General features: G+C 67.8%; 52 protein-coding genes (2 of these 52 only partly in view). 26 read left to right on the plus strand and 26 right to left on the minus strand.

Annotated elements, in window-relative coordinates:
- On the plus strand, positions 1-2,094 hold the 3' portion of the coding sequence (locus BLS74_RS22190; RefSeq protein ID WP_139191726.1) for a chemotaxis protein CheW. Its footprint begins 405 nt before the window's first position; 2,094 of the gene's 2,499 nt are visible here — the last part of the coding sequence; its start codon lies off the left edge, out of view; its stop codon occupies positions 2,092-2,094.
- Positions 2,095-2,179: 85 nt separating this feature from the next.
- The gene (locus tag BLS74_RS22195; RefSeq protein ID WP_093109313.1) at positions 2,180-2,905 is read left to right on the plus strand and encodes a hypothetical protein; all 726 of its coding nucleotides are present in this window, start codon (positions 2,180-2,182) and stop codon (positions 2,903-2,905) included.
- A 3-nt stretch (positions 2,906-2,908) separates the two neighbouring features.
- Here the strand turns inward: BLS74_RS22195 and BLS74_RS22200 are convergent, their stop codons facing one another.
- Positions 2,909-4,633, minus strand: coding sequence for a dipeptidase (locus BLS74_RS22200; protein WP_093109314.1), 1,725 nt, complete (start codon positions 4,631-4,633; stop codon positions 2,909-2,911).
- 245 nt (positions 4,634-4,878) lie between these two features.
- Between BLS74_RS22200 and BLS74_RS22205 the strand changes: the two genes are divergently transcribed.
- Positions 4,879-5,205 (plus strand): GYD domain-containing protein, encoded by a 327-nt coding sequence (locus tag BLS74_RS22205; protein ID WP_093109315.1) that lies wholly within the window; start codon positions 4,879-4,881, stop codon positions 5,203-5,205.
- Between the two features lie 9 nt (positions 5,206-5,214).
- On the opposite strand, the gene BLS74_RS22210 is transcribed toward BLS74_RS22205, so the two are convergent.
- A complete protein-coding gene (locus tag BLS74_RS22210; RefSeq protein ID WP_170855682.1) occupies positions 5,215-6,468 on the minus strand; it encodes a tetratricopeptide repeat protein in 1,254 nt (417 codons plus the stop codon).
- Between the two features lie 55 nt (positions 6,469-6,523).
- Here BLS74_RS22210 and BLS74_RS34510 point away from each other — a divergent pair, with 55 nt between their 5' ends.
- The 3 genes from BLS74_RS34510 to BLS74_RS22225 all read left to right on the plus strand — a co-directional run bounded on the left by BLS74_RS34510 (position 6,524) and on the right by BLS74_RS22225 (position 7,963).
- Positions 6,524-7,141 carry a hypothetical protein gene (locus BLS74_RS34510; RefSeq protein WP_170855683.1) on the plus strand — a complete coding sequence of 206 codons (618 nt, stop codon included), beginning with the start codon at positions 6,524-6,526 and terminating at the stop codon, positions 7,139-7,141.
- A gap of 49 nt (positions 7,142-7,190) precedes the next feature.
- Positions 7,191-7,571, plus strand: a complete 381-nt coding sequence (locus BLS74_RS22220) for a nuclear transport factor 2 family protein (RefSeq protein ID WP_093109318.1) — start codon at positions 7,191-7,193, stop codon at positions 7,569-7,571.
- Positions 7,572-7,669: 98 nt separating this feature from the next.
- Positions 7,670-7,963, plus strand: coding sequence for a hypothetical protein (locus BLS74_RS22225; protein WP_093109319.1), 294 nt, complete (start codon positions 7,670-7,672; stop codon positions 7,961-7,963).
- Here the strand turns inward: BLS74_RS22225 and BLS74_RS22230 are convergent.
- Genes BLS74_RS22230 through BLS74_RS22240 form a run of 3 tightly spaced genes read right to left on the minus strand, consistent with a single transcriptional unit; the run spans position 7,951 to position 10,980 of the window.
- Entirely contained in the window at positions 7,951-9,402 is a 1,452-nt protein-coding gene (locus BLS74_RS22230; RefSeq protein ID WP_093109320.1) for a bifunctional 2-methylcitrate dehydratase/aconitate hydratase, read from the minus strand. The two genes, BLS74_RS22225 and BLS74_RS22230, sit on opposite strands and share 13 nt — an antisense overlap.
- 10 nt (positions 9,403-9,412) lie before the next feature.
- Positions 9,413-10,570, minus strand: a complete 1,158-nt coding sequence (gene prpC / locus BLS74_RS22235) for a bifunctional 2-methylcitrate synthase/citrate synthase (RefSeq protein WP_093109321.1) — start codon at positions 10,568-10,570, stop codon at positions 9,413-9,415.
- Complete coding sequence (locus BLS74_RS22240) at positions 10,567-10,980, minus strand: acyl-CoA thioesterase (protein WP_093109322.1); 414 nt, start codon at positions 10,978-10,980, stop codon at positions 10,567-10,569. Before BLS74_RS22240 ends, prpC begins: the two co-directional genes overlap by 4 nt.
- A 103-nt stretch (positions 10,981-11,083) precedes the next feature.
- Here BLS74_RS22240 and BLS74_RS22245 point away from each other — a divergent pair, with 103 nt between their 5' ends.
- From BLS74_RS22245 to BLS74_RS22255, 3 genes are read left to right on the plus strand one after another with little or no spacing between them, the layout of a single operon-like run.
- Positions 11,084-12,559 (plus strand): short-chain fatty acyl-CoA regulator family protein, encoded by a 1,476-nt coding sequence (locus tag BLS74_RS22245; RefSeq protein ID WP_093109323.1) that lies wholly within the window; start codon positions 11,084-11,086, stop codon positions 12,557-12,559.
- Positions 12,560-12,588: 29 nt separating this feature from the next.
- On the plus strand, positions 12,589-12,846 hold the full coding sequence (locus BLS74_RS22250) for an AbrB/MazE/SpoVT family DNA-binding domain-containing protein (protein WP_093109324.1): 258 nt from the start codon (positions 12,589-12,591) through the stop codon (positions 12,844-12,846).
- Between the two features lie 6 nt (positions 12,847-12,852).
- Positions 12,853-13,260 carry a PIN domain-containing protein gene (locus BLS74_RS22255; protein ID WP_093109325.1) on the plus strand — a complete coding sequence of 136 codons (408 nt, stop codon included), beginning with the start codon at positions 12,853-12,855 and terminating at the stop codon, positions 13,258-13,260.
- A 1-nt stretch (position 13,261) separates the two neighbouring features.
- Here BLS74_RS22255 and metE read toward each other — a convergent pair whose 3' ends face one another.
- On the minus strand, positions 13,262-15,580 hold the full coding sequence (metE, locus tag BLS74_RS22260) for a 5-methyltetrahydropteroyltriglutamate--homocysteine S-methyltransferase (RefSeq protein WP_093109326.1): 2,319 nt from the start codon (positions 15,578-15,580) through the stop codon (positions 13,262-13,264).
- Positions 15,581-15,650: 70 nt separating this feature from the next.
- Here metE and BLS74_RS22265 point away from each other — a divergent pair, with 70 nt between their 5' ends.
- Positions 15,651-16,577, plus strand: coding sequence for a LysR family transcriptional regulator (locus BLS74_RS22265; RefSeq protein WP_093109327.1), 927 nt, complete (start codon positions 15,651-15,653; stop codon positions 16,575-16,577).
- A gap of 6 nt (positions 16,578-16,583) precedes the next feature.
- On the opposite strand, the gene BLS74_RS22270 is transcribed toward BLS74_RS22265, so the two are convergent.
- From BLS74_RS22270 to BLS74_RS22290, 5 genes are all read right to left on the minus strand, one after another.
- The gene (locus BLS74_RS22270) at positions 16,584-18,380 is read right to left on the minus strand and encodes an ATP-dependent metallopeptidase FtsH/Yme1/Tma family protein (protein WP_244503964.1); all 1,797 of its coding nucleotides are present in this window, start codon (positions 18,378-18,380) and stop codon (positions 16,584-16,586) included.
- A 233-nt stretch (positions 18,381-18,613) separates the two neighbouring features.
- On the minus strand, positions 18,614-19,507 hold the full coding sequence (mmsB, locus tag BLS74_RS22275; protein ID WP_093109329.1) for a 3-hydroxyisobutyrate dehydrogenase: 894 nt from the start codon (positions 19,505-19,507) through the stop codon (positions 18,614-18,616).
- Between the two features lie 91 nt (positions 19,508-19,598).
- The gene (locus BLS74_RS22280; RefSeq protein WP_093109330.1) at positions 19,599-20,714 is read right to left on the minus strand and encodes an enoyl-CoA hydratase/isomerase family protein; all 1,116 of its coding nucleotides are present in this window, start codon (positions 20,712-20,714) and stop codon (positions 19,599-19,601) included.
- Positions 20,711-21,865: an acyl-CoA dehydrogenase family protein gene (locus BLS74_RS22285; RefSeq protein ID WP_093109331.1), complete on the minus strand. Its 1,155-nt coding sequence runs from the start codon at positions 21,863-21,865 to the stop codon at positions 20,711-20,713. Before BLS74_RS22285 ends, BLS74_RS22280 begins: the two co-directional genes overlap by 4 nt.
- Before the next feature lie 11 nt (positions 21,866-21,876).
- Complete coding sequence (locus BLS74_RS22290; RefSeq protein ID WP_093109332.1) at positions 21,877-23,397, minus strand: CoA-acylating methylmalonate-semialdehyde dehydrogenase; 1,521 nt, start codon at positions 23,395-23,397, stop codon at positions 21,877-21,879.
- Positions 23,398-23,497: 100 nt separating this feature from the next.
- Here BLS74_RS22290 and BLS74_RS22295 point away from each other — a divergent pair, with 100 nt between their 5' ends.
- Positions 23,498-24,403, plus strand: a complete 906-nt coding sequence (locus BLS74_RS22295; RefSeq protein ID WP_093109333.1) for a LysR family transcriptional regulator — start codon at positions 23,498-23,500, stop codon at positions 24,401-24,403.
- Here the strand turns inward: BLS74_RS22295 and BLS74_RS35550 are convergent.
- The 4 genes from BLS74_RS35550 to BLS74_RS22315 form a co-directional block, all read right to left on the minus strand.
- Positions 24,400-24,525, minus strand: a complete 126-nt coding sequence (locus tag BLS74_RS35550; protein ID WP_280142653.1) for a helix-turn-helix domain-containing protein — start codon at positions 24,523-24,525, stop codon at positions 24,400-24,402. The genes BLS74_RS22295 and BLS74_RS35550 overlap by 4 nt on opposite strands.
- Before the next feature lie 189 nt (positions 24,526-24,714).
- Entirely contained in the window at positions 24,715-26,094 is a 1,380-nt protein-coding gene (locus tag BLS74_RS22305; protein WP_093109335.1) for a CoA transferase, read from the minus strand.
- Between the two features lie 2 nt (positions 26,095-26,096).
- The gene (locus BLS74_RS22310; protein WP_093109336.1) at positions 26,097-26,735 is read right to left on the minus strand and encodes a 3-oxoacid CoA-transferase subunit B; all 639 of its coding nucleotides are present in this window, start codon (positions 26,733-26,735) and stop codon (positions 26,097-26,099) included.
- A gap of 1 nt (position 26,736) precedes the next feature.
- Positions 26,737-27,534: a CoA transferase subunit A gene (locus BLS74_RS22315; RefSeq protein WP_093109337.1), complete on the minus strand. Its 798-nt coding sequence runs from the start codon at positions 27,532-27,534 to the stop codon at positions 26,737-26,739.
- Positions 27,535-27,627: 93 nt separating this feature from the next.
- Here BLS74_RS22315 and BLS74_RS22320 point away from each other — a divergent pair, with 93 nt between their 5' ends.
- From BLS74_RS22320 to BLS74_RS22330, 3 genes are read left to right on the plus strand one after another with little or no spacing between them, the layout of a single operon-like run.
- Positions 27,628-28,194, plus strand: coding sequence for a LuxR C-terminal-related transcriptional regulator (locus BLS74_RS22320; protein WP_093109338.1), 567 nt, complete (start codon positions 27,628-27,630; stop codon positions 28,192-28,194).
- Positions 28,195-28,219: 25 nt separating this feature from the next.
- A complete protein-coding gene (locus BLS74_RS22325; RefSeq protein WP_093109339.1) occupies positions 28,220-29,290 on the plus strand; it encodes an MBL fold metallo-hydrolase in 1,071 nt (356 codons plus the stop codon).
- Between the two features lie 3 nt (positions 29,291-29,293).
- Positions 29,294-30,919 carry a hypothetical protein gene (locus tag BLS74_RS22330; RefSeq protein WP_093109340.1) on the plus strand — a complete coding sequence of 542 codons (1,626 nt, stop codon included), beginning with the start codon at positions 29,294-29,296 and terminating at the stop codon, positions 30,917-30,919.
- Here the strand turns inward: BLS74_RS22330 and alkB are convergent.
- The 3 genes from alkB to ada form a co-directional block, all read right to left on the minus strand.
- Positions 30,916-31,551: a DNA oxidative demethylase AlkB gene (alkB, locus tag BLS74_RS22335; protein WP_093109341.1), complete on the minus strand. Its 636-nt coding sequence runs from the start codon at positions 31,549-31,551 to the stop codon at positions 30,916-30,918. The two genes, BLS74_RS22330 and alkB, sit on opposite strands and share 4 nt — an antisense overlap.
- Before the next feature lie 112 nt (positions 31,552-31,663).
- Positions 31,664-32,347: a 2OG-Fe(II) oxygenase gene (locus tag BLS74_RS22340; RefSeq protein ID WP_093109342.1), complete on the minus strand. Its 684-nt coding sequence runs from the start codon at positions 32,345-32,347 to the stop codon at positions 31,664-31,666.
- Positions 32,344-33,426, minus strand: coding sequence for a bifunctional DNA-binding transcriptional regulator/O6-methylguanine-DNA methyltransferase Ada (ada, locus tag BLS74_RS22345; protein ID WP_212733686.1), 1,083 nt, complete (start codon positions 33,424-33,426; stop codon positions 32,344-32,346). The genes BLS74_RS22340 and ada overlap by 4 nt, the downstream gene beginning before the upstream one ends.
- A gap of 146 nt (positions 33,427-33,572) precedes the next feature.
- On the opposite strand from ada, the gene BLS74_RS22350 reads away from it, so the two are divergent.
- The 3 genes from BLS74_RS22350 (at position 33,573) to BLS74_RS22360 (ending at position 37,266) form a co-directional block, all read left to right on the plus strand.
- Positions 33,573-35,168, plus strand: a complete 1,596-nt coding sequence (locus tag BLS74_RS22350; RefSeq protein WP_093109343.1) for an OpgD/OpgG family glucan biosynthesis protein — start codon at positions 33,573-33,575, stop codon at positions 35,166-35,168.
- A 50-nt stretch (positions 35,169-35,218) separates the two neighbouring features.
- Positions 35,219-35,839: a helix-turn-helix transcriptional regulator gene (locus BLS74_RS22355; protein ID WP_093109344.1), complete on the plus strand. Its 621-nt coding sequence runs from the start codon at positions 35,219-35,221 to the stop codon at positions 35,837-35,839.
- A 74-nt stretch (positions 35,840-35,913) separates the two neighbouring features.
- A complete protein-coding gene (locus BLS74_RS22360) occupies positions 35,914-37,266 on the plus strand; it encodes an esterase-like activity of phytase family protein (RefSeq protein ID WP_093109345.1) in 1,353 nt (450 codons plus the stop codon).
- A 103-nt stretch (positions 37,267-37,369) separates the two neighbouring features.
- Here the strand turns inward: BLS74_RS22360 and BLS74_RS22365 are convergent, their stop codons facing one another.
- Positions 37,370-38,803 carry an aminotransferase-like domain-containing protein gene (locus tag BLS74_RS22365; protein ID WP_093109346.1) on the minus strand — a complete coding sequence of 478 codons (1,434 nt, stop codon included), beginning with the start codon at positions 38,801-38,803 and terminating at the stop codon, positions 37,370-37,372.
- Between the two features lie 160 nt (positions 38,804-38,963).
- Here BLS74_RS22365 and gabT point away from each other — a divergent pair, with 160 nt between their 5' ends.
- Genes gabT through BLS74_RS22390 form a run of 5 tightly spaced genes read left to right on the plus strand, consistent with a single transcriptional unit; the run spans position 38,964 to position 44,556 of the window.
- On the plus strand, positions 38,964-40,256 hold the full coding sequence (gene gabT, locus BLS74_RS22370) for a 4-aminobutyrate--2-oxoglutarate transaminase (protein WP_093109347.1): 1,293 nt from the start codon (positions 38,964-38,966) through the stop codon (positions 40,254-40,256).
- 23 nt (positions 40,257-40,279) lie between these two features.
- The gene (locus BLS74_RS22375) at positions 40,280-41,374 is read left to right on the plus strand and encodes an ABC transporter ATP-binding protein (protein WP_093109348.1); all 1,095 of its coding nucleotides are present in this window, start codon (positions 40,280-40,282) and stop codon (positions 41,372-41,374) included.
- A 51-nt stretch (positions 41,375-41,425) separates the two neighbouring features.
- Positions 41,426-42,454, plus strand: a complete 1,029-nt coding sequence (locus BLS74_RS22380) for a polyamine ABC transporter substrate-binding protein (protein WP_093109349.1) — start codon at positions 41,426-41,428, stop codon at positions 42,452-42,454.
- Positions 42,455-42,460: 6 nt separating this feature from the next.
- Complete coding sequence (locus BLS74_RS22385) at positions 42,461-43,717, plus strand: ABC transporter permease (RefSeq protein WP_093109350.1); 1,257 nt, start codon at positions 42,461-42,463, stop codon at positions 43,715-43,717.
- A gap of 17 nt (positions 43,718-43,734) precedes the next feature.
- Entirely contained in the window at positions 43,735-44,556 is an 822-nt protein-coding gene (locus BLS74_RS22390; RefSeq protein ID WP_093109351.1) for an ABC transporter permease, read from the plus strand.
- Between the two features lie 45 nt (positions 44,557-44,601).
- On the opposite strand, the gene BLS74_RS22395 is transcribed toward BLS74_RS22390, so the two are convergent.
- The 7 genes from BLS74_RS22395 to BLS74_RS22425 form a co-directional block, all read right to left on the minus strand.
- Positions 44,602-45,957 carry an MFS transporter gene (locus BLS74_RS22395; protein ID WP_093109352.1) on the minus strand — a complete coding sequence of 452 codons (1,356 nt, stop codon included), beginning with the start codon at positions 45,955-45,957 and terminating at the stop codon, positions 44,602-44,604.
- A complete protein-coding gene (locus tag BLS74_RS22400) occupies positions 45,954-46,952 on the minus strand; it encodes an amidohydrolase family protein (protein ID WP_093109353.1) in 999 nt (332 codons plus the stop codon). The genes BLS74_RS22395 and BLS74_RS22400 overlap by 4 nt, the downstream gene beginning before the upstream one ends.
- 9 nt (positions 46,953-46,961) lie before the next feature.
- The gene (locus BLS74_RS22405; RefSeq protein ID WP_244503965.1) at positions 46,962-48,113 is read right to left on the minus strand and encodes an acyl-CoA dehydrogenase family protein; all 1,152 of its coding nucleotides are present in this window, start codon (positions 48,111-48,113) and stop codon (positions 46,962-46,964) included.
- 154 nt (positions 48,114-48,267) lie between these two features.
- Positions 48,268-48,777: a flavin reductase family protein gene (locus BLS74_RS22410; RefSeq protein ID WP_093109355.1), complete on the minus strand. Its 510-nt coding sequence runs from the start codon at positions 48,775-48,777 to the stop codon at positions 48,268-48,270.
- Positions 48,778-48,934: 157 nt separating this feature from the next.
- A complete protein-coding gene (locus tag BLS74_RS22415; protein ID WP_093109356.1) occupies positions 48,935-49,867 on the minus strand; it encodes a LysR family transcriptional regulator in 933 nt (310 codons plus the stop codon).
- 23 nt (positions 49,868-49,890) lie between these two features.
- Positions 49,891-50,301, minus strand: a complete 411-nt coding sequence (locus BLS74_RS22420; RefSeq protein ID WP_093109440.1) for an FKBP-type peptidyl-prolyl cis-trans isomerase — start codon at positions 50,299-50,301, stop codon at positions 49,891-49,893.
- Positions 50,302-50,360: 59 nt separating this feature from the next.
- A complete protein-coding gene (locus tag BLS74_RS22425) occupies positions 50,361-51,398 on the minus strand; it encodes a helix-turn-helix domain-containing protein (RefSeq protein WP_244503966.1) in 1,038 nt (345 codons plus the stop codon).
- A gap of 156 nt (positions 51,399-51,554) precedes the next feature.
- Here BLS74_RS22425 and eat point away from each other — a divergent pair, with 156 nt between their 5' ends.
- From eat to BLS74_RS22445, 4 genes are all read left to right on the plus strand, one after another.
- Positions 51,555-52,961: an ethanolamine permease gene (eat, locus tag BLS74_RS22430; RefSeq protein WP_093109357.1), complete on the plus strand. Its 1,407-nt coding sequence runs from the start codon at positions 51,555-51,557 to the stop codon at positions 52,959-52,961.
- Between the two features lie 7 nt (positions 52,962-52,968).
- Entirely contained in the window at positions 52,969-54,363 is a 1,395-nt protein-coding gene (locus BLS74_RS22435) for an ethanolamine ammonia-lyase subunit EutB (protein WP_093109358.1), read from the plus strand.
- Positions 54,360-55,148 carry an ethanolamine ammonia-lyase subunit EutC gene (gene eutC / locus BLS74_RS22440; protein ID WP_093109359.1) on the plus strand — a complete coding sequence of 263 codons (789 nt, stop codon included), beginning with the start codon at positions 54,360-54,362 and terminating at the stop codon, positions 55,146-55,148. Before BLS74_RS22435 ends, eutC begins: the two co-directional genes overlap by 4 nt.
- Positions 55,149-55,214: 66 nt before the next feature.
- A protein-coding gene (locus tag BLS74_RS22445) for an HAD family hydrolase (RefSeq protein ID WP_093109360.1) crosses the window boundary here: on the plus strand, positions 55,215-55,472 show its beginning. The gene runs 1,032 nt beyond the window's last position; only the first 258 of its 1,290 coding nucleotides appear in the window; it begins with the start codon at positions 55,215-55,217; the stop codon falls past the right edge of the window.

Genomic DNA, 55,472 nt, shown 5'->3' on the forward strand with positions numbered 1-55,472 from the left:
ACCAAGTACAGCGTCTATGACGACGTGATCCTTCTAGGCACGGATGGCGCGGTGCTCGCTCGCCTGGACGAGAGCGTTGCCGCTGCGGCTGCCGACGGCGAGCTCATGCAGGCCGTGCTGCACTCGGGCGCCCCCTTCGTCGAATCGTTCGGACGCTTCGAACTGCTCGGCGGCCGGCGCGGCCTGCTCTACGGTGCGCCGGTACGGGAGAGCGATGCCGGCGCCGTGATCGGCGCCCTGTGCCTGTCGTTCCGCTTCGACGACGAGATGCGCGCGATCTTCGCCGCGCTGGCCTCGCGCGACGACGCTTCGGTCGTGCTTCTGCTGGACGCTGGCCGCACGGTGATCGCCAGCTCCGACGCGCAACAGGTCCCGGTCGGCGCCGTCCTTCCCCGTGCCAATGCGCTGGGCCATGGCCTGCGCTTCGGGGGCCGCGATTACCTGGCGGCGCAAACGCCGGCAGCGGGCTACCAGGGTTATCGGGGCCCCGGCTGGGATGGCTGCGTCCTGGTGCCCGTGGATCTGGCCTTTCGCGCCGACATCGCAGGCAGCACGAGCGATGCGGCGCTGTCGAGCCGCGTCGTGGCGGCCAGCCGCCTGTTCGGCGAGGAGCTGCAGGCCATTCCGGCGCACGCCAAGAGCATCCAGCGCGGGCTCGAACGCCTGGTGTGGAACGGCCAGGTGCGAATCCGCCACGGGCAGGACGGCCATGCCCCCAATGCGCACTTCGCCGGCGCGCTGCTGGAGCGCGTGACGCGCACCGGCCAGCGCATCAGCGCGGTGTTCGAGCACGCGATCGGCGACCTGCAGCAGTCGGCCGTGGCCTCGGTGCTCGAAGAGGTGCGCGCCTGCTCGGCGCTCGGCATCGACATCATGGACCGCAGCTTCTACGAGCGGGCCAACGACTGCCGCTGGTGGGCCCTGGACAGCAGCTTGCAGCGCGCCGCCCGCGAGCGCGACGCGCGGGCCTGCAGCGAAGCGACGGCGGTGCTGGGCCGCATCAACGGCTTGTACACGGTCTATTCCCAGTTGCTGCTGCTTGACCCGCAAGGGCGTGTGCTGGCGGCCTCCAACGGCACGCCCGCCACTGCGCCGCTCGTGGCCGCGTGGCTTCCGGCCGCGCTGGCCTTGCGCGACGAACAGGCCTTCGTGCGCTCGAGCTTCGCCGCCTCGCCGCTCTACGGCGACCGGCACACCTACGTGTTCGCGGCGCCGGTGCAGGGCGCCGGCGGCAACGCCGGCTGCGTCGCCATCGTGTTCGACAGCGAGCCGCAGATGCAGGCCATGCTGCGCGACGCCCTGCCGGTGGACGCCGAAGGCCGGCCGATGCCGCAGGCACTGGGCCTCTTCGTCGCACGCGGCGGAGCCGTGGTGGCCAGCACCGGCGGAGCCTGGAAAACCGGCACCACGGCCCCCTTCGCGGACCGCCTCGCGCAACTTGCGCGCGGCGCCTCCAGCGGCACGGTGCTCGAGATCGATGGCATGCTGTATGCCGCTGGCATCACCATGTCCTGCGGCTACCGCGAATACGAGAGTGGGGGCACCTGCGGACCGGACGACGTGGCTTGCGTGATCCTCATTGCCCTCTGCGAACGTGCGGCCCAGGATGGCGCGACAGCGTTGGAACCCTTCGATCCGCCGGCGGGTTCGCTCCCCGGCACGGACCGCGTCGCCATCGCCAGCGCGCTCGTCGGCGACCAATGGCTGGGGCTTCCGGCCTCACAGGTGATCGAGGCCGTGGTGGTGCCGCAGGTCGCATCGGTGAGCGGCGTTGCCGCCGGCACGACAGGCATCGCGATACACGATGGCCAGGCGCTTGCCGTGGTCGATCTGCAACGGCGGCGCGGCCTGCCCTCGACGGCTTCGGGCGCCGACCGCCTGCTCGTGGTGTGCAAGACGGATTCGGGCCAGCGATTCGCGCTGCGGGTCGACGAAGTCGGCACGGTGTTCGACGCGCAGCGATCGGCCCTGCAGGATCTGCCAGCCGCGCTGGCGGCGCATGATCCGCTCGCGACCGCGGTCGTGCGCGGGGGCAACCCCTCGGATCAGCGCATGCTGACCATCATCTCGGTCGACAAGCTGATTTCGAAGTAGGAGGCGGCTGGCAGACAGCGGCCGACGGTCGTGCAGACTCCTAGGGCCTGTTAACCGTAGCATTCCGGCTTCGAAGGAGTTCCCCATGTCCGTGGTCTGCGCCGCCTGCAAGACCGAGAACCGCGCCAATGCCATGTTCTGCCGCGGCTGCGCGGCCAAGCTGCCCGGCTTTGCCGCCACCGGGCCGTCCGCGCTCGAAGGCATGAAGCCGGTGCGGACGGCGCCCGCACCGGCGCAGGCCCCGGGCCCGACGCCCGGCATGCTGCCGATCGAGACGCGCGCCTTCTGGATCCGCTTTGCGGTGTTGTCGATCGTGATCACCGCCTGCTTCGGCAGCTGGGTGGCCTATGTGACGCGCAAGCCGCCGGCACCCGCGCCCGCTGCCGTAGCGGCCGCTCCAGCGGCGCGCGCGGCACCGGTGCGCGCATCGGCGCCTCCGGCGGCGCCGCTCGATCGCGTGCCCATGGTGCCGTCCGTGCCGGTGCGGACCGTGGAAACGCTCGGCCCGGCCGAGACGATCGTGGAGCCGGGCCCCGTGCGCTCGGAGCCGGAACGCCCCATCGCCTCCTACCAGCCCACCGTCCCGGTCGAGCGGACGGTTCCGCCCCGAAAGATCGTGGCCCGCAACGACGGCAACGGCGGCAACGGCGCTGCCGATCCGCGGCCCGGCTGCGCGCACCTCAACTTCATCGCCGCGGCCCGTTGCGAGGCGGCGCAATGCGCCAAGAGTCCGTTCAACCACCACCCGCATTGCAATGCGGTGCGAGAGCAGACGCGGCGCGACATCGCACGGCGCAACCCGAGCTTCTGAGCCCTACTGCATCTGCCCCAGGTTGCCGATGCGCACCAGCATCTCGGTGAACATCTGCATGTCGGCATCGAGGTCGGCGACTTCCTTGAACTCCTTGGCGTTGTGCGCGGTGTACTTCTTGCCCGGCATGGCCGGGCCGAAGTTGATCGCGTTGGGCATCAGCTTGGCGGTGGTGCTGCCGGCCGTGGGCACCGGCTTGGCTTCGAGGCCGGTGGTGTCGCCGAAGATGTTGAGCAGCGTGGACAGCCACGCGCCCTTGGGGTCGCGCGCCATCCAGTCGCCCTGCTGGTAGTCGATCTCGACCTTGGCCTGGCTCTCGGCTGCCCAGCCCTTGACCCTGGCCGTGACGGCCTGAGTCAGCTTCTCGGGCGTGTTGCCGCGCGGCATGCGCACGTTGGCCGTGACTTCGAGCTTGCCGTCCTTCTCGCGGATCAGGTTGGGCGACATGGTGAGCGGTCCCATGAAATCGTCCTTGTAGCCCACGCCCATCTTCTCGCCGAGATAGTCGGTGCCGTAGAGCGCGTTCAGGTACTTGACGGCCTTCGCATGGTGGTTGTCGTCCAGCGCCACGCCGGACTCCTGCAGGAAGAGCGCAAGGCGCGGGAGGGGATTGACGCCCTCCTCCGGCCGCGAGCCATGGGCCGAGACGCCGACGACCTTGATCTCGATGCTGTCGGCACTTTTCGCGATGTCGATGCCGAACTTGCCGCCCTGGCCTTCGTACTTCTGGATGAAGGCGGCCTTCGCGCCTTCCAACTGCGACGCGGCCCGCGCGAGATCGCCAGCCTTGAGCGTGGCGGTGGCGTTCTGCGGCACCGCGTTGGCGGCCGCTGCGCCGGCCATCGCGGTGATGGCGGTGCGCTTGCCGTCCGATGCTTCGACCGGAAAGAACACCTTGAGGGCGCCCGATCCCTTCTCCGCCACCACCGCCGGGTACTTGCTGTCGAGCACGATGTTGTACTCGGGCAGCGACGTTTTCTCGCGGTAGTACTTCATGGCGTCGCCGCCGGTTTCCTCGGTGGTCTCGATCATGAGGCGGATCGTGCGGTCCAGCGGCAGGCCGCTCTCCTTCACCGTTTTCATTGCATAGAGCACGGCCGCGATCGAGCCCTTGTCGTCGATGGTGCCGCGGCCGTAGAGGTAGTCGCCCACGCGCGTGAGCTTGAAGGGGTCGAGCCGGGTGCCGTCGTCCAGCACCCATTCCGCGAGCACCGCGGGCACCACGTCGGCATGGGTGAGGATGCCGAACTCCTCCTTGCCGCGGCCCGGCAGCTTGACCTCGAAGATCCGGTTGTCGACGTTGCGGTATTGCAGGCCGAAGTCACCCGCCATCTTCTCGACCAGCTGGCCGAACTCGATGATCGCCTTGTTCTCGTGCGGCGGCACGCGGTCGATGCGCACGGTGGGAATCGCCACCATGGTCTCCATGCTCGCGATCACGGCCTTCTGGTTGTGCAGGCGGTTGTAGAGACCGAGCAGGCGGGCGATGTTGACCAGGTCGTCGCCGGCCAGCGGCGCCTTCTTCTCGTAGGCCGCGACGCTGGCCTTGAGCTTCGGCTGGGTCTTGGCGGCCTGCGCGAGGAAGGCGCGGAAGCTCGGCGACGACTTGGCCTGCTGGGCTGCGGCCAACTGGTCGAGCTCGGGTTTCTTGAGAGTGTCTGCTTGCGCCGGCAGGCCGAGCGCGAGGGCCAGGCCCAGGGACAGGATGGACAAGGAGAGATGCTTCATGGGTGACTCCCGGGGAGGGGAAATTCGCTTGGGAGCGGCGAGTCTACAAAGCGCAGTCCGCCCACGTGGTCAACATCTCCATGCAGAAGGCTTTGCGCAGGATGGTGGTTGTCGGCGCCCGGCCGGACTCCGAATATTCGGGTTCACATGAATGAAATGTCTATCCGTCACCCAGTCGACGGGACTAGACTTTCCATGCTCGCGCATCGCGAGCGGCACGGAACGCTGGAAGGAGGGTTGTGGCCATGGCTTTCTATCTGACGCGCTTCAGCTACACGCCGGAAACCTGGGCTCGATTGACGAAGAAACCCGAAGACCGTCGCGAAGCTGCACGCAAGTACATCGAGTCGGTCGGCGGGAAGCTGCACGGCTTCTGGTACGCGTTCGGCACCTACGACGGCTATAACCTCTGGGAGGCGCCTGACAACGTCTCGATGGCCGCAGTCGCGATTGCCCTAGGTGCAGGCGGCGCGCTGTCGAAAGTCGAGACGACGCCGCTGCTCACCGTCGAGGAGACCCTGGACGCCCTCGGCCGTGCGCAGGCGGTCGGCTACCGGCCGCCCGGCGCGTAGTTGTCGATGTCAGATCGGCGACAGACCAGGTCCGTAGCGATCCAGCTTGAGGGCTTGCATGAGCGTCACAAAGCGTGGCTCCGAGCGCAGGCCCGTCCAGTGGGCATCGCCTTTCAGAAACACCATTCGAGTGTCTCGCAGCACCAACCCCTGTTCCAGTGCAGTGAGAGCCGACCCGACTTCACCCAGCGCCGCATGCAACGATGCAATTGAAGTCGGGGTGACGTAGCGCGACTTCGATGCGGTCAAGAGCTGGTTCAGGATCGATCGAGCCTCTTCGGTTTCTCCAAGGCGCGCCAATCGCACGCCCAGCACCGACCAGGACCGGGTGGTGGCATCGGACAGCGCCACCGCGCGCCGGATCGAGGCAATGCCTTGTTCCGGTCGCGCATCGGACATGTGCATCAAGCCCGCTGCGAGATGGGTAAGCCAGAGATCCGGAGAAATATCGAGCGAGCGGTTCAGCCGAATTCGGGCTTCTTCTCGTTGACCGTTTGCCAGCAAAAGGCTTGCTTCCACGGTGTTGTAGACCGGGGACATCGGGTCGAGTGATCGCGCTGTCCGCAAATGGACAAACCCGTCGGCGAGGCGGCCTTGGCTCAGGAGCAGCAGTGCCAGGCCCCAGTGCGCAGTGGCCGTGTTCGGGTTGATGGTCAACCCGCGACGAAATGCATGCTCGGCGCCCACCCAGTCGAAGTCGAACCAGAAGCGGCTGAAGCCGTGACCCGCGTGAGCCTCCGCCAGATTGGGGACCAGCGCGAGCGCATGCTTCAAGGCAGCGTTCGCCGGCTCGAACACCTCGGCAGCCAAACCATCGGAATTCCACAGCTTGCGCCGATGGACCTGGGCCAGTTCCACCCACGCCATCGCATATGCAGGATCGACGCTGAGCGCCTGATTGAGCAACGCCACGCCCTTGTCGACTTCATCGGCCCGGCCTCCCTGCGCCCGCCATCGCGCGGCCAGACAGAGCTGGTAGGCGTCCATGTCGCGCGTGCCACCGATGTCCGCAAGCCGCGCAGGGGTACCCAGCCCCACGCGCAGCACGGGCAGCAATGCCTGCGTCACCAGATTCGAGATCTGATCCTGCACGTCGAATACGCTCGTGAACTTCTCGTCGAACCCGCCGCTCCAGGCGGCGACACCATCGGCGGCATGCAGCAGGCGGGCCGTGGCACGCACCAGATCGCCGCGTCGCTGCAGCGATCCATCGACGATCCAAGTCACTTCGAGTTCCCTTGCGGCACGCACCGGGTCTTGCATGGGACCGGCGTAGCGCTGCACCGAGCCGGTCGAGCGCACAACCAGCCCGGGTACCGTGGATAGCCTGGCGATCAAACTGTCTGCCATTCCGACTTCAAGCAGCTCGTCCCGGCTTTCTGTCGCCAGTGGCTTGAAGGGCAGTACAGCAAGGGTGGCCGTTGATTGCCCGGCCGGCGGGCGACTCCGGATCCACCAGCCCGCAGCTCCCAATGCTGCAGCCTGCGGCGGTGGGGAAGGCGGTTTCGGAAACGCCTTCGCTGCCGGTGAACGCAGTCCGAACAGCGCACCGGACCCCATCGTCGGAGTGTGGGAGTCAACGGCCACCGGCAAGGACTGCAACACCGGCGCAGTGCTTGCCGGCTTCAAGGGATTGGCCGTGTTCAATAGCGCAGCCACGGCGTCGTTCGACAATTCCCGCCCTCCTACCTCTCAGGGCTCTGCGTTCGGAACATGGAAGCGCGAGGCCGGCGACAACTACAGCTTGACACTGGTGTTCATGCGCTTCAATCCCGACGGCACGCTCGCCGGCACGCAAAAGGCAAAGGTAGTTCGTACCCTGTCAGCAGATGGCAACAGCTACACAGGCACAGTGGCCGGTCAGATCATCGACACCGCGGGCAATGTGATCTCGTCATACTGCGCAACAGATGCAGGTTCGCGCGTGAGTTGGTGATCTCCGCCGGAAGGTCCTATCGAACCCGCCACAGAAAAGGAAGAAACACATGCCCAGCGCCGAAACACTGGAACGCTTCATCGCCCGCGTCGAAGAGAACGCACATGCCGAAGCCGTCGAGGAGTTCTACGCCCCGAATGCCTCGTTGCAGGAGAACCAGGAAGCGCCGCGCGTCGGCCGCGACGCGGCCGTGGCACGCGAACGCGCCATGCTGGCCAAGGCCTCGTCGATCTCCTCGACCTGCGTGCGCCCGGTGTTCGTGAACGGCGACCGCGTCGTCATCCGCTGGATCTTCCACTTCGAGTGGAAGGACGGCACGGCCACGCACATGGAGGAACTCGCCTACCAGCGCTGGGAGGGCGAACGCATCGCCGAGGAGACCTTCTTCTACGACCCGGCGCAGCGCGTGCCCGTCAAGTCGAAACACTAATGCCCAAGTTCCTGCGCAGCGCGTAGGAAGCTGCCGACAGACATGCGGCAGTCTCTATGGAAAGTGGGGAACCTTGGTTCAATTCAAGGAGTTCCCCCATGTCCGTGGTCTGCGACGTCTGCAGAACCTCCAACCCCAACAGCGCGATGTTCTGCGACGGCTGCGCCAGCGCGCTGCGAGGCCTCGCGCCCACCGGCTTCTCCGCGATGGAATGGAGCAAGGGGCCGCGCCTGAACGGCTGGCCGATATCGAACAGGGCACCGCTGCTTGCTGACAGGCAGCCCGGCCGGAAGACCACGGGGTTGCGAACGCGCCTCGGCCTGCTGGCGTTCGCGGTGGGCACCGCCTCGCTGGCGGGATTCCTGTTCCTCCAGCGCGTTCACATCACGTAGAGATCGACGTACTCGTGCACCGGCAGCGCTTCGAGCGCCTGCTGGTCCAGCGAGACGGCGAAGATCGCGTCCTGCTGCTTCTTCGGGAAGCGCCGCGCGAGGTTGGTACGGAACTTGGCTTCCAGCAACGGGATGCCGTCCGCGCGGCGGCGCTTGTGGCCGATCGGGTACTCGACCACCACTTCCTCCAGCGTCTTGCCGTCCTTGAACTCGATCGTGAGCGCGTTCGCGATGCTGCGCTTCTCGGGGTCGTGGTAGTCGCGGGTGAACTGCGGGTCCTCCACGCAGGCGATCCTGTCGCGCAGCGCATCGATGCGCGGATCGGCCGCCACCGCGTCTTCGTAGTCGCCGGCAGTGAGCCGGCCGAAGATCAGCGGCACCGCCACCATGTACTGGATGCAGTGATCGCGATCGGCCGGGTTGTCGAGCGGTCCCTTCTTGTCGATGATGCGGATGCAGGCCTCGTGCGTGCGGATCGTCAGGCGCTCGATCTCCTCCACCGTCCTGCCGGCCTTCTTCAGCTGCGCATGCAGCGTCATCGCGGCCTCTACCGCCGTCTGGCTGTGGAACTCGGCCGGAAAGCTGATCTTGAACAGCACGTGCTCCATCACGTAAGAGCCGTAGGGCCGCTGGAACTTGAAGGGCTGGCCCTTGAACAGCACGTCGTAGAAGCCCCAGCCCTTGGCCGTCAGCACGCTCGGGTAGCCCATCTCGCCGGTCTTCGCGATCAGCGCCAGGCGCACCGCGCGGCTGGTGGCGTCGCCGGCGGCCCAGCTCTTGCGGCTGCCGGTGTTGGGCGCGTGGCGGTAGGTGCGCAGCGACTGGCCGTCGACCCAGGCCAGCGACACCGCATTGACGATCTCGTCGCGCGAAAGGCCGAGCATCTGCGCCACCACCGCGGTCGAGGCCACCTTGACCAGCACCACGTGGTCGAGCCCGACCTGGTTGAAGCTGTTCTCCAGCGCGATGCAGCCCTGGATCTCGTGCGCCTTGATCATGGCGGTGAGCACGTCCTTCATCGTCAAGGGCTTCTTGCCGGCGGCCACCGCGTTGCGGCTGAGCCAGTCGGCCGTGGCGAGGATGCCGCCCAGGTTGTCACTCGGATGGCCCCATTCAGCCGCGAGCCAGGTGTCGTTGAAGTCGAGCCAGCGGATCATGGCGCCGATGTTGAAGGCCGCCTGCACCGGATCGAGCTGATGCTGCGTGCCCGGCACCCGGGCGCCGTGTGGCACCACCGTGCCGGACACGACGGGGCCGAGCAGCTTGGTGCAGGCCGGGTACTCGAGCGCCTCGAGGCCGCAGCCCAGCGTGTCGATCAGGCAGTTGCGCGCGGTCTGGTAAGCCAGCGCGCTGGTGATTTCGTAGTCGAGCACGTAGTCGACGATGTCGACGAGCACGCGGTCGGGTTCGGGGCGGATGTTGCTGATGGGGGCGGACATGGTTCTTTCTTCAAACGCGTTCTTCGATCGGCACGAAGCGCAGGTCTTCGGGCCCGGTGTAGTTGGCGCTCGGCCGGATGATCTTGTTGTCGATACGCTGCTCGATGATGTGCGCGGCCCAGCCGCTGGTGCGGGCGATCACGAACAGCGGCGTGAACATCGCGGTGGGCACGCCCATCATGTGGTAACTCACAGCGCTGAACCAGTCGAGGTTGGGGAACATTTTCTTGGCGTCCCACATCACCGTTTCGAGCCGCTCGGCGATGTCGAACATCTTGGTTGACCCAGCCTCCTGCGACAGCTTCTTCGCGACCCGCTTGATGACCTCGCTGCGCGGGTCGCTCACGGTGTAGACCGGGTGGCCGAAGCCGATCACCACCTCCTTCGCCTCGACGCGGCGGCGGATGTCGGCCTCGGCCTCGTCGGGCGAGTCGTAGCGCTTCTGGACTTCGAAGGCCACTTCGTTGGCGCCGCCGTGCTTGGGCCCGCGCAATGCGCCGATGGCGCCGGTGATGGCCGAGTACACGTCGGAGCCGGTGCCGGCCACCACGCGCGCGGTGAAGGTGGAGGCGTTGAACTCGTGCTCGGCATACAGGTTGAGCGAAGTGTGCATCGCCCGCTCCCAACTCGCCGTCGGCGCCCTGCCGTGCAGCAGGTGCAGGAAGTGCGCGCCGATCGAGTCGTCGTCGGTCTCGACCTCGATGCGACGCCCCTGCGTCGACCAGTGGTACCAGTAGAGCAGCACGGAGCCGAGCGAGGCCATCAGACGATCCGCGATGTCGCGCGCGCCGGGCGTGCCATGCTCGTCCTTCTCGGGCAGCACGCAGCCGAGCGCCGAGACGCCGGTGCGCATCACGTCCATCGGATGCGCGCTCGCCGGCAGGTGCTCCAGCGCTTCCTTCACGCTGGCCGGCAGGCCGCGCAGCGCCTTGAGCCTGGCCTTGTAGGCACGCAGCTCGGCGGCGGCGGGGAGCTTGCCGTGCACCAGCAGGTGCGCGATCTCCTCGAATTCGCAGACCTCGGCGATGTCGAGGATGTCGTAGCCGCGGTAGTGCAGGTCGTTGCCGGTGCGACCCACCGTGCACAGCGCCGTGTTGCCGGCGGTCACGCCCGAGAGCGCCACGGACTTCTTGGGCTTGAAGCCAGGCTGCAGGGTTTCTTGCGTCATGCGGGTACTTTCATTTCGTTGAGCGGGTCGTGCGCGGCCTCGGCGATCGGCGACGGCCGGCCTGCCGCGTCGACCGCCACCATCTCGAACACCGCCTCGAGCGCCACCCCGGGCTGGTCTGCGGCCAGGTCGTCGGCGAAACCCGTGACGTGGACCGTGAGCGAGCTGCGGCCAACGCGCAGCACCTGCGCATCGAGCGTCAGCACGCTGCCCAGCCGCACCGGCACATGGAACTGCGCATCGCTGCAGCGCGCCATCACCACGTCGCGCCGCGCGAAGCCGCGCGCGGCCAGGAAGGCGGCCTTCGCCATCAGGTGCAGCGCGTTGCCGCCGAACAGCGTGCCGTAGTGGTTGGCATGTTCGGGAAACACCACCTCGGTGAGCTGCGCGTGGCGCTTGCGGGTCGTCATGCTTCGCAATTTACGCAACATCCGTCCCATAATGAAGGACTGAATTAGCGAATGATTGCGAATGCAGCAGCCTCGAGTTGCGAAGTTTGCGAATCCACGGACGATGAAAAAGACCTTCATGGGCGTACGCCTGCGCCGCCTGCGCGAAGAGCGCAACCTGAGCCAGGTGGCGCTGGCGCAGCAGTTGGGCCTCTCGCCCAGCTACCTGAACCAGATCGAGCAGAACCAGCGGCCGCTCACGGTGGCGGTGCTGCTGCGCATCAGCGCCACGCTGGGCGTGGACGTGCAGGCCTTCTCGGACGACGAGGAAGCGCGGCTCATTGCGGGCATGCGCGAAGCGCTGGCCGACAACCCCGGTGGCGAGGCCGTGTCGCTCGCCGAGCTGCGCGAACTCGCCACGCAGATGCCGGCGGTCGGCCGCAGCCTGGTCGCGCTGCACCGCCGCCAGCGCGAGGCGCTGGAGCGCATCGAGGCGATCGCCGGCGTTCTGGGCGACGGCCGCGACGAACTCGCGCAGTTGCGGCCCATGCCTTTCGAGGAGGTGCGCGACTTCTTCTTCGCCCACCAGAACCACATCGCACCGCTCGACGATGCGGCCGAGACGCTGGCCGCAGCGTGGCGGCTGCGAGAAGGCAATCCCGGCGACCGCCTGGCCCGGCGCCTGCTGGAACAACACGACGTGCGCGTGGTGCCGATGGAAAGCTTCGGGCCCGAGGACCAGCGGCGCTACGACCCCGCGACGCGCGTGCTGCGGCTCTCACCCGATCTCGAGCCCGGGCAGTACGCCTTCCAGATGGCCACGCAGCTCGCCTTTCTGGAGATGGACGACGTTCTGCGTCAGCTCGTCGAGGCGGCGGCCTTCACCGGCGACACCGCGCGTGAGCTGGCGCGCATCGGCCTGGCCAACTACTTCGCAGGCGCCCTGCTGCTGCCCTACGGCACCTTCCTCGCGGAGGCCGAGGCGCTGCGCTACGACATCGACTTGCTTGCGCGCCGCTTCGGTGTCGGCTTCGAGACCATCTGCCACCGGCTCAGCACGCTGCAGCGGCCCGATGCGCGCGGCGTGCCCTTCTTCTTCGTGCGAGTCGACCGGGCCGGCAACATCTCCAAGCGCCAGTCGGCCACGCATTTCCACTTCTCGAAGACCGGCGGCACCTGCCCGCTATGGAACGTGTACGAAGCCTTCGCGCAGCCCGGCCGCATCCTGCCGCAGCTCGCGCGCATGCCCGACGGCCGCGTTTACCTGTGGATCGCGCGCACCGTCTCGCGCGGGCACGGCGGCTGGGGCGCGCCGACCAAGACCTTCTCGATCGGCCTGGGCTGCGACATCAGCCACGCGCCGCGGCTGGTGTACTCCAAGGGCCTGGACCTGCGCGACCCCGAGGTGCCGACGCCCATCGGCATGGGCTGCAAAGTCTGCGAACGCGCCGCCTGCCCGCAGCGCGCCTTCCCCTTCCTCGGGCGGCCGCTCGATGTCGACGAGAACCAGAGCCGGTTCGCGCCTTATGCGGTGGCGGAGCTGCGGCCAGCGGGCGCAATCGGGACGAGACAGGGTGCTGGCCGCGGCAAAGCCATATAGTTCCTTACCCTTCGTAAGGAGCTCAAGAAATGGCCGTCGCCACAATGACCAGCAAAGGACAGATCACCATGCCGCAGGCCGTGCGCACTGCACTCGGCCTGCGTCCTGGCGCCAAGGTGGATTTTGTCGCCGAGGGTGACGGCTTCAGACTGGTCCCGCTCAAGACCGATGTCTCTGCTCTCAAGGGCCGCTTTGCTGGACGCGTCGCAAAACCCGTCAGCATCAAGGCAATGAACGACGCCATCGGCGAAGCAGCATCGGCTCGGCAACGCAAACCCGGCCGGTAGCCTTACATGATCGGCCTCGACACCAAGGTGCTGGTGCGTTACCTCGCGCAAGACGATCCCAGGCAATCCGCGAGCGCCACACCCTTCATCGAAACGCGCCTTAGCGAACGTTCGTCCGGCTTCATCAGTCTGGTTGTGCTGGTCGAGCTTTGCTGGGTGCTGGAGCGAATCTACAGCGCGACGCCTAGCGAAATCGGCGAAACCATCAGCGACCTTCTGGAGACGCCACGGTTCCACCTGCAGCAGCGTGAAGTCGTCCAACAAGCCGTTCGCCGCTTTCAAGACAAGAAGGCGGGAAAGGCTGGTTTGGCGGATCTGCTCATCGCGCAGATTGCTTTGGACGAGGGCTGCAGCTCGATCGTCAGCTTCGACCGAGGAGCTGTTCGCACGGCGGGCATGACACTGCTCGACTGACTCAAGGTTCAAGCGCCAGTTCCTGGCGCAGCACCTTCGCTGCCGCCACCATGTTCACCAGCGCCGCCTCGGTCTCCGGCCAACCGCGGGTCTTCAGGCCGCAATCGGGGTTGACCCACAGGTTGCCCGGCGGCACCACCGCAGCGGCCTTGCGCATCAGGCGCAGCATTTCGTCGACGGCCGGCACGCGCGGCGAATGGATGTCGTAGACGCCCGGGCCGATCTCGTTGGGGTACTTGAACTCGCCGAAACCGCGCAGCAGCTCCATGTCGGAGCGGCTGGTCTCGATGGTGATGACGTCGGCATCCATCGCCGCGATCTCGGGCAGGACGTCGTTGAATTCCGAGTAGCACATGTGGGTGTGGATCTGCGTGCGGTCGGCCACGCCCGAGGCGCTGATGCGGAAGGCGCGCGTCGCGCTCTCGAGGTAGGCCTTCCAGCCGGCGCGGCGCAGCGGCAGGCCTTCGCGGATGGCCGGCTCGTCGATCTGAATGATGCCGATGTCGGCGCGCTCCAGGTCGACCACCTCGTCGCGGATCGCCCAGGCGATCTGCTCGGTGGTCACGCTGCGCGGCTGGTCGTCGCGCACGAAGGACCATTGCAGGATGGTGACCGGCCCGGTCAGCATGCCCTTCATCGGCCGCGCCGTGAGGCTTTGCGCATAGACGGTCCATTCGATCGTCATCGGCGCCGGGCGCGCGACGTCGCCGTAGATGACGGGCGGCTTGACGCAGCGCGAACCGTAGGACTGCACCCAGCCGTTGGCGGTGAAGGCGAAGCCGTCGAGCTGCTCGCCGAAGTACTCGACCATGTCGTTGCGCTCGGCCTCGCCGTGCACCAGCACGTCGATGTCCAGTTCTTCCTGCTTGCGCACCGCGAGCGCGATCTCGGCGCGCATCTTCTCGCGGTAGCCTGCGGCATCGAGCGCGCCGCGCTTGAAGGCGGCGCGCGCGGTGCGGATCTCGACCGTCTGCGGAAAGGAGCCGATGGTGGTGGTCGGCAGCGGCGGCAGCGTGAAGTGCGCGCGCTGTACGGCCTGGCGCACGGCGAAGGGCGAGGCACGGCTGTCGTCGCCCGCCACGCGGCGCGCGAGGCGCAATGCGACGTCGGCGCGGTGCACGCGCGGGCTGGCGCGGCGGGCAGCCACGGCGGCGCGGGCTGCCGAAAGCGCGTCCTGCACTTCGGCCTCCTTGCCGTCGAGCACGGCGCGCAGCATGCGCAGCTCGTCCAGCTTCTCCACCGCGAAGGCGAGCCAGCTCTTCAGTTCGACATCGAGCTTGTTCTCCGCCGCGAGGCTGAAAGGCACGTGCAGCAGCGAGCACGAAGGCGCGATCCACAACTCGCCCTGGTGCTTGTCCGCCACGGGCCGCAAGCGCGCGAGCGCGGCATCGGGATCGGCGCGCCAGATGTTGCGGCCGTCGACGATGCCGATCGACAGCACCTTGTGCGCCGGCAGCCAGTCGGCCACGCCGGTGAGCTCGTCGGGCGCGCGCACCGCATCGACATGCAGGCCGGCCACCGGCAGTTGGCAGGCCAGGCGCAAGTTGTCCGAGAGCGGCGAGAAGTAGGTGGCAAGCAGCAGCTTCGGCGCTCGGCGCGCGAGCTGCCAGTAGCTGCGCTCGAAGGCATGGCGCCAGGCGTCGGGCAGGTCCAGGCCGAGGATGGGCTCGTCGATCTGCACCCATTCGACGCCCTGCGCCTTGAGGCGCGCGAGCACCTGTTCGTACACTGGCAACAGCGATTCGAGCAGCGTGAAGCGGTCGAAGCCGGCCTCCTTCTCCTTGCCGAGCCAGAGAAAGCTCAGCGGCCCGAGCATCACCGCCTTGACTGCATGGCCGGCCTTCTGCGCCTCGGCCACCTCGTCGAACAGGCGGACCGATTGCAGGCTGAAGCGCGTCGCCGGCGAGAACTCGGGCACGAGGTAGTGGTAGTTGGTGTCGAACCACTTGGTCATCTCGAGCGCGAAAGTGCCGTGCTCGGCGTGCGCGCAGCCGTGATCGTGCACCTCGTCGGCCACGCCGCGCGCCATGGAGAAATAGCGCGAGAGCTCGGGCTCGTCGCCCCGGAAGTCGAAACGCGCCGGCTCGCAGCCCAGCAGCTGGATGTGGTTGGCCACGTGATCGTAGAAGGCGAAGTCGCCCACCGTCACGAAGTCGAGGCCGGCGTCGCGCTGGGCCTGCCAGTGGCGCGCACGCAGCTCGCGGCCGACGGCTTCGAGCGCATCGCGGTCGATCTCGCCGCGCCAGTGTTGTTCGAGAGCGAGCTTGAGTTCGCGTTGTGCGCCCATGCGCGGAAGGCCGAGAGTATGGATACGTGTCATCCCCCGATGGTCGGCGTTCCTCGCCTATGATTCAAACGAAAGCTTTTGCCAGTCAACTTGAATTTCATTCATGGCCCAGTCCATCCTCGAGATCCGCCACCTGCGCACCCTGGTGGCGCTGCGCGACACCGGCAGCCTGGTGCGCGCCGCCCAGCTGCTCAACCTCACGCAGTCGGCGCTGTCCCATCAGGTCAAGCTGCTCGAAGACCGTTACGGCGCGGCCTTGTTCGAGCGCAAGTCGGTGCCGCCGCAGTTCAGCGGCGCCGGCCTGCGCCTGCTGCAGCTTGCCGATGCCGCGTTGCCGCTGGTCGAGGAGGCGGAGCGCGACGTGTCGCGCCTGGCGCAAGGCGGCGCCGGCCAGCTTCGCATCGTGGTGGAGTGCCACACCTGCTTCGACTGGCTGATGCCGGCGATGGACGCGTTTCGCAACCGCTGGCCCGAGATCGAGCTCGACATCGTCTCGGGCTTCCATCCCGACCCGATCGCGCTGGTGCTGCAGAAACGCGCCGAGGTGGCCATCGTTTCCGAGCAGGACCCGGACGAAACCGTCGACTACCACCCCCTCTTCCGCTTCGAGATCATGGCCCTGCTGGCCAACGAGCATCCGCTCACGGCAAAGACGCATCTCACGGCCCGCCACTTCGCCGACCAGACGCTGATCACCTACCCGGTGCCCGACGACATGCTCGACATCGTGCGTCAGGTGCTGGCGCCGGCCGGCGTCGAGCCGGCGCAGCGCCGCACCACCGAGCTCACGGTCGCGATGCTGCAGCTGGTGGCCAGCGGCCGCGGGATCGCGGCGCTGCCGCTGTGGGCGGTGCAGGGCTACCTGGACCGCGGCTACGTCACCGCCCGGCCCGTGGGCCGCAAGGGATTGACCGGCGAGCTGCACATGGCCTGCACCGCATCGACCTCGGCTCGGCCCTGGCTGGAGGATTTTGTTCGCATCACGCGCGAGAGCTGCTTCAAGAGCCTGCCGGGGATCGAGCTGCTCTGAGGATGCTCAGGCGACCAGCGTCATCGGCCCGCGGTGCCCGACCAGTTCGAGCACGCGCTCGCCCGACACGGTCTCGTGGGCGAGCAATTCGTCCGTGAGTTCGTCGAGCGCGCGGCGGTGCGTGCGCATGATCTGCTGGCATTTCACGTTGAGTCCTTCGAGCAGCAGGCTGGCCTGGCGCACCGCGGCCGAGACCTGCCGCGATACGTGCTGCGCCGGCAGCGCGCCCAGGCTGAACAGCGCGCCGTCTTCGCCGAAGCCGTAGCGCCCGACCATGTCGAGCGCCAGCTTCGAGGCTTGCTGCAGGTCGTGGCTGGCCCCGCTCGATGCTTCCTCGAACACGGCCAGCTCGGCATTGCGGCCGCCCAGCAGCATCTGGATGTGCTTTTCCATGTCGCTCTTCAACACCAGCGTCATGTCTTCTTCCTGCGTCACGAGCGTGGCGCCCAGCGACCCGCCGCGCGGCAGGATGGTGACCTTCTCGACCTTGCCGTAGCCCAGCACGACGGAGACGAGCGCGTGGCCGGCCTCGTGCACCGCGATGTAGCGACGCTCGCGCTCGCCGAGCGCACGCTGCGCGCCGTTGAGCTCGCCGATGCGCGTGGTCTCGATGGCTTCCATCAGGTGGCCCATCGACACCGCCTCCGCGTTCGCGCGCGCCGCCACGAGGGCCGCATGGTTGACGACGTGCGCGATGGTCGCCGGCGACAGCCCGGTGGTCAGGCGGGCCAGCTGCTCGTAGTCCACCTCGCCGGCGAGGCGCAGCTTGGCGGCATAGAGCCGGAAGATGGCGGCACGGTCGCGCACGTCCGGCAGCTTGACGTTCACGCGGCGATCGAAGCGCCCTTCGCGCAGCAGCGCATCGTCGAGGTTGTCGACCAGGTTGGTGGCACCGACGACGATGACGCCCTCGTTGGCCTCGAAGCCGTCCATCTCGACCAGCAACTGGTTGATGATGCGGTTGCCCTCCGATTCCGCCGGTCCCGAGCCGCCGGCGCTGCGCCTCGAGATGCCGTCGATCTCGTCGATGAAGAGGATGCAGGGCGCGTTCTTGCGTGCGGTCTCGAAGAGCTTCTTGACCTTCTGCACGCCGACGCCATAGAACTTGGAAGTGAACTCGCTGCCGTTGGTGGCGATGAAGCGGGCGCCGCACTCGCCGGCAAGCGCCTTGGCGAGCAGCGTCTTGCCGACACCGGGTCCGCCGAGCATGAGCACGCCGCAGGGCGGTCGCGCGCCGAGCGCGCCGAAGCGCTTCGGGTTCTTCAGGTAGTCGACGATGTCCTGCAGCGCGTTCTTGGCCTCACCGGCGCCGATGACGTCGTCGAAGCGCAGGCCGGTCGGCTTCTCGACCAGCTTGGCGCTTGCGCCGATGCTGTCGCGCATCATGTAGACAAGGACCGCGACGAGCAGGATGGGGAGGAACACCCCCACCAGATCGCGCGCCGCACTCAGCGTGCGGTCGTCTGCGGCAGGTGCGCCGACCGTGGTGTCCGGCAGCACGACCAGCTGGAACGATTTCGAATCGCCGGCCTTCGCCGCCTCGCCGACGACCAGTGCGGCGAAGGAGCCTCGGCCGTCGACCACGAAGTAGCGCTCTCCGACGGTCGTGGACACGAGGACGGCATTGGCCGCGATGCCGACAGTGCGGACCGCGCCGGCGCGCAGGTCGCGCAGCAGTTCGGAGCCGTCCTTCTCGGTGGCGGTCCAGTCGGCCGGCGACGTGCGCATCTGCTGCGCGGCGCCGCCGAGCTGATGAAGCTGCGGCGTTTCGCGCAGCGCCAGGTACAGGGCGGCGATGGCCAAGGCGCCTAGGAAGGCGGCGAAAGCGAATCGAGCCACGCCCGATCGAACAAGTCTGTGGAGCTGCTTCATGGACGGCGGACGGGGCGCGGCATCCGACGATGGTAGGCAGCCAGGCAGCAATCGACACCGCCACAGCGGCGGCGGCGCAGCTTAAACACCGCTTGCGTGGAGTACTTCGCGGCCGGCCCGGCACCGGCGTTGCGCGCTCGCGTCAGCGCGGGCGGCGCAGCACCCTATTTCTTCTGCACCAGCCTGATCACACTCGAAAAATCGAGCGCTCCATTCCCAGCCAGGCTGTGCGCGGCATACAGATTGCGCGCCAGCCCGCCGAGCGGCGTGGCGGCGCGCACCGCGGCGGCGTTCTCCTGCGCGAGGCCCAGGTCCTTGAGCATCAGGTCGGTGCCGAAGCCGCCGGCATAGCCCTTGGAGGCCGGCGCGTTTTCCATCACGCCGGGCAGCGGGTTGTATTTTTCGAGCGCCCAGTTGCCGCCCGAGCTGCGCCGCATGATCTCCGACAGCACCTTGGGATCGAGCCCGTTGGCCACGCCGAGCGCGATCGCCTCGGAGGTACCGATCATCAGGATGCCGAGCAGCATGTTGTTGCAGATCTTGGCCGTCTGGCCAGCGCCCGCCTCGCCGGCATGGAAGATGTTGGCGCCCATCTTCTCCAGCACCGGGCGCGCGCGTTCAAGGTCGGCTTCGGAACCGCCGACCATGAAGGTCAGCGTGCCCGCGATCGCGCCGCCGGTGCCGCCCGAGACGGGCGCATCGATCACGGCCACGCCGCGTTTCGCGCCTGCTTCCGCCACCTTGCGCGAAGTTGCCGCGGCGATGGTGCTGCTGTCGATCACCAGCGTGCCGGCCGCGATCTTCTCCATCAGGCCGGGCTGGCCGTCGCTGCCGAGGTAGAGCGACTCCACATGCTGGCTTGCAGGCAGCATGCTGATCACCACCTCGGCGCCGGCGAGCGCGTCCACCGCCGACTTGGCGATCGGCAGTCCCTCGGCGCCGAGCTTCTTGCAGGCCTCGGCCGAAAGGTCGAAAGCGCTGAGTGCGTGGCCGGCCTTGTGCAGGTTGAGGGCCATCGGGCCGCCCATGTTGCCCAGGCCGATGAATGCGATCTTCATGTGTGTCTCCGTTTTGTGCTCTTCCCACCCGTTCGGGCTGAGCTTGTCGAAGGGCTCAGGGTGAACGGAGTCAGGGGTTGTTGTCATTCGCTCACACGAGCCCGGCGAGTTCCGGCGCCATCTCGCCGCGGACCATCAGGTGATCTTCAATGAAGGCTGGCGTGATGTCGTCCAGCGTGGCCGGGTTCCACTTCGGATTGCGGTCCTTGTCGATCAGCACGGCGCGGATGCCCTCGGCAAAGTCCTTGTGCGCGCAGAAGCCCAGCGAGGCCCAGTACTCGAGCCGGAAGACTTCGGCCAGCGACATGCGGTGCACGCGCTGCCAGAGTTCGAAGCTGAGCGCCGCCGAGCTCGGCGCGCCCTTGGCGAAGGTCTTTGCCGCGGTCTGCAGCCAAGGGTCGTCGCTTTGCAACGCGCGCAGCCGCTTGGCGATGTCGCCCAGGTCGTCGCCGGCCATCAAGGCGTTGATGGAGTCGAAATGCTCGCGCACCTTGGAAGGCGGCAGTTCGGTGCCTTCGCCCGCACGCAGCAGGATGCGCGAGAGCGCGGCGCGATCGGCCTTGGCCTCGCCGGTCCATGTGCCTGCGGCGATCTCGTCCAGCACCTGCGCCTTGCGCTCGTGCGGCACCAGCAGGTCGGCCAGGCCGCAGAAGATGGCATCGGCTGCATTGAGGTGGGCCCCGGAGAGCGCGAGGAACAAGCCCACGCGCCCCGGCATGCGGCGCAGGAACCAGCTCCCGCCCACGTCGGGGTAGAGGCCGATGCTGATCTCGGGCATCGCGAGGCGGCTCTGGGCCGTGGCCACGCGGTGCGAGGCACCCGCCATGAGCCCGATGCCGCCGCCCATCACGATGCCGTGTCCCCAGCACAGGACGGGCTTGGGAAAGGTGTGGATCAGGTAGTCGAGCTCGTACTCCTCGGCGAAGAAACGCTCGGCGTAGGGGTTGCGTTCGGGTCCGCATTCCAGCAGCGTCTGGTAGAGCTGGCGCAGGTCGCCGCCGGCGCAGAAGGCCTTCTCGCCCGCGGCCTGCAGCAGCACGCCGGCAACGCCCGCATCCTGCGCCCACTCGCGCAGCTTCGGCGTGAGCAGCCGCACCATCGCGACCGAAAGCGCGTTGAGCGCCGCCGGCGTGTTGAGCGTCGCCACGCCGAAGCGCCGGCCGCCGGTCGTTTGGATCTCGTCGAACAGGACCACTTCATCGCTCATCGGATATCACTCTCGCCTTCCAGCAATTTGCGCGCGATGATCACGCGCATGATTTCGTTGGTGCCTTCGAGGATCTGGTGCACGCGCGTGTCGCGCACCAGCCGCTCCAGCGGGAACTCGCTCAAATAGCCGTAGCCGCCGTGCAGCTGCAGCGCGTCGTTGCAGACGTTGAAGCCGACGTCGGTCGCAAAGCGCTTGGCCATCGCACAATAGGTGCTCGCATCGGCATGCCCGGCGTCGAGCCTGCTCGCGGCCAGCCTCACCATCTGGCGCGCGGCCACCAGTTCGGTCGCCATGTCGGCCAACTTGAACTGCAGCGCCTGGAAGCTCGCGAGCGGCTTTCCGAACTGGCTGCGTTCGTGCAGGTAGCGGCGCGACGCGTCGAGCGCGCCCTGCGCCGCGCCGACCGAGCAGGTCGCGATGTTGATGCGGCCGCCGTCCAGCCCCTTCATCGCGATGCGAAAGCCCTCGCCTTCGCTGCCGAGCAGGTGGGCGGCGGGCACGCGCACGTTGTCGAAGTTGATGGTGCGCGTGGGCTGGCTGTTCCAGCCCATCTTGTGCTCTTTCTTGCCGTAGCTGATGCCCGGCGCATCGGCGGGCACCGCGAAGGCGGAAATGCCGCCCGCACCGCCGCCGCCGGTGCGCGCCATCAGCACCAGCACGTCGGTCGAACCGGCGCCCGAGATGAAGGCCTTGCCGCCGTTGATGACGTACTCGGCGCCCTGGAGCTCGGCGCGCGTCTTCAGCGAACCGGCATCCGAGCCGGCGCCCGGTTCGGTCAGGCAGTACGAGGCCAGCTTGCGCCCGCTCGTGAGATCGGCACCCCACTGCTCGCGCACGACGGGTCCGCCCCAGGTGCCGAGCATCCAGGTCGCCATGTTGTGGATCGTGATGAAGGCCGTGGTCGACGGATCGACCGCGGCCATCTCCTCGAACACCAGCGTGGCGTCAAGGCGCGGCAGCGCCAGGCCCTCGATGCTTTCGGGCGCATAGAGGCCGCAGAAGCCGAGCTCGCCCGCCTTCGCGATGGCCTCTTTCGGGAAGATGCCTTCGGCGTCCCAGCGCGCGGCATGCGGCGCGAATTCGGCCGATGCGAATTCGCGCGCGGTCTGTGCGAAGGCCCGCTGCTCTTCGGAGAGTTCGAAGTCCATGCGCCCTGAGATTACTTCAGGCTGATGGTGGTGTTGAGCCCGTGCGCCGTGTCGTCGTCGAACCAGCGCTCCGTCACCGTCTTGGTCTGCGTGTAGAACATGATGACCTGCTTGCCATAGGGGCCGAGGTCGCCGAGTTTCGAGCCGCGCGAACCGGTGAAGGAGAACATCGGCACCGGCACCGGGATCGGCACGTTGATGCCGACCTGCCCGACGTCGATGTCTTCCTGGAAGCGGCGCGCCGCGGCGCCCGACTGCGTGAAGATCGCGGTGCCGTTGCCGTTCGGGTTGGCGTTGATGAGCTCGATGGCTTCGTCGATGCTCTCGGCATTGGCCAGGCACAGCACCGGGCCGAAGATCTCCTGATCGTAGATGGTCATGCCGGGCTTGACGTCGGCGAAGACCGTCGGGCCGACGAAGTTGCCCTTTTCGTAGCCGGGCACCGTGGGGTTGCGGCCGTCCAGCGCCAGCGTGGCACCGTCGGCCACGCCGCGTTCGATCAAGCCGTTGACGCGCTCGTAGGCCGCGCACGACACCAGCGGACCGACGTCCACGCCCTTCTCGGTGCCGGCGCCGATCTTCAGCGTCTTGGCCTTCTCGACCAGTTCGGGCACCCACTTCTGCGCCTCGCCCACCAGCACCGCGACCGACACCGCCATGCAGCGCTGCCCGGCCGCACCGAAGCTCGCGCCGGCCAGCGCATTGAGCGTCTGCTCCTTGTTGGCATCGGGCATCACGATGGCGTGGTTCTTGGCGCCCATCATGCATTGCACGCGCTTGCCGGCGAGCGTGGCGCGGTTGTAGACGTGGGTGCCGACCTTGGTCGAGCCGACGAAGGAGATCGCCTTGATGTCCTTGTGATCGCAGATCGCGTTGACCACCGCCTCGCCGCCATGCACGACGTTGAGCACGCCGGCCGGGATGCCGGCTTCGAGCGCGAGCTCGGCCAGGCGCATCGTGACCATCGGGTCCTGCTCGGAGGGCTTCAGCACGAAGGTGTTGCCGGTGACGATGGCCATCGGGAACATCCACAGCGGGATCATGGCCGGGAAGTTGAAGGGCGTGATGCCCGCGCACACGCCCAGCGGCTGCAGCAGCGTGTAGGTGTCGACGCCGTTGGCGACGTTGTTGGCCAGCTCGCCGAGCTGCAGGTTGCCGATGTTCGATGCATGCTCGACCACTTCGAGGCCGCGGAACACGTCGCCTTCGGCATCGGGCAGGGTCTTGCCCTGCTCGGCCGTGAGGATCGCGGCCAGCTCGGCCATGTTCTCGCGGATGAGTTGCTGGTACTTCAGGAAGATGCGCGCACGGGCGCCGATCGGCGTCTTGCGCCAAGTCTTGAAGGCTTCCTTCGCCGAGGCCACGGCGGCATCGACTTCGGCTTGCGTGGCGAAGGGCACGCGGGCCAGCACTTGCTGCGTGGCCGGGTTGACGATGTCGCGCCACTCGGTGGTTTTCGACTCGACGAACTTGCCGCCGATCAGCAGCTTGACGGTCGCGATCTGGGTCGCGGGTGTGGTGGTGGCGTCCATGAACTTTGTCTCCTGATGGGGTGCAGCAACCGATGCTAGCTTTGCACTTTTGCCATGGCAATAGACAAATACGCACCAACGATCTGCATAATTGCAAAGCATGGACTGGGACAACCTGCGCTTCTTTCTGGAGCTCGCGCGCACCGGCACGCTGGTGAGCGCTGCACGCCGGCTCGCGGTCGACCACACGACGGTGGCGCGCCGCATCCAGGCGCTCGAGAAGGAAGTCGGCAGCGCCCTCTTCTCGCGCGAGGCCGGCGGCCATCGCCTCACCGAAGCGGGCCGCCGGCTGCAACCGCAGGTGGAGGCGATGGAGAGCGCCTTTCTCGCGGTCGAGAGCGCGGCGCCCGCTTCGCGCGAGGGCCTGTCGGGCCTAGTGCGCATCGGCGCCACCGAGGGCTTCGGCACCATCGTGCTGGCGCCGAGGCTCGCGCTCTTCGCGCAACAGCACCCCAAGCTCGTGATCGACCTGCTGGCGATGCCGCGGCTGGTGCACCTGTCGCGCCGCGAGGCCGACATCGTGATCTCGCTCGAACGCCCGGCGCGCGGGCCGGTGGTGGTGACCAAGCTGACGGACTACGTGCTGCGTCTCTACGCGTCGGAGCACTACCTGGCATCGCACAAGCCGATCGCTGCGCGCGAGGACCTGCGCGGCCACAGCTTCATCAGCTACGTGGACGACCTGCTCTTCAGCAAGGAGCTGCAGTACCTCGACGAGCTGTACCGGCCCGATTCGTTCGCGCTGCGCAGCACCAGCATCCTCGCGCAGCACCAGGCCGCCGCGGCGGGTGCCGGCATCGCGGTGCTGCCGGCCTTCATCGCCGAGCGCGACGCCTCGCTGCGCCGCGTGCTGCCGGGTGAAGCCAATTTCACGCGCACCTTCTGGATGTCGGTGGCGGCCGAGACGCGGCACCTGGCGCGCATGCAGGCCACCTGGAACTTCCTGCGCGAGACGGTGGAGGCGCAGCGCGAGGTGCTGCTGCCGGCGGATGCCGCCGCCGGCTAGTTGCGATGCTGCGAGCCCTGGCGCTTGCGGTACCAGTCCGCCGCTTCTCCGGGCGAGGCCAACTCCAGCCGCTCGAGGATGCGCGCCAGGTGTCGCTTGACGGTATGGGGACTGAGATTCAAAAGGCGACGGCGAAGGCCGGCATCCCGGAGTTGCTGAAACGGTTGGCGCCGCTGGGCCTTGCTGCCCGGGCGCGCCGGGTCTGGCACAGGCTCTCGCACAGAGCCAGGCTCCTGTGCGCCGCGCTCCTCATGACTGCGTCGAGCTTTGGCTTGTCGATGGTGGTCGCTTTTCTTGGCGCGCTTTAGGACTTACGGCCAGATCGGCGGGTGGCTGCCGGGTGGCATCGAGGGGCGCGCCCAGCCGGCCGCCGTTCGCGCCAGCCGCGCGCTGTGGCGCATGGCGCGGAGTTCGCCGAAACCCGATGACGCGCTCTCGAGCCAGGGCTCCCTGTCGGGCTTGACCAGCGCCAGGCCGCCGGGCACCCGTCCGAGCCCGCGCAGCCAATGCCCGGTCTGCGCCAGCGAGACCTGCACATGCCAGCTGCCGCCCTCCTGCTGCTGGCGCCACAGCGCTGTGGCTGCGCCCATCGCGATCAGGTAGCCGGTCGCCTCGTCGATGATCTGCATCGGCAAGGGCCTGGGCTTGCCGTCGCCGGCCGCCTCGCCCTCGGCGTGGTTGAAGCCCATGGCGGTCTGCACCAGGGAATCAAAGCCGCGGCGCTGCGACCAGGGCCCCTCGGTCCCATAGGCCGAGAGCGAAACGTAGACGATGCCCGGACGCCGGATTGCCGCGTCCTGGGCCCCGAACCCGAGCGCCGCCAGGCCGCCGGGCCGGTAGCCCTGCACGAACACGTGAGCATCGGCCAGCAGGCGCGCGAGTGCGTCGCGTCCCGCCTCGCTGCGCAGATCCGCGTGGGCCGAGAGCTTGCCGCGGCTGGTGTCGGCGATGGCTTCGATGTTGGGCAGTTGCGGCGAATTGACCAGCATCACGTCGGCACCGTAGGCCGCGAGCGCGCGGCAGCCGGCCGGCCCCGCGAGCACACGCGTGAGATCGAGCACACGCAACCCGGTCAGGGGCCGTTCGTGGACGTGCAGCGGCGGCAAACCCAGCGGCGGCGCGTCGCCGATGCGCTCGATGGTGAAGAGCGGCTGTACCGCCACGGCCCGGCCCTGCGGCGTCGCGTCCCATTCGTCGAAGCGGCGCAAGGCAGTGGCGACGAGGCCGGCTTCGGCCGCCGCCTGTTCGAAGTCGTTGGCCCTCCACGCCGCCATGGCCGCCTCGGCGTCGGCGCGCTGCACGGTCGGCGGCGCCAGCCCCATCAGGCGCAGCGCGCCGTCGCGATGGTGGGCAAAGTTGGCATGCACGCGCACCCAGCCGTCTGCGCAACGGTAGAGGCCGGAGAAAGGATCCCATTGCGGCGGCACGTGGCCGTCGATGCTGAACCAGGCCGTGCAATCGAGCGCGGCATGCAGCATGTCGACCGCGACCTGCTGGCGCGGCACGCCGCGCAGGTGGCCCAGCTCGCAGGCCGCGAGCGCGGCAGCGGCGATGGTGCTCTGCGCCGCCGCGCCGACGGCGAATGACGAGGGCAGCACCGGATCGGCGCCGCTCAGTTGCACGAAGTCCAGCGCATCGGCGGGCAGGCCGGCCTGCTGCCAGAGCCCCTGCAACGCGCCGATGACCTTCATCTTCAGTGAAGCAGCTTCACACCCGTCTTGGCCTGCAGCGCCTCGAAAGTAACGCCGTCGGCGAGCTCGATCACCTTGAGACCCTCGGGCGTGACGTCCATCACGGCCAGGTCGGTGATGACGCGGTCGACCACGCCCACGCCGGTGAGCGGCAAGGTGCACTGCTCGAGGATCTTGAGGTCCTCGGTGCCGTCCTTCTTCTTCGCGACGTGTTCCATCAGCACGATCACGCGCTTGACGCCGGCCACCAGGTCCATGGCGCCACCCATGCCCTTGACCATCTTGCCGGGGATCATCCAGTTGGCGAGGTCGCCCTTGGCGCTGACCTGCATGGCACCGAGGATCGACAGGTTGATCTTGCCGCCGCGGATCATCGCGAAGCTCTCGTGGCTGCCGAAGATGGCCGAGCCGGGGATCGTGGTCACGGTCTGCTTGCCGGCGTTGATCAGGTCGGCGTCGACCTGGTCCTCGGTGGGAAAGGGGCCGATGCCGAGCATGCCGTTCTCGCTCTGCAGCCAGACTTCCTTGTCGCCGACGAAGTTGGCCACCAGCGTGGGGATGCCGATGCCGAGGTTGACGTAGAAACCGTCTTCGAGTTCTTGCGCGGCGCGTGCCGCCATCTGGTCTTGGGTCCAGGGCATGTCAGGCTCCTTTGTTCTTGATGGTGGCCGGGCTGCCCGTGTTCACGGCAGCCTGCGCGATGGCGGCCTGCGCCTCGACCTTGGCGGCAGCGACATCGACCGCAGCGCTCACGGTGCGCTTCTCGATGCGCTTCTCGGGCTTGGCATTGAGCACGATGCGGTGCACGTAGATGCCCGGCAGGTGGATGTCGTCCGGCGCGAGCTCGCCGATCTCGACGATCTTCTCGACCTCGACGATGCAGATCTTGCCGGCCATGGCGGCGGCCGGATTGAAGTTGCGCGCCGTGAGGCGGAAGCGCAGGTTGCCCGACTTGTCGGCCACGTCAGCCTTGACCAGCGCCACATCGGGCACCAGCGAGCGTTCCATCACATAGGTCTCGCCATCGAACTCGCGCAGCTCCTTGCCCTCCGCGACCATCGTGCCCACGCCGGTCTTGGTGAAGAAGGCCGGGATGCCGGCGCCGCCGGCGCGCAGCTTCTCGGCCAGCGTGCCCTGCGGCGTGAACTCGAGCTCGAGCTCGCCGGCCAGGTACTGGCGCTCGAACTCCTTGTTCTCGCCCACGTAGCTCGCGATCATCTTCTTGATCTGGCGCGTGCCGAGCAGCTTGCCCAGGCCGAAGCCGTCGACGCCGGCGTTGTTGGAGATGCAGGTCAGGTTCTTGACGCCCGAGTCGTGCAGCGCATCGATCAGCGCCTCGGGAATGCCGCAGAGGCCGAAGCCGCCGACCGCGAGTGTCTGGCCGTCGGCGACGACGCCCTTGAGCGCTGCGTCGGCGGAGGGATAGATCTTGTTGGCCATGGTTCCTCGTTCGGAAATGGTTGATGAAGCGCCTGAGACGATACTACGTACAGGCATACGTAGTATTTCGTAATGGAGACACCCGACACTCTTTTGCACGCGATCGACTACCGGCTCGCCTTCGAGCAGGCGCCGGTGGGCATGGTGCTGTCGCGCCACCGCATCATCGTCGACTGCAATGCGCGCCTGTGCGAGATGTTCGGCACCACGCCTCATGACCTCGTCGGTGAATCGTTTCGCGTGCTCTACCCGAGCGTCGCCGAATTCGAGCGCATCGGCAAGCGCATGGAGCCGATCCTCAACGCGAGCGGCCGCTATGCCGACAACCGCATGATGAGAAGGGTCGGCAGCCTGCATGGCGCCTTCGCGGGCGAGACCTTCTGGTGCCACGTGAGCGGCCAGGCGCTCAACCGCGCCGCACCGCACGAAGCCGGCATCTGGACCTTCGAGGACCTCGGCTCGCGCAGGGCGGCCAAGGCCGAACTCACGCCGCGCGAGCGCGAGGTGGCGGCCCAGGTGATGCAGGGCCTGACCTCGAAGGAAATCGGCAAGGTGCTCGGCATCAGCCACCGCACGGTCGAGATCCACCGCGCGCGGCTGATGCGCAAGTACGCGGCGGCGACCACGGCCGAGCTGGTGCAGAAGCTCATCGCCGGCTAAGCCGGCTACGGCACGATCCGACACCATGTCTTCGTCCCCCGGCCCCACCAAGCCGCCGCACCATCGCGCGCGCGGCTTCCAGAACAACTACATCGAGTTCCAGCCCAAGAGCCTCGCCGAGCTGCTGCGATGGCGCCGCGAGGCCGCGCGCGCCGGCCTGCCCCGCTCACCGCTCGCGCCCATCCCCCGGGCGGCGCCCGATCTGCCGTGGCTGCACGCCAACGCAAAGGCCGGCGCACGGATGGCGCCCGCCGTCACGTGGATCGGCCACTCGACTGTGCTGGCCCAGCTCGGCGGCCTCACGCTGCTGACCGACCCGATGTTCTCCGAGCGCGCCTCGCCCGTGCAGTTCGCGGGGCCGCGGCGCCATGTGCCGCCCGGCATCGCGCTGCCCGAGCTGCCGCATGTGGACCTGGTGCTGGTCTCGCACAACCACTACGACCATCTCGATGCCGCGTCGGTGACGGCGCTGAAGCGGCAGCCCGGCGGCCCGCCGCTCTTCGTCGTGCCGCTGGGCCTCCAGCCATGGTTCAGGGCGCAGGGCATCCGGCATGCCGTGGAGCTGGATTGGTGGGACAGCCATCGCATCGCGACGCCGCAGGGCGAGGCCGAGGTCGTGCTGGTGCCGGCACAGCACTGGTCCTCGCGCGGACCGCGCGATGCGCTCGCCACCTTGTGGGGCGGCTTTGCGGTGTTCGCGCCGGACTGCCATCTGCTCTTTGCCGGCGACACCGGCTACTCGCGCGACTTCAGCGACATCCGCCGGCATTTCGAGAGCAGGCAGACAGCCGCACAAGGCGGCGGCTTTGACATCGCACTGCTGCCCATCGGCGCCTACGCGCCGCGCTGGTTCATGAGCGCGCAGCATGTGAACGTCGAGGAGGCGCTGCAGATCCACGACGACCTCGGCGCCAAGCGCTCGCTCGGCGTGCACTGGGGCACCTTCGAACTGACGGACGAGTCGCTGGACGAGCCGCCGCGGAAGCTGGCCGAATTGCGCGTGGCGCGCGGCATGCCGGAGGACGATTTCTTCGTGATGGCGATCGGCGAGACGCGCAAACTCGCTCCCCGGGTTGCCGCAACGAAGAGAACTTGAACCATGACGAACATGCCGCGCGCCGCCAGCTGCATCCTGGCAGCCATGGCCTTGCTGGCCGGCTGCAGCAACGCGCCGCCTCGCGAGGCCCGCACCGCGCCGCCATCCACCGACTGCACGGCGCGCGTCGGCACCGACCGCAATGCCGAACTGCCCGGCTACCTCCTGCCGAGCACGGCCGGCGGCACGGTCTGCGTTCCCTTGCTGTTGACCGCAAACCGCCAGCCGAAGGACTACGCAGGCCGCGACTTCCACGTCGATGAATTCACCGACGCCAAGCTCAAGGCGCGCTGGAACGCTTGCAAGGCCGATGCCGCCTGCTTTCGCCACATCGATGCGCAGATGCAGCGCTGGCTGCCGCCCAACAAGGAGCGCGCGACGCGCTCGACCGGCGTGGTCGATCCCTCGGGCCGGATCGATCCCGACGGCCAGGTCGACCTGCGGCAGATCCGGCGCCCGGCCTTCTTCGCCAAAGCGCCCTACAACGAATCGATCGCCGAGGCCGAGCCGCGCAGCTACACGGTCGAATTCAGCGCACCGCGCGACAGCTTCGAGCGCATCGACCTGAAGATGCACGACACCATCAAGCTGCGCGGCTGGTACATCGAGGGCAGCGGCGTGGACGACGGCAAGGGCGGCAAGCTGCGTGCGCTGGTCATCATGGCCAGCGGTGGTGGAGGCCAGCTCACGGCGATCCAGCATCCTGACGAGAAGTCCTACCGCATCGATCCGGCCACCGGCAAGACGGTGGACATCGCCTTCCCCAACGCCACCACCGAGACCATGGGCCAGCGCTGGTGGCGCGAGAACCTGCATGCGCTGAACATGGCCGGCTTCGACGTGCTGGGCTACGACCGCCGCGGCGAAGGCCTCTCGGGCGGCTTCAGCGACACCCACACGCTCGAACAGGGCGAGGACGTGTTCCGCGTGCTCGAGCAACTCGAGAGCGGGCGCGGCATGCGCATGCTGACGCCTTCGGGCCAACTGCTCGAAGGCAGCGCGGCCGGCGGCCGGCTGCTCGCGGGCACGAAGGCCGACCGGATTCCGATCATCCTCGCCGGCTATTCGCGCGGCTCGATGTCGACCGCCTGGGCCATGACGAAGAACTTCGTCGAATCGTGCAGCTACGACATGCCGAGCGTGACTTGCACGCCGCCCAAGGGCCTGAAGAACATCAAGGGCGCGATCCTGCTCGCGTCCTTCGCGAGCGGCGCGGGCTACGTGCCGGCATCGCCCGACCTGGCCAACCGCAACCTCTTCGCGGCCGGCATGGCGGCCGACCATCACATCGTCTTCTATCCGAGCTCGGCCACGCTCGCGGGCATGGACAAATGGCCAGCAGCCTTCTTCGGCAAGGGACTGTGGGACCGCGCCGAGAGCGTGGAAGGAACGATCGCGGCCTACGACCGCATCCGCGGCGCGAAGGAGATCGTGGTGGCCCGCGGGCCGCATTCGATGGAGACCTGGGCGCCGGCCGACCTGCGCTACCTGCAGGAGCGCATGGTGGCCTTCGCAAAGGTGGCGGTGACGGGCGGCACGCGCGTGCCGGGTGCGAAGCCGTGGTCCGATCTCAGGTCGCTCGTCGCGACCACGCCCGATTCGTGGGAGCCTTCCTCGCGCCCCCGCTAACCGGCTTTGCGAAAGGTCAGGTTGATGCGGCAGGCGCCCATGAAGGGATGCGCCTCTTCCTTCAGCGGCAGCACGCCGTGGTAGTGCAGCCGCGCCGGCCCGCCCCACACGACCACGTCGCCGTGCGCGAGCGGCACGCGGCGCGCCTTGTCCGCACGCTTCGCGCCGCCAAAGAGGAAGACCGCCGGCATGCCGAGCGACACCGAGACGATGGGCCAGCGCATGTCGCGCTCGTTGCGGTCCTGGTGCAACGAAAGGCGCGTGCCTGCTTCATAGCGGTTGAGCAGGCAGGCATCCGGCACAAAGCCCTCGAAGCCGGCGGCCGCCGCGGCCTCGGTCGCGAGCTGCGAGAAAGCCGCCGGCATACATGGCCAGGGCCGGCCGGTGTCCGGATCGATGGTGTCGTAGCGGTAGCCCGTGCGATCCGTGACCCAGCCCAGCGCGCCGCAGTTGCTCATCGCGACCGACATGCGAAAGCCGCCCGGCGTGACCATGTGGCGCAGCGGCGCCTGCGCCGTCACTTCGTTCACGCCGGCCAGCAGCGCGGCTTCATGCGGCGTCGCAAAAGCACGCAGCCACACCGCGCCCGGGCCCAGCGATTCGACAGACGATTCAAACAGATCCTCTGTCACGCGCGGCTCCTTCGGGGAACACCGCGGAACCGGCTTCGCCGGGCCGCTGGTGTTGCCCCCGGCGAGGGGGTTGGCGTAGCGACACGAAGTGCGTGAAGCCTGGGGGTGAGCTTCATGTCGCGTCGTGGAAGATGATGCCGGCCGTGTGGCGCTGGCCCGAACGCACGCGGCTCACACCATGCCGCAGATTGACGCGGTAGACGCCGCGCGTGCCCTGCACCGGCCGGTGGTGCACCGCGATGACGGCCGCGTCGCCCTGGCGCAGCGGCAGCACCATCGGCCGCGACTGCATGCGCGGCCGCTGCTCGGTCATCACGAACTCGCCGCCGGTGAAATCGCGGCCGGGCTCCGACAGCAGGATCACGAGCTGCAGCGGGAACACGTGCTCGCCGTACAGGTCCTGGTGCAGGCAGTTGTAGTCGTCGGCGCCGTACTGCAGCAACAACGGCGTGGGCCGCGTCTGGCCCGCCGCATGGCAGCGCGCGATGAAGTCGGCATGCCGTGGCGGATAGCGCACCTCGATGCCCATGACCTGGTTCCACCGGTTGGCGATGGGCGCGAGCTGCGCGTAGACCGCTTCGCGCAAGCCCGCCAGGCGCTCCGGCAAGGGATAGTCGAAGTACTTGTACTCGCCGCGCCCGAAGCCGTGCCTTTCCATCACCACGCGGCTGCGAAACAGCGGATCGAGCGGGTACAACGCCGACAGCGACTCGCACTCCTCGCGTGTCAACAACCGCTCGATCAAGGCGCTGCCCTCGGCATCGAGGTCCAGCGCCACTTGGTCCCAATCGGTCATGCGGCGCTCGCCTCCCGCTCGAGCAAGGCACTCTTGCGCTCCACACCCCAGCGATAGCCCGACAGGCTGCCGTCGCTGCGCACCACGCGGTGACACGGGATCGCCACGGCAATCGCATTGGCGCCGCAGGCCTGGGCCACGGCACGCACCGACTTCGGGCTGCCGATGCGCCGGGCGATCTCGGCATAGCTCGCGGTCGTGCCGGCCGGGATCTCGCGCAGCGCCTGCCACACGCGCTGCTGGAAGGCGGTGCCGCGCACGTCCAAGGGCAGGTCCAGGCCCAGGCCCGGTGCCTCGACGAAGCCCACCACCTTGGCCACCAGTTCCTCGAAGGCCGCATCGCCGCCGATCAACCGTGCCTGCGGGAACTGGTCCTGCAGCGCGCGCACCAGCGCATCCGGATCGTCGCCCAGCGCGATCGCGCAGACGCCGCGCTCGCTCTGCGCGACCAGGATCGCGCCGAGTGCGCATTCGCCGGTCGCGAAGCGGATATCGGTGTTGGCGCCGCCGGCGCGCCACGCGGTCGGCGTCATGCCGAGCATCTTGTTCGAGCTCTCGTAGAAACGGCCGTTGGAGTTGTAGCCGGCGTCGTAGATCGCATCCGTCACCGTGTCGCTGCGCGCGAGCTCCAGGCGCACGCGCTTCGCGCGGTGCGCGGCCGCGTAAGCCTTGGGCGTGAGGCCCGTGACCTCCTTGAAGATGCGATGCAGGTGGTAGCTGCTGAGTCCGGCACGCTCGGCGAGCTGGGCTAGCGTGGGCGCCTCTTCGGCGCGCTCGATGAAGCGGCACAGCTCGGCCACCTGCGCCGCATGCTGTTCGGCCAGCGCGGGCTGGTCGGGCTTGCAGCGCTTGCAGGGCCTGAAGCCCGCACGCTCCGCGTCGGCGGCCGTGGCGTGGAAGTCCACGTTCTCGGGCCGGGCCGGGCGCGCGCCGCAGGAGGGCCGGCAATACACGCCCGTGGTCCTGACCGAATAGAAGAACTTGCCGTCGGCCGCCGGATCGCGCGCGGCCACCGCCTCCCAGCGCGGATCGCTCACGGTCGCGAGGGCGCGGATTTCGTTGGGGTTGCTCATGTTCATGTGGATCCTCTAGCAGTGTCGTTGATCGATGCATCCACTCTAGGGATCAGGGGTTGCATGCGCACTCCGGCTCTTGCTTTCGAATTCGGACATTTCCGGCCTTGGCCTACGGGCCAGCGCGTCGGGCCTCGTTACCATTTCGGCCAATGATCGATCGCCGCTCACTCCTCACCGCCAGCGGCGCCTCCATGGCGCTCGCCGCTCTCGGATTCCCTCCAGATGCCCTCGCAGCCGGCGGAATCAAGCTCGCACAACCCCGGCCCTTCTCTTTCGAACGTCTTGTTACCTTCGCGAAATCGCAGGCCGCCAAACCCTATGTGGCCGACAACACGCTGCCGGCCGACGTGCTCCAGCGCATCGACTACGACGCGCACGGCAAGATCAAGTACAACCCCGACAACGCGCTGTTCCGCGACGGCCCCGGCCCCTTCCCGGTCACCTTCTTCCACCTCGGGCGCTACTTCCAGACGCCGGTCCACATGTATGTGACCGAGGCCGCGAGCGGCGACGGTTTTGCGCGCGAGATCCTCTACGACAGCGCATATTTCTCGATGCCGGACGACAGCCCCGCGCGCAAGCTGCCGGACGGCGCCGGTTTCGCGGGCTTCCGCCTGCAGGAAAGCCGCAACGGCGATCAGAAGAAGCTGCCCTGGCAGACCAACGACTGGGTCGCCTTCCTCGGCGCCTCCTACTTCCGCGCCATCGGCGAGCTCTACCAGTACGGCTTGTCGGCCCGCGGCATCGCGCTCGATGCGGCCATGCCCGACCGGCCCGAGGAGTTCCCGAACTTCACGCGCTTCTACTTCGAGCCGCCGGCTGCGCCGGATGCGAACACGATGACGGTCTATGCGCTGCTCGAGGGACCGAGCATCACCGGCGCCTACAAGTTCATGATGCAGCGCGGCAAGGCGGTGCTGATGGACATCGAGTCGCGCCTCTTCCTGCGCCGCGACATCGGCCGCCTCGGGCTGGTGCCGCTGACCTCGATGTACTGGTACTCGGAAAGCAGGCCCACCGGCATCGACTGGCGGCCCGAGGTGCACGACTCCGACGGCCTCGCGATCTGGAACGGCGCCGGCGAGCGCATCTGGCGACCGCTGAACAATCCCACGCAGACCCGCGCCTCGTCCTTCAGCGACACGCGCCCGCGCGGCTTCGGCCTCCTGCAGCGCGACCGCGCCTTCGACCACTACCAGGACGGCGTGTTCTACGAGAAGCGCCCCAGCCTCTGGGTCGAACCGCTGGGCGACTGGGGTGAAGGTTCGGTGCAACTGGTCGAGATACCGACCGACGACGAGATCCACGACAACATCCTCGCCTGCTGGGTGCCCAAGGCGCCGGCCGCCGCGGGCTCCAGCTACAACCTCAAGTACCGGCTGCACTGGACCGACCAGGAGCCCTTTCCCTCCCCGCTCGCGCGCTGCGTGGCGACGCGCCTCGGGCGCGGCGGGCAGCCGGGCACGCAGCGGCCGCAGGGCGTGCGCAAGTTCATGGTCGAGTTCATCGGCAAGCCGCTGGAGACCATCCCCTTCGGCGTCAAGCCCGAACTCGTGCTCACGGCTTCGCGCGGCAAGTTCTCCTACATCTTCTCGGAAGCGGTGCCCAACGGCGTGCCGGGCCACTGGCGCGCGCAGTTCGACTTCACCGTGGATGGCAGCGAGCCGGCCGACATGCGCTTGTACCTGAAGAACGGCGACCAGACGCTGACCGAGACCTGGCTGTACCAGTACCAGCCGGGCTGATCCCCACGACCGACTTGGACGCTTCGTCCAATGTTGGATACATTCGGCCGATGAAGAAAAAGCCGAACAAGCTCCTGCTGCGGGAGCTGCAGACCATCGCGCAGGGCCTCGGGAAAACCTTCGCTCCTTTCTGCGAGGTGGTCGTCCAAGACCTCACCCATCCGAAGAACGCGATCTTCGCGATCGAGAACAACCTGAGCGGGCGCCGCGTGGGCCAACCGGTGACGGAGCTGGGCCTGGCGCGCATCGGCGACCCGGACTACCCGGCCGTCATCACCAACTACGCCAACCAGTTCGCCGACGGCCGCAAGGTCAAGAGCACCTCGATCGGCATCAAGGACGAGAGCGGCGAGTACGTCGCCGCGCTGTGCCTGAACGTGGACCTCACGCTGTTCCAGGGCTTCCAGGCTGCGCTCGCGCAGTTCACCCGCATCGAATCGAGCGAGATCAGTGAAACGCTGGACGCGCGGCATGCCGACCGCATCTGCGAGCGGGTCGACGAGTTCGCCGCCACGCGCGCCACCAGCGCACGATCGCTCAAGCCGGCGGACCGCAGGCAGCTTGTGCAGGAACTGAAGAAAGCCGGCTTCCTCGACATCCGCCGCGGCATGGAGATCGCCGCCGCACACATGGGCGTGTCGCGAGCGACGGTGTACAGCGACGCGAAGTAGGGCCTGTTAACTTGTCACGGCGTCGTCACCCGGCGCCGGCATGGTGCAAGGCTTTATCTCAAGCCACCCGGAACATGATGCGCATCGCTTCCCTCTCCTTCACCGCCCTGGCCGCCGCCCTTGCCTGCGGCAGTGCCGTGGCACAGACCGCCTACCCCGCCACCCTCGCCGGCCATGCGCTGCTGCCGGCGCAAAGCTTCATTGCCGCGCCGAAAGACGCGCCGGCCGACCTGCAAGTGAGCGGCAAGTTCACCAGCGGCAAGCGCGTCGAGGCGCTGGGCAGCATCGAAGGCCTGTCGGCCGGGCGCGGCACGGGCGTTTCGCTGCCCTTCAAGGGGCAGCCGGTACAGGGCCATTCGGGCATCAAGAAGATGGACGACGGCAGCTTCTGGATCCTCACCGACAACGGCGCCGGCGCCAAGGCCAACTCGCCCGACTTCATGCTCTACCTCAACCACTACAAGGTGGACTTCAAGAGCGGCAAGTTCGAGCGCACGGGCACGGTGTTCCTGCACGACCCGGACAAGAAGGTGCCCTTCCGCATCGTCCATGAAGGCAGCAAGCAGCGCTTGCTGACGGGTTCGGACTTCGACCCCGAAAGCTTCCAGTTCGCGGGCGGCGCGCTGTGGATCGGCGAGGAGTTCGGCCCCTACCTGGTCAAGGCCGACCTGAAGGGCAAGGTGCTCGCGGTGTTCGAGACACAGGTCGACGGCAAGGCGGTGCGCTCACCCGATCATCCCGCCGTGACGACGCCGAGCGCCCCCGGCGGCGCGGTCGATTTCCAGATCCGGCGCTCCAAGGGCTTCGAAGGCATGGCTGCATCGAAGGACGGCAGCAAGCTCTACGCCCTGCTCGAAGGTCCGGTGTGGAACGCCGAGGCCAAGGACTACGAGCGCATCGACGGCAAGGAGGCGCTGCGCGTGCTCGAGTTCGACGTCGCGAGCGAGAAGTGGACCGGCCGCCACTGGAAGTACCCGCTGGAGGCCAACGGCCACGCGATCGGCGACTTCAACATGATCGATGCGACGACCGGCCTCATCATCGAGCGCGACAACGGCGAAGGCACGGCCGACAAGGCCTGCCCCGAAGGCCAGAAGCGCAGCGACTGCTTCCACGACCTCGCGAAGTTCAAGCGCGTCTACAAGATCGAGCTGAACGACGCGAACGCCGGCCAGGCGGTGCGCAAGATCGGCTACATCGACCTGCTCTCGATCGCCGATCCCAACAAGCTGGCGCGCAAGCCGCCCAACGACGGCGTGCTCAAGTTTCCCTTCTTCACGATCGAGAACGTCGAGGTGGTCGATGCCACGCACATCGTGGTGGGCAACGACAACAACCTGCCCTTCTCCAGCAGCCGCGAGCCGAACAAGGCGGACGACAACGAGCTGGTGCTGCTGGAGGTGGGGGAGCTGCTGAGGGCCAAGTAGCGCAATTGCCCAACCAACCGTTCGGCCTGAGCTTGTCGAAGGCGGGGCGAGCCCTTCGACAAGCTCAGGGCGAACGGCTGTTGGCGCCTCACACCGCCCGCGTTCATCCTTCGACCTGCTGCGTCAGCTCGCCGCTCTGCAGCTGTTCGATGCTGCGGCTCAGAAAGCTCCAGAGCCGCTCGTCCTCGCTGAATGCGACATTGAAGCGCAGCCAGCCGGTCGGGTGCGGGTTGACCAGGAACAGCTGGCCCGGGCCGAGCATGATGCCCTCGGCGGCCGCGCGCGTGGAGAGTTCGGCGCTGTCGACGATGTCCGGGTGCCTGGCCCACAGGTACATCCCCGCCGATGCCTCGTGGAACAGCTCGAAGCCGAGCGCGTCCAGCCGGCGCGCCACGCCGGCCTGCGCCTGGGCCAGCCGGTCGCGCAGCGACTTGAGGTGCTTGCGCCAGCGGCCGTCGGTCACGGTGCCGAAGGCCAGCCGCTCGGTGATGTCCGAGGAGGTCAGGCCGGAGACCATCTTGAGCTGCGCCAGGTCTTCGAGCAGTTCGGGCCTGGCGACGACGTAGCCGACGCGGATGTTCGGCGAGATGGTTTTCGAGAAGCTGCTCACGTAGACGACCTGGCGCAACTGGCCCAGGCTGGCCAGCGACGGGCGCATCGAGGCGTCCATGTCGGCGTAGATGTCGTTCTCGACCAGCATGAAATCGTGCGCCTGGGCAAGTTCCAGCAGCCGCACGAGTTGCGGCAGGGAAGCCGTCGAGCAGGTCGGGCTTTGCAGCCGCGGCTGCGTGAAGAAGGCCTTGGGCCGGTGCGCCGCCAGCAGCGCTTCCAGCGCCGGGAGGTCGTAGCCGGTCGGCGTGCGCGGCACGCCGATGAGCTGGACGCCCAGGAAGCGCAGCATGAACATCAGGTTGGGATAGCCGGGGTCGTCCACCAGCACCGCTTCGCCCGGCTTCAGCAGGCGGCGAGCCACCAGGTCCAGCGCCTGGCTGGAGCCCTGGGTCAGCAGCACCTGCGCGGCGTCGACCACGATCTGGCGCTCCGAAAGCGATTCGGCCACCGCCATGCGCAGCGCCATGTGCCCGAAGGGCAGGCCGTAGCCGCCGATGTCGGTGCCGCCGGCGGACAGGTGGCGCAGGCTGCGGCGCATGCCGTCCTCGAACAGCCAGTCGTGCGGCAACCAGCCGCAGCCCGGCTTGAGCTGCAGGTTGCGGTTCTCGAAGATCTGCTGCAGGTACCACCGGGCGTCGAAGCGCGGGTCGGCGCGCGGCGTGCCGGCCGCACCGGCGGCGCCCTCCTCGCTGCGTCGCTTGACGAAGAAGCCCGCGTTGGCGCGCGACACCAGCAGGCCCTGCGCCACCAGCCGGTCGTAGGCCTCGACCACGGTGAAGACGCTGACGCCGTGGGCGGCGGCAAAGGCCCGGATCGACGGCAGCTTGCTGTCGGCCTTGAGTTTCTGGGTGCCGATCAGCCCGCGCAGCCCCTCCACGATCTGGCTGACCAGGGGTGTCGGAAGTTCGGGGCGAAGAATGAGCATCGAGGGCGTCTCGGCAGACCGATCTGCACCATATGGAGGAAAGTATGTACAGGATACAAGACCAGTACAGTCCGCCGAACGAGCGCTCCGGCTGTACATGGCCGCGCCGGCCTGCGAAACCTAAAGTGCCGCCATTCCCATTCAGGCACAGGTCGTATCCATGCAGCGCGAACCCCATCTCAACAACGCCGCCCTCATGGCACGCCGCACCGCGGCCGTCGCCCGCGGGGTCGGCCAGGCCCATGACATATTCGTCAGCCGCGGCAGCAACGCCGAGATCTGGGATGTCGAGGGCCGCCGCTATATCGATTTCGCTGGCGGCATCGCCGTGCTCAACACCGGGCACTGCCACCCCGAGATCAGTGCGGCGGTCAAGGCGCAGCTCGATCTCTATTCGCACACCTGCTTCCAGGTGCTGGCCTACGAGCCCTACGTCGAGCTGGCCGAACGCCTCAACACGCTGGCGCCCGGCGACTTCGCGAAGAAATCGATCTTCCTGAGCACCGGCGCCGAGGCGGTGGAGAACGCGGTCAAGATCGCGCGCTCGTTCACCCGGCGGCCCGGCGTCATCGCCTTCACCGGCGGCTACCACGGCCGCACGATGATGACGCTCGGCCTGACCGGCAAGGTGGCGCCCTACAAGCTCGGCTTCGGACCGTTCCCGGGCGAGGTGTTCCATGCCCTGTATCCGAACGCGCTGCACGGCGTGAGCGTCGACGACGCGCTGCACTCGGTCGAACTGCTGTTCAAGAACGACATCGAGCCCGGGCGCGTGGCGGCCTTCATCCTCGAGCCGGTGCAGGGCGAAGGCGGCTTCTACGTGGCGCCCAACGATTTCGTCGAAGGCCTGCGCGCGCTGGCCGACCGCCACGGCATCCTGCTCATCGCGGACGAGGTGCAGACCGGCGCCGGCCGCACCGGCACCTGGTTCGCCAGCGAGCAGTGGCCGGTGGCGCCCGACCTGATCACCACCGCCAAGTCGATGGCGGGCGGCTTCCCGATCTCCGGCGTGGTGGGCCGCGCCGAGGTCATGGATGCGCCCGCGCCCGGCGGCCTGGGCGGCACCTACGCCGGCAGCCCGATCGGCTGCGCCGCGGCGCTCGCGGTGCTCAAGGTGTTCGACGACGAGCAGCTGCTGGCGCGCAGCAAGGCCCTGGGCGAGCGCCTGAAGACCGGCCTGCGCCGCATCGCGGCCGAGGTGCCGGCGATCGGCGACGTGCGCGGGCTCGGGGCGATGGTGGCCATCGAGCTGTTCGAGGAGGGCGACACCTCCCGCCCCGACGCCGACCTAACCCGCAAGGTGGTCGCGGAGGCAGCCCGGCGCGGACTGATCCTGCTGTCCTGCGGCAGCTACGGCAACGTGATTCGCGTGCTGGTGCCGCTGACGGCATCCGACTTGCTAGTGGACGAAGGCCTGGCGATTCTGGCGGACAGCTTCGCCGCGCTGCGCTGATCGGTCCATACTTGAACACCTCCATGACCCAAGAACCTCTGGTGCGCTTCCAGCGCGTCCAGAAAACCTACGACGGCGAGCACCTGGTGGTGCGCCAGCTCGACCTGGACATCCACCGGGGCGAGTTCCTGAGCCTGCTCGGGCCTTCGGGTTCGGGCAAGACCACCACGCTGATGATGCTGGCCGGCTTCGAGTCGCCGACCTCCGGCGACATCCTGCTCGATGGCCAGCAGATCACCGGCACGCCGCCGCACAAGCGGCACTTCGGCATGGTGTTCCAGAACTACGCCTTGTTCCCGCATCTCAGCGTGGGCCAGAACGTGGCCTACCCGCTCACGGTGCGCAAGGTGCCGAAGGACGAGCAGCAGCGCCGCGTGCAGCGCGCGCTCGAGATGGTCCAGCTGCGCGGCATGAACGACCGCCTGCCCGGCCAGCTTTCCGGCGGCCAGCAGCAGCGCGTGGCGCTGGCGCGCGCCCTGGTGTTCGAGCCGCAGCTGGTGCTGATGGACGAGCCGCTCGGCGCACTCGACAAGCAGCTGCGCGAACACATGCAGATCGAGTTGAAGGAACTGCATCGCCAGCTCGGCGTGACCTTCGTCTACGTGACGCACGACCAGGGCGAAGCCCTCACCATGAGCGACCGCGTCGCGGTGTTCAACGAGGGCGTGATCCAGCAGCTCGACTCGGTGGAGCAGCTCTACGAGGCGCCCGCCAACCGCTTCGTGGCCGGCTTCGTCGGCGACAACACGGTGCTCAAGGGCGTGCTGCGCAGCGCCGGCGACTGCGCCGAAATGGCGCTGCCCGACGGCCGCGTGCTGACCGGCCTGAACGTGAGTGGCGCGGCCGCGGGTGCCAAGGTCGAGGCCTGCATCCGCCCCGAGCGCGTGGTGCTGCAGCGGCAGAGCGAGGCACCGGGCCCCGACGTGCTCGCGGCCGAGGTGGCACGCGTCATCTACTTCGGCGACCACCTGCGGCTGCTGTGCAGCATCGGCGGCGGCCAGGCGGACGCCACGGTCAAGCTGCCGCTCAGCGGCCTGCAGGGCGCCGCGCCACCGCAAGGCGGCGAGCGGGTCTCGCTCAGATTCCCGGCCGACCACGTGCGCATCTATGCGGCTTGAGCGCCTTCGCATCCCATTTCTCGTCACCGCCAACCCACAAGGAATCTTTCCATGAAAAAGACCCGCCTCGCCCTCATCGTCGCCGCCGCGCTCGCGCTGCCGGCATTTGCGCAGCAGCAGATCACCGTCGTCAACTTCGGCGGCGCCAACGCCAATGCCCAGAAGAAGGCCTACTACGAGCCCTTCGAGAAAACCGGCATCAAGGTCATCCCGGTCGAATACAACGGCGAGCAGGCCAAGATCAAGGCCATGGTCGAGACCAAGAAGGTCACCTGGGACGTGGTCGAGGTCGAATCGCCCGACGCTGCGCGCGGATGCGACGAAGGCCTGTTCGAGAAGCTCGACTACTCGAAGATCGGCAACAAGGCGGACTTCCTGCCGGCCGCTGTCACCGAATGCGGCGTCGGCGTGTTCGTGTGGTCCACCGTCATGGCCTACAACGGCGAGAAGCTCAAGACCGCCCCCACCTCCTGGGCCGATTTCTGGGACGTGAAGAAGATCCCGGGCAAGCGCGGCATGCGCAAGGGCGCGCGCTACAACCTCGAATTCGCGCTGATGGCCGACGGCGTGAAGCCGGCCGACATCTACAAGGTGCTGGCCACCAAGGAAGGCGCCGACCGCGCCTTCAAGAAGCTCACCGAGCTCAAGCCCAACATCCAGTGGTGGGAAGCCGGCGCGCAGCCGCCGCAGTTCCTGGTGGCCGGCGATGTGGTGCTGACCACGGTCTACAACGGCCGCATCGACGCCGCCAACCGCGAAGGCCGCAAGCTGAAGATCTTCTGGCCGGGCGGCATCTACGACCTCGACTACTGGGTCATTCCGAAGGGCGCGCCCAACAAGGAGGCATCGCTCAAGTTCATCCAGTTCGCCATGCAGCCGGCGGCGCAGGCGGTCTATGCGCAGAACATCGCCTACGGCCCGACCAACACCAAGGCCTTGGCTTCGCTCGACAAGAAGGTGCTGGACGACCTGCCGACCTCGGCCGCCAATGCCAAGGAAGCCATCCAGTTCAGCGTCGCCTTCTGGGCCGACCAGGGCGAGGCGCTCGAGAAGCGCTTCGCCTCGTGGGCCACGCAGTAAGCGGCCATGCACGCGGCAACGCTCGCCTCCCACCTCCCGGCGGAGGCCCCGCCGGGAGAGCTTCGGCGCGCCCTGGCGCGCGCCGAGGCGCGCCGCAAGTGGCGCGCGTTCGCGCTCACGCTGCCGCTGCTGCTGTTCCTGCTGCTCACGCTGCTGGTGCCGATCGTGGCGCTGCTGCAGCGCGCGGTCGAGAACCCGGAGGTGGCCAACGCCCTGCCCCGCACGGTGCGCGCGCTCGACGGCTGGAATCGCCAGGAGGCGCCCGCGCCGCAGGCCTACGCGGCGATCGCGGCCGACCTCGGCCAGCTGCCCGACAGCGCCGATGCGGGCGCGCTGGCGCGCCGGCTCAATACCGAAATCGCCGGCGCCCGCTCGCTCGTGATGAGCACCTACCGCGCGCTGCCGATCGCCGGCACGCCGGAGGAAATCAAGGCGCGCCTGCTGGAGATCGACGCGCGCTGGGGCGAGGTGCCCTACTGGCAGGCGATCGCCAAGAACGGCTCGCGCTGGACGCCCGACTACCTGCTGGCCTCGGTCGACCTGCGGCGCGACGCCGCGGGCAGCGTCGAGCGCATGCCGCCGGACCAGCGCGCCTTCGGCGGCATCCTCTTGCGCACCTTCGAGATCAGCGCCGTGGTCACCTTCTTCTGCCTGCTGCTGGCCTACCCGCTCGCATGGTGGTTGTCGACGCTGCCGGCGCGCAAGGCCAACGTGCTGATGATCCTGGTGCTGGTGCCCTTCTGGACCTCCATCCTGGTGCGCGTGGCGGCGTGGATCGTGCTGCTGCAGTCCGAAGGGCTGGTCAACCGCGGCCTCATGGGCATCGGGCTGATCGACCACCCGCTGGCGCTGCTGTTCAACCGCACCGGCGTGATCATCTCGATGGTCCACATCCTGCTGCCCTTCATGATCCTGCCGCTGTACAGCGTCATGAAAAGCGTGCCGCCGACCTACCTGCGCGCGGCCGTCTCGCTCGGCAGTCCGCCGCTGGCGGCCTTCTTCCGCGTCTACGTGCCTCAGACCTACCCCGGCATCGGCGCCGGCGCGCTGCTGGTGTTCATCCTGGCGATCGGCTACTACGTGACGCCGGCGCTCCTGGGCGGGGCCGACGACCAGATGCTGAGCTACTACGTCGCACGCTACACCAACGTCGAAATCAACTGGGGCATGGCCTGTGCGCTCGGCGCGCTGCTGCTGGCCGCCACGCTGGTGCTCTATGCCGTGTACCGCCGCGTCGGCAAGGCCGACCTGAGCCTGGGCTGAAGGCACGAAAGACAAGCATGCCGAAGCTTCTTCCCGAATTTCCCGCCTACGCCACCTTCGCCGACAAGCTCGGCTGGTGGGCGGTGCGCGCCGGCTGCGTGGCGGTGCTGGCCTTCCTGCTGGCGCCGATCCTGGTCGTGATCCCGCTGTCCTTTTCCGACAGCTCCTTCCTGGCCTACCCGATCCCCGGCTGGTCGCTCAAGTGGTACCGCAACCTGTTCGAGTCGCCGGAATGGGCCCGGGCGGCGCGCAACAGCTTCATCGTCGCGCCCGCCGCGACGGTGCTCGCCACCGTGCTGGGCACGCTGGCCGCGGTGGGCCTGTCGCGCACGGATTTCGCGTTCAAGGGCCTGCTCATGAGCGTGCTGATCTCGCCGATGGTGGTGCCGATCGTGGTGGTGGGCGTGGCGACGTACCTCTACTTCGCGCCCATCGGCCTGGCCGACAGCTACCTCGGCCTGATCGTGGTGCATGCCGCGCTGGGCGCGCCCTTCGTGCTGACCACCGTGCTGGCGACGCTGGCCGGCTTCAACCACAACCTGGTGCGCGCCTCGCTGAGCCTGGGCGAAACGCCTTTCAACACCTTCATGCGCATCACGCTACCGGTGATCGCGCCGGGCGTGATCTCGGGCGCGCTGTTCGCCTTTGCCACCTCCTTCGACGAGGTGGTGGTCACCCTGTTCCTGGCCGGGCCCGACCAGGTCACGCTGCCGCGCCAGATGTTCACCGGCATCCGCGAGAACATCTCGCCCACCATCGCCGCCGTCGCGACGCTGCTGATCGTGTTCACAACCAGCCTGCTGCTGGCGCTCGAATGGCTGCGCGGCCGCCGCCGCTGAACCTGCCTGGGCGACATCCGGAAGATCGCGCGCCAGGCATGCTTCCTATCCATGCACATGCAGTACCGCGGCCTCGCGCGTCGGCGCCGGCCGCGCTGCCAGCGAAGCGATTGCAATAGCGGCGACGATCGAGGCGCAGCCGATCAGAACGAACATGGGCATAGGCCCTGCAGAAACCTGCTGCAGCGTACCGACGACGAACGGCCCGAGGATCGCGCCGAAGCGGCCGACGCTGAGCATCATGCCAACCGCCGTTGCACGGACGTTGGTATCGAAGGAGCGGGCCGTGAAGTTGTTCAGCACGTACTGCGCACCGATCACGAAGAAACCGGCCGCTGCCGTGCACACGATGTTGACGACATGCCCGTCGAGGAAGACCAGCGAGAGCACCGAGAGCCCGCCCAGCGCCCACCAGGTCGCCAAAACGCTGCGGCTCGAGCCCCGGCGGTCGGCCAGATAGCCGCAGGCCAGGCCGCCGGCGAATGACATGATCTGCATCAGCGCTCCGAATCCGAAGCTCGCCGCGAAGGTCTCGCCCCGCTTCATCATCACGGTCGGAATCCAGCCCGTGAGGCCGAAGATGCAGAAGAGGCTCAGGAAGGCGGCCAGCCAGATCGTGAGCGTCGTGCGGCGCGTCTGCGGCCTGAGGAGCGCGGCGACCGGATTGCGTTGAGTGGCCGCTCCCGTCACCACCAGGCGCGCATTGCGGTACACCTCGGCGCGTTCGGGACGCAGGCGCGTCAGCAGCGCCCGGATGTCTTCGATGCGGCCCTTCAGCGCCAGGAACTTGACGGACTCCGGCAGGCAGAAATGCAGCGCGATGGTCAGCGGGATCGACAGCGAGCCGATCCAGTACAGCACCTTCCAGCCGAACAGCGGCGTGAGGAACACGCCCACCAGGCCGGCCATCGTGCCGCCCAGGGCCCAGCCGAACGCAACGCCCCACAGCGAGAAGGTGTTGGCCACGCGGCGCGGCGCGAGCTCGTTGATATAGGTCGTCGCGAGAGGCAGCAGCACGCCGAGGCCGAGGCCGGTCAGGACGCGAAGCGTACAGAACATCACGAACGAGTCGCCGAACAGGGGCGTCGCCAAGGTGAAGACACTGGTGATCCAAAGGCCGCCGAGCAAGGTCGCCCGCCGTCCCACGCGGTCGGCCACGATGCCATGTACTCCGGCGCCGATCAGGAAGCCCACCAGCCCGCTAGAGACCAGAAAGCCCGCCTGTCCCGGCGCGAGGCCCCAGGGTCCCGCCACGTAGTGGATGACGTAGGCCGGATTGAAGGTGTCGTAGCCGTCGAACAATGTGAGCGTCGCCATCATGACGCCCAGCCACTTGTGCAAGCGGCCGACCTTCGCTTCGGCCAGCTCCTCGTTGACGTCGATGTTGACGTGATCAGTCATGTCTGTCTCCTTTGTAATGTGTCCAGCCCGAACAGTTCGATCGCGTTGGTGCGCCCTATCTTTTCGCGATCGCGCTCGCTGATGCTGGCCGAATCGAACCAGCGGGCGGCATGGTCGACGTTCTCGAACGGCCAGTCGGTCGAGAACAGGATCCGGTCGGCGCCGATCTCCAGGATCGCGTCGATGAGCGTCTGCGTGCGGAAGTTGCCCGAGGTCGTGAGGTAGAAGTTCTCGCGGAAGTACTCGGCGATCTTCCGGCGCGCGGGATAGGCGGGCGGCGTCTCGAGCCACGCATTGCGGTTGTCGATGCGCCACATGCTGTACGGCAGCCCCTCGCCCATGTGTCCGAGGATCAGGGTGAGCTTCGGATACTCGTCGAACAGGCCGCTGCACATCAGGCGCAAGGCGTGAACGGCCGTCTCCTGGCCGAAGCCCCAGGTCGGCCCCAGCAGCCAGGGATGACCGTCGTAGATGCGTGCGTCGGCCGGCAGCGGGTTGCGCGGATGCAGATAGAAGGGCACGTCGAGCTTCTGCACGACGTCCCAGAAGGGCCAGTACCGGGCATGGTCGTAGTAGAGGACCGAGTTGGGATCAGCGGTCTGGGAGAAGCCATTGACCAGCGCGCCCTTGAAGCCAAGTTCCTTGACGCAGCGCTCGAGCTCGCGGGCCGCCAGCTCCGGGTCCTGCATCGGCAGTGCCGCGAAGGCCTGGAAACGGTCCGGCCGCCTGGCGACCTGCTCGGCGAGGAAGTCGTTCGCGCGGCGAGCGACGTCGTTGGCACGCACCGTGTCCGGGATCGCCTGAACGGCCGGCGCGTTGAGCGACAGCAGCATCATCTGCATGCCGTTGGCATCCATCTCGCGCAGGCGCCGGTCGTGGATGTCGAGCAGGCGGGAGCGCAACTCCGGCCAGTGCGTCTGCGGAACGAAGCCCGCGGAGTCCATCAGGGTTTCTTCGAGAGCGAAGTGCTCTTCGAGTCCAATCTTTCCTTGCATGTCCGATCCTTAGTATTGGCCCTTGGGCTCGAGACCGAGCGCCATCTGGCCGGCCATGGTTCCCACTGCATCCCAGTTCAGGCTGATGTGGCGACCCACGGCGTTGGCGTCGCGCCAGGCGCGCTGGACCGGGTTGGACATCGCGAGTCCTTGCCCGCCGGTGGAAGCATTCAATGCCTCTGCGCTGCGGATCGCAAGCGAGACCGCGAAGGCCTGCCCGCGCCGGCTGGAGATCCGGTCTTCCACCGTGATCTCCTCGCCGGACCGGGCCGTCAGTGCCCGGGCTCGGAGGTCGCGCAGCAGGATCTCGCGGGCCGCATCGGTGCCCGCCCCCGCTTCCGCTACACGCAGCTGGATGGTCGGGAATTCCGCCATCCGGTTGTTGCCTCCGGCCACGGCCCCGCGGGTCACGCGCTGGCCGGTCGCCTCGAGGTAGTCGTCCAGCGCGCCGGCCGCAGCACCCACACCCGCCGCTGCAAGGCATGACGGGATGTTCGACAGCATCGGGATGCCGAAGCCCGGGTTGTCGTGCACCCGACTGCCCGGCGTGCGGCCGCTGGTGGTCTCGCGGAAGGTGAGGATCCGGTGCTTCGGCACGAACACGTCGTCCAGCACCAGCGTCTTGCTGCCGGTGCCTGCAAGGCCGACCACATCCCAGGTGCCGTCGATTAGGTAGTCGGTCGCGGGCACCAGGAAAAAGGCAGGCCCCGGCGCAGGTCCGGCTTCCTGGGCAGGCAGAACCGATGCGCAGACCGCCCACTGGGCGCCGTCGCAGCCGCTGGCGAAAGCCCAGCGTCCGGTGAGCCGGTAGCCATCAGCCACCGCGACGGCTTTTCCTGCCGGGGCGTAGGAGCCACAGATGGCCGCGTCCGCGTCGTCATCCCAGACATCGCGCTGCGCCTGGGCATCGAAACTGGCGACCAGCCACTGATGGGCGGCATAGAGACCATAGACCCATGCAGTCGATGCGCATGCGCGGGCGAGTTCCATCACGAGTTCGACCAACACGTCGAAGTCGTATTCGTGGCCTCCGAAGCTCGTCGGCTGGACGACGCGGTACAGGCCTGCTTCGCGCAAAGCATCGAGACTGTCGGCGGGGATGCGTCCGAGCCGCTCGGTGTCGCCGGCCCTGGCCTTGATGGCGGGCAGCAAGGCCTTCATCCTCGAATGGAGTTCGGCAGGCGTCGGCCGTTGTGCGAACGAAGGAATCGATTGAGGTTTTTCGCGCGAAATGACGCAGGACATGGGACCACCTGTTGAGAAAGAAGTAGAGAAAGGAAGAAGTGGCGCGGCACGCGCCGCGCGGCACGGCCGGTCAGGCCGCTGGACTCGTCACGCAGTACGAAGCGTCCTGGTAGACCAGGGGAGCGATGGCATCGCGCAGGCCGACATGCTCGACCTGGCCGACCAGGATGGTGTGCGTGCCGTACGGAATGGCGGCCGCCTTCCGGCAGAACAGGTTGGCCTGGGCGTCCGCAAGATAGGGAATGCCATCCTCGGTGCGCGACCAGGTGCCCAGCGCGAAACGCTCCTCGGCCGCAACCGCGCCGCTGAAGGCGGCCGACAACTCGACCTGCTCGCAGTGCAGCACGTTCACGCAGAAGCGTCGCGCACGGAACATGATGTCGTGCAGCAGGGTCTTCTGGTTAAGACAGATGAGGAGCGATGGCGGGCTCATCGAGAGCGAGGTCACTGCTGTGGCCGTCATGCCGTGACGGCGCTCGTGGTCGGCTGCAGTGATGATCGTCACCGTCGAGGCGAACCGGCGCATCGCGGCGCGGAATGCGGTGTCGACCTGATGCGGATCTACCGTCACAGTATTCATCTTTGTCTCCTCGGGTCGACTCCATGAACGAAGCGTGTCGACCTCTGAAGAAACTGTATGCGGCGGGATGGAAACTGGCCAATGCAAAGGTTGCACATGCAAAGTGCACGCCGTCGATGAGCTCGCCGCCGCGTGCAGAGCACAGACGGGCGCCCGTCTAGGCGGCCTGCTCCGAGGCGCTGCTCGCTTCCGCGGCGGCGCCGATGGCCACCAGCTTCTGCCTGAGCCAGCGGTGCTGCGGACTTTGCTGCAGGCGGCGGTTCCAGATCAGGCGGAACTCGACGCGCGGCACGGCGAAGGGCAGTTCCATCGCAACCAGCCGCCCCGACTGCGCGAAGACGCGCGCCGCGCCTCGCGTCACGGTGGTGACCATGTCGGAGCGGGTCAGGGCGATGACCGCGGCCAGCCCATGGGGCAGGCGCATCGCGATGCTTCTGCGCAGATTCCGATCGGCCAGCGCCGAGTCGACCAGATCGTCCGACGCGCCGCTCATGCTGACCAGCAGGTGCGGCGCCTGCAGGTAGCTCTCCAGCGTCAGCGGCGCAGTGGCGAGCGGATGGTCCGCACGCATCACGCAAACGTGGCTGTCGCCCAGCAGACGGCAGGTCATGAACCGATCGGGCAGCCCGCGAAAGAAGCCGATGCCGATGTCGGTGCGTCCCTGATCGATTCCAACCAGGATATCGTCGACCGAGCCCGGGCGAACGGTCAGGGACAGCAGCGGTGCCTCGGTCCGCATCTCGTCGACCAGTTGCGGCAGGATGATGATGGTCTCGTGGGTTTCGACGGCGATCTGAATCTCGCCCTGCGCTTCCTCCGGAACGAAGCGCTCCGGCGTCAACGCCGTCTGTATGCTCTGCAGCGCGATCCGCAACGGCCCGGCCAGGCTCAGCGCCCTCGCCGTGGGCTCCATGCCGGTCGTGGTCCGAACCAGGATCTCGTCGCCGAGCAGTTTGCGCAGGCGATCGAGCGCATGACTGGTCGCCGACTGGCTCAGGCCGATGCGCTCTCCGGCCCGGCGCACCCCGCGCTCTTCGATGAGCGCTTCGAGCACCACCAGCAGATTGAGATCGATCGAGCGAAGATTCATGAACCGGATGCGAGCGGCCGGCCTCAGCGCTTGGTGACCGAGATCAGCTCGATCTCGAAGTTGAGCGTGGCATTGGGCGGAATCACGCCGCCCGCACCGCGGGTGCCGTAGGCGATCGACGGCGGGCAGGTCAGCTTGGCCTTGCCGCCCGGCTTCATCTTCTGCACGCCCTCGGTCCAGCACGGGATCACACCGTTCAACGGGAACTCGGTAGGCTCGTTGCGCTTATAGGAGCTGTCGAACTCCTTGCCGCTGTCGGGGAAGGTGCCGCGGTAGTGCACCTTGACCGCGTCGGTGGCGGCGGGCGAGGCGCCCTTGCCTTCGACCAAGGACTGGTAGATCAGCCCGCTCGGGGTGGTGACGGGGCCCGACTGCGCCCAGGCAGTCGGCAAGACGAACGCGGAAACAAGGGCAGCGCAGAAAAGTGATCGCACGGGGCAGGCCTTCGGTGAGTAGATGACCACTCATTATTGCCAACCGGCACCCAGGCGCCTCAGTGCGTCAGCCTGGCCTGCCGAAGCGTCTCCGAGGGCAGCTCGCCGAACATGGCCTTGTACTCCTGCGAGAAGCGGCCCATGTGGAAGAAGCCCCATTGCGCGGCGACATCCTGCACCGTGCTTGCGGCCTGCGGCAGACGCAGCTTGCGCCGGCAGGCATTGAGGCGCACGGCCCGCAGGAACTCCACCGGCGACTCGCCGACCACGCTGCGGAAGTGATTGCGCAGGGTGCGCGGTGTGAGGTGCAGCTGCAGGCACAGGTCGTCCACGGACATGGCGTGGTTGAGCGGATGCACGACGAGCGAGCGCGCCGCCATGACGGCCGCCAGGCGGCGCTGGCTCGCTTGCAGCTGGGCGATGAAGCCGTCGGCTTGCGTCGTGCCCGCCAGCAGACCCAGCAACTGGTCGAGCAGGGTCTGCAGGGCGGCACGGCCCCAGCTCTGCTCGGTTTCGCCGCTGGCACCGAGGCCCAGCAGCGACTCGATGGTCTGGCACAAAGCGACATGCACGTGGGGCGCAACCGCGGCCGCATGCACCAGCGCACCCTGGCCGATGAGCGGTGGGCGAAGGCCCAGGCGCTGTATCTGCGTGCCCAGCCATTCCTCGTCGACGACGACGCCGTAGATCCCTAAGTTCCGGGGCGTGCGCAGCACGAAACCGTCGTTCGCCCGGGCCGACATCACCAAGCGCATGCGATCGGCACGCTGCAGGCGCCCCGAGAAATGCAATGGCTCGTGGCTGTGGCCGTCAGGCACGCCGAACCAGATCGACCCGCGCCAGGGCAGGCATTGCTGGCTGGTCTGCTGGCCGGTGTGTTCGTGGAATATCTGCAGGCGCGGCCCATCGATCCACAGCTCGCGCACGGCGCCCTCGAAGCGCCCGCAGGACAGCTGGTCGTACTCCTGGCGCCAGGCGGAGATGTGCGTCGCGTGTTCGTCCACATCGCAGCTCACGCGCTCGGCGTATCGCAGGCGATGGCCGCCTGCCGGGAGCGCCGGCGGGTTCGGCAAGGGTGCGGACGCGTCGATGGGCAAGGCCGGATCCAGTGAACGAAGGGTAGGTCTCCTGTCGAAAGCAAGACAGATGCCAGATGCCGCGAGGCTTGCCGCCGTGCTTTTTCCGATTCCGGATAGCGCCGCGGCCCCTGATTTGGTCGAATCCGCTCATTGCCATCCAAGAGGGAAAACACCATGAGTTCATTGGAAGCACCGCCTGTACCCGGCCCCGCGTCGGGCCATCTCAAGAAGGTGCTCGGACCCATGCAGCTGTGGGGCATTGCCGTCGGCCTGGTGATCTCGGGCGAGTATTTCGGCTGGAGTTACGGCTGGAACACCGCCGGCACGCTGGGCTTCCTGGTCGCGACGGTGCTCGTGGCCACGATGTACACGACCTTCATCTTCAGCTTCACCGAGCTCTCCACGGCGATCCCGCATGCGGGCGGACCCTTCGCCTATGCGCGGCGCGCCTTCGGGCCCAACGGCGGCTTCGTCGCCGGCTTCGCGACGCTGGTGGAGTTCGTGTTCGCGCCGCCGGCCATCGCGCTGGCGATCGGCGCCTATCTCAACGTGCAGTTCCCTGGCATCAACCCGAAGTGGTTCGCGCTCGGTGCCTATGTGATCTTCATCGGCCTCAACTGGATCGGCATCGGCATCGCCGCGGCCTTCGAGCTCTTCGTCACGGTGCTGGCCATCTTCGAGCTGCTGGTGTTCATGGGCGTGGTCGCGCCCGGCTGGTCGATGGCCAACTTCACGGCCCACGGCTGGGCCGGCGGCGAGGTGCTCAACGGCGCGGCGATCTCGGGCATCTTCGCCTCGATCCCGTTCGCGATCTGGTTCTTCCTGGCGATCGAGGGCGCGGCGATGGCGGCCGAAGAGGCGCGCGATCCGCACCGCACCATTCCGCTGGCCTACACGACCGGCATCGTGACGCTGGTGGTGCTGGCCTTCGGCGTGATGATCTTCGCCGGCGGCGTGGGCGACTGGCGCAAGCTCGCCAACATCAACGACCCGCTGCCGCAGGCGATGAAAGTGGTGGTCGGCGAGAACAGCGGCTGGCTGCACATGCTGGTGTGGATCGGCCTGTTCGGGCTGATCGCCTCCTTCCACGGGATCATCATGGGCTACTCGCGCCAGATCTTCGCGCTGGCGCGCGCCGGCTACCTGCCCGCCACCTTCGCGGCGCTCAGCCCGCGCTTCAACACGCCGCACCGCGCGCTGGTGGCCGGCGGCGTCATCGGCGTGGCCGCGATCTTCAGCGACGAATGGGTGCAGTTCGGCGGCCAGACGCTGACGGCCAACATCGTCACGATGGCGGTGCTGGGTGCCATCGTGATGTACCTGATCTCGATGGCCGCGCTGTTCAAGCTCAGGCGCACCGAACCCGGCCTGGAACGCACCTACCGCGCGCCCTTCTACCCGGTGTTTCCGGCCATCGCCCTGGGGCTCGGAGTGGTTTGCCTTGGCGCGATGATCTGGTTCAACGGCATGCTGACGCTGCTGTTCCTGGTGTTGATGGCGCTGGCCTACGGCTACTTCCGGCTGACGGCCGATCAACGCAAGGCGGCAGCGCCGGACGAGATGTTGTCCACCACCGTCTGAGCTTTCGATGCGCTACCGCACCACGATCGATTCGCAGGCCTTCTCCTTCGAAGACCTCAAGCAGGTCATGGCCGTCGCGAGCCCGGCGCGCTCGGGCGACTACCTCGCCGGCGTGGGCGCGGCCACCGCGCAGCAGCGCATGGCGGCGCGCCATGTGCTGGCCGAGACGCCGCTCAAGCAGTTCCTGACCGAGGCACTCGTTCCCTATGAAGAAGACAACATCACGCGGCTCATCATCGATGGGCACGACGCGCAGGCGTTCGCGCCGGTGGCGCACCTGAGCGTCGGCGACTTCCGCAACTGGCTGCTGTCCGAACAGGCCGACACCGCGGCGCTGACCGCGCTGGCCCCCGGGCTCACGCCGGAGATGGTGGCCGCGGTATCCAAGCTCATGCGCAACCAGGACCTCGTCGCGGTGGCGCGCAAGTGCAGCGTGGTCACGCGCTTTCGCGACACCATCGGCCTGCGCGGCCATCTCTCGGTGCGGCTGCAGCCCAACCATCCGACCGACGACCTGCGCGGCGTGGCGGCCTCCACGCTGGACGGCCTGCTCATGGGCGCCGGCGACGCGGTGATCGGGCTCAACCCGGCCTCCGACAGCATGCAGGTGCTCGGCGATCTGCTGCGCATGCTCGACGAGGTGATCCAGCGCTTCGAGATCCCGACGCAGAGCTGCGTGTTGACCCACGTCACCAACACGCTGAAGCTGGCCGAGGCCGGCGCGCCGGTCGACCTGGTGTTCCAGTCGATCGGCGGCACCGAGAAGACCAACCGTTCCTTCGGCGTCACGCCCGAGCTGCTCGACGAAGCCTACGGCGCCGCGCTGGCGCTGAAACGCGGCACGGTCGGCGACAACGTCATGTACTTCGAAACCGGCCAGGGCAGCGCGCTCTCGGCCAACGCCAACGCCGGCCTCGACCAGCAGACCTGCGAAGCGCGCGCCTATGCGCTGGCGCGGCGCTACAAGCCGCTCCTGATCAACACCGTGGTCGGCTTCATCGGGCCCGAGTACCTCTACGACGGCAAGCAGATCATCCGCGCCGGCCTCGAAGACCACTTCTGCGGCAAGCTGCTGGGCCTGCCGCTGGGCTGCGACGTCTGCTACACCAACCATGCCGAAGCCGACCAGGACGATATGGACACGCTGCTGGTGCTGCTCGGCACCGCCGGCATCAACTTCATCATGGGCGTGCCGGGCGCGGACGACGTGATGCTCAACTACCAGAGCACCTCCTTCCACGACGCGCTGTTCCTGCGCGAAACCATGGGCCTGCAGCGCGCGCCCGAGTTCGAGGCCTGGCTGCAGCGCATGCAGATCACCGGCAGCGACGGCCGGTTGCAGCCGCCCTCTTCCAACCGGCTGCTGGCCGACATGGGCGCGCTGAAGGCGCTGGCCTCATGACGGACGAGGCGGTCACACGCAGTCCCTGGGGCGAGTGGCGCAACGCGACGCCGGCTCGCCTGGCGCTGGGCCGCGCCGGCGCCGGCATGCCGACCGACGAGGTGCTGCGCTTCGGCTGGGCCCATGCGATGGCGCGCGACGCGATCCATGCCGCCCTGGATGCCGGCGCACTCGAGCAGGCGCTGAAGGCCGCGGGATGGACAGTCGCGCACGCCCGCAGCCGGGCCGAGGATCGCACCACCTATCTGCGGCGCCCCGACCTCGGCCGCCAGTTGCACGCCGACGATGCGATGCGACTGCGCGAATCGGCAGGCGCCGCAACGGATGTCTGCATCGTCGTCGGCGACGGCCTGTCCTCGCTCGCGGTGGAGCGTCATGCCGTGCCGCTGCTCACGGCATTGCGTTCGCAACTGCCGCCGGGCACGCGCTTCGCGCCGGTCGTCATCGCCACGCAGGCGCGCGTCGCGCTGGCCGACGAGATCGGCGAGCTGTTCGCGGCCCAACTCTCGGTGATGCTGATCGGCGAGCGGCCCGGCCTCAGCTCGCCGGACAGCCTCGGCATCTATCTCACGCACACGCCACGCCGCGGCCGCCACGATGCGGAGCGCAACTGCATCTCCAACGTGCGGCCGCAAGGCCTGTGCTACGACGCCGCCGCCTTCAAGCTGGCCTGGCTGATGCGGCAGGCCCTGCGCCTGGGCTTGACCGGCGTGGCGCTGAAGGATGAAAGCGATGCGGCGGTGCTCGAAGGCGGCACGACGCCGCCCACGCTTCCGGCGCCCTGAGCCGCCCGCCGCAACACCGTTTCGTCTCGTTTCCCATCCCCCTGTCACTTGAAGGAAGAAAACTCCATGAAGAGGAACTTTGCCCGTGTCTTGCCGATGGTCCTGGCCGCTGCCTTGGCGGCCGGCTGTGCCGGCGGGCCATTCGGGGCGGCAGCGCCCAGCGCCAGCATTCAGCCACTTGCCGCGGGCCGTTGGGACCCTTTCAACCGGCAGCAGATCGATGCGTTGATCGCCGGCCTCGGCAGAGGCAGCCCGGCCTACAACGCATCGAAGCCGCCGTACGTGGTCTTCGACTGGGACAACACCAGCATCTTTCTCGATATC

The sequence above is a fragment of the Variovorax sp. CF079 genome (assembly GCF_900101545.1).
Classification (GTDB): domain Bacteria; phylum Pseudomonadota; class Gammaproteobacteria; order Burkholderiales; family Burkholderiaceae_C; genus Variovorax.

What these genes read in the sequence shown, in the direction of transcription:
- BLS74_RS22195 (WP_093109313.1), top strand. Translation starts at nt 2,180, where the DNA reads ATGTCCGTGGTCTGCGCCGCCTGCAAGACCGAGAACCGCGCCAATGCC.
- BLS74_RS22200 (WP_093109314.1), bottom strand. Translation starts at nt 4,633, where the DNA reads ATGAAGCATCTCTCCTTGTCCATCCTGTCCCTGGGCCTGGCCCTCGCG.
- BLS74_RS22205 (WP_093109315.1), top strand. Translation starts at nt 4,879, where the DNA reads ATGGCTTTCTATCTGACGCGCTTCAGCTACACGCCGGAAACCTGGGCT.
- BLS74_RS22210 (WP_170855682.1), bottom strand. Translation starts at nt 6,468, where the DNA reads ATGCAAGACCCGGTGCGTGCCGCAAGGGAACTCGAAGTGACTTGGATC.
- BLS74_RS22220 (WP_093109318.1), top strand. Translation starts at nt 7,191, where the DNA reads ATGCCCAGCGCCGAAACACTGGAACGCTTCATCGCCCGCGTCGAAGAG.
- BLS74_RS22225 (WP_093109319.1), top strand. Translation starts at nt 7,670, where the DNA reads ATGTCCGTGGTCTGCGACGTCTGCAGAACCTCCAACCCCAACAGCGCG.
- BLS74_RS22230 (WP_093109320.1), bottom strand. Translation starts at nt 9,402, where the DNA reads ATGTCCGCCCCCATCAGCAACATCCGCCCCGAACCCGACCGCGTGCTC.
- prpC (WP_093109321.1), bottom strand. Translation starts at nt 10,570, where the DNA reads ATGACGCAAGAAACCCTGCAGCCTGGCTTCAAGCCCAAGAAGTCCGTG.
- BLS74_RS22240 (WP_093109322.1), bottom strand. Translation starts at nt 10,980, where the DNA reads ATGACGACCCGCAAGCGCCACGCGCAGCTCACCGAGGTGGTGTTTCCC.
- BLS74_RS22245 (WP_093109323.1), top strand. Translation starts at nt 11,084, where the DNA reads ATGAAAAAGACCTTCATGGGCGTACGCCTGCGCCGCCTGCGCGAAGAG.
- BLS74_RS22250 (WP_093109324.1), top strand. Translation starts at nt 12,589, where the DNA reads ATGGCCGTCGCCACAATGACCAGCAAAGGACAGATCACCATGCCGCAG.
- BLS74_RS22255 (WP_093109325.1), top strand. Translation starts at nt 12,853, where the DNA reads ATGATCGGCCTCGACACCAAGGTGCTGGTGCGTTACCTCGCGCAAGAC.
- metE (WP_093109326.1), bottom strand. Translation starts at nt 15,580, where the DNA reads ATGACACGTATCCATACTCTCGGCCTTCCGCGCATGGGCGCACAACGC.
- BLS74_RS22265 (WP_093109327.1), top strand. Translation starts at nt 15,651, where the DNA reads ATGGCCCAGTCCATCCTCGAGATCCGCCACCTGCGCACCCTGGTGGCG.
- mmsB (WP_093109329.1), bottom strand. Translation starts at nt 19,507, where the DNA reads ATGAAGATCGCATTCATCGGCCTGGGCAACATGGGCGGCCCGATGGCC.
- BLS74_RS22280 (WP_093109330.1), bottom strand. Translation starts at nt 20,714, where the DNA reads ATGAGCGATGAAGTGGTCCTGTTCGACGAGATCCAAACGACCGGCGGC.
- BLS74_RS22285 (WP_093109331.1), bottom strand. Translation starts at nt 21,865, where the DNA reads ATGGACTTCGAACTCTCCGAAGAGCAGCGGGCCTTCGCACAGACCGCG.
- BLS74_RS22290 (WP_093109332.1), bottom strand. Translation starts at nt 23,397, where the DNA reads ATGGACGCCACCACCACACCCGCGACCCAGATCGCGACCGTCAAGCTG.
- BLS74_RS22295 (WP_093109333.1), top strand. Translation starts at nt 23,498, where the DNA reads ATGGACTGGGACAACCTGCGCTTCTTTCTGGAGCTCGCGCGCACCGGC.
- BLS74_RS22305 (WP_093109335.1), bottom strand. Translation starts at nt 26,094, where the DNA reads ATGAAGGTCATCGGCGCGTTGCAGGGGCTCTGGCAGCAGGCCGGCCTG.
- BLS74_RS22310 (WP_093109336.1), bottom strand. Translation starts at nt 26,735, where the DNA reads ATGCCCTGGACCCAAGACCAGATGGCGGCACGCGCCGCGCAAGAACTC.
- BLS74_RS22315 (WP_093109337.1), bottom strand. Translation starts at nt 27,534, where the DNA reads ATGGCCAACAAGATCTATCCCTCCGCCGACGCAGCGCTCAAGGGCGTC.
- BLS74_RS22325 (WP_093109339.1), top strand. Translation starts at nt 28,220, where the DNA reads ATGTCTTCGTCCCCCGGCCCCACCAAGCCGCCGCACCATCGCGCGCGC.
- BLS74_RS22330 (WP_093109340.1), top strand. Translation starts at nt 29,294, where the DNA reads ATGACGAACATGCCGCGCGCCGCCAGCTGCATCCTGGCAGCCATGGCC.
- BLS74_RS22340 (WP_093109342.1), bottom strand. Translation starts at nt 32,347, where the DNA reads ATGACCGATTGGGACCAAGTGGCGCTGGACCTCGATGCCGAGGGCAGC.
- ada (WP_212733686.1), bottom strand. Translation starts at nt 33,426, where the DNA reads ATGAACATGAGCAACCCCAACGAAATCCGCGCCCTCGCGACCGTGAGC.
- BLS74_RS22350 (WP_093109343.1), top strand. Translation starts at nt 33,573, where the DNA reads ATGATCGATCGCCGCTCACTCCTCACCGCCAGCGGCGCCTCCATGGCG.
- BLS74_RS22355 (WP_093109344.1), top strand. Translation starts at nt 35,219, where the DNA reads ATGAAGAAAAAGCCGAACAAGCTCCTGCTGCGGGAGCTGCAGACCATC.
- BLS74_RS22360 (WP_093109345.1), top strand. Translation starts at nt 35,914, where the DNA reads ATGATGCGCATCGCTTCCCTCTCCTTCACCGCCCTGGCCGCCGCCCTT.
- BLS74_RS22365 (WP_093109346.1), bottom strand. Translation starts at nt 38,803, where the DNA reads ATGCTCATTCTTCGCCCCGAACTTCCGACACCCCTGGTCAGCCAGATC.
- gabT (WP_093109347.1), top strand. Translation starts at nt 38,964, where the DNA reads ATGCAGCGCGAACCCCATCTCAACAACGCCGCCCTCATGGCACGCCGC.
- BLS74_RS22375 (WP_093109348.1), top strand. Translation starts at nt 40,280, where the DNA reads ATGACCCAAGAACCTCTGGTGCGCTTCCAGCGCGTCCAGAAAACCTAC.
- BLS74_RS22380 (WP_093109349.1), top strand. Translation starts at nt 41,426, where the DNA reads ATGAAAAAGACCCGCCTCGCCCTCATCGTCGCCGCCGCGCTCGCGCTG.
- BLS74_RS22385 (WP_093109350.1), top strand. Translation starts at nt 42,461, where the DNA reads ATGCACGCGGCAACGCTCGCCTCCCACCTCCCGGCGGAGGCCCCGCCG.
- BLS74_RS22390 (WP_093109351.1), top strand. Translation starts at nt 43,735, where the DNA reads ATGCCGAAGCTTCTTCCCGAATTTCCCGCCTACGCCACCTTCGCCGAC.
- BLS74_RS22395 (WP_093109352.1), bottom strand. Translation starts at nt 45,957, where the DNA reads ATGACTGATCACGTCAACATCGACGTCAACGAGGAGCTGGCCGAAGCG.
- BLS74_RS22400 (WP_093109353.1), bottom strand. Translation starts at nt 46,952, where the DNA reads ATGCAAGGAAAGATTGGACTCGAAGAGCACTTCGCTCTCGAAGAAACC.
- BLS74_RS22405 (WP_244503965.1), bottom strand. Translation starts at nt 48,113, where the DNA reads ATGAAGGCCTTGCTGCCCGCCATCAAGGCCAGGGCCGGCGACACCGAG.
- BLS74_RS22410 (WP_093109355.1), bottom strand. Translation starts at nt 48,777, where the DNA reads ATGAATACTGTGACGGTAGATCCGCATCAGGTCGACACCGCATTCCGC.
- BLS74_RS22415 (WP_093109356.1), bottom strand. Translation starts at nt 49,867, where the DNA reads ATGAATCTTCGCTCGATCGATCTCAATCTGCTGGTGGTGCTCGAAGCG.
- eat (WP_093109357.1), top strand. Translation starts at nt 51,555, where the DNA reads ATGAGTTCATTGGAAGCACCGCCTGTACCCGGCCCCGCGTCGGGCCAT.
- BLS74_RS22435 (WP_093109358.1), top strand. Translation starts at nt 52,969, where the DNA reads ATGCGCTACCGCACCACGATCGATTCGCAGGCCTTCTCCTTCGAAGAC.
- eutC (WP_093109359.1), top strand. Translation starts at nt 54,360, where the DNA reads ATGACGGACGAGGCGGTCACACGCAGTCCCTGGGGCGAGTGGCGCAAC.